The 48,120-nt window shown below is 58.7% G+C and carries 41 protein-coding genes and 3 pseudogenes; 25 read left to right on the top strand and 19 right to left on the bottom strand.

Annotation, left to right across the window (positions count from 1 at the left end; all coding sequences use genetic code 11):
- Positions 1 to 63 precede the first annotated feature (63 nt).
- The 4 genes and pseudogenes from PO605_RS29020 to PO605_RS29035 all read left to right on the top strand — a co-directional run.
- Positions 64 to 368 (top strand): annotated as a pseudogene (locus PO605_RS29020) (RHS repeat-associated core domain-containing protein); the annotation flags it as partial.
- A 108-nt stretch (positions 369 to 476) separates the two neighbouring features.
- The gene (locus PO605_RS29025; protein WP_442855477.1) at positions 477 to 920 is read left to right on the top strand and encodes an Imm58 family immunity protein; all 444 of its coding nucleotides are present in this window, start codon (positions 477 to 479) and stop codon (positions 918 to 920) included.
- 104 nt (positions 921 to 1,024) lie between these two features.
- On the top strand, positions 1,025 to 1,330 hold the full coding sequence (locus PO605_RS29030) for a hypothetical protein (protein ID WP_156136020.1): 306 nt from the start codon (positions 1,025 to 1,027) through the stop codon (positions 1,328 to 1,330).
- Between the two features lie 439 nt (positions 1,331 to 1,769).
- On the top strand, positions 1,770 to 2,633 hold the full coding sequence (locus tag PO605_RS29035; protein WP_047471115.1) for a DUF4034 domain-containing protein: 864 nt from the start codon (positions 1,770 to 1,772) through the stop codon (positions 2,631 to 2,633).
- Between the two features lie 68 nt (positions 2,634 to 2,701).
- Here PO605_RS29035 and PO605_RS29040 read toward each other — a convergent pair whose 3' ends face one another.
- Together PO605_RS29040 and PO605_RS29045 are read right to left on the bottom strand one after the other, a co-directional pair.
- Complete coding sequence (locus PO605_RS29040) at positions 2,702 to 4,030, bottom strand: sulfatase family protein (protein ID WP_047471117.1); 1,329 nt, start codon at positions 4,028 to 4,030, stop codon at positions 2,702 to 2,704.
- 85 nt (positions 4,031 to 4,115) lie between these two features.
- Positions 4,116 to 5,093 (bottom strand): tripartite tricarboxylate transporter substrate binding protein, encoded by a 978-nt coding sequence (locus PO605_RS29045; protein WP_047471119.1) that lies wholly within the window; start codon positions 5,091 to 5,093, stop codon positions 4,116 to 4,118.
- A 102-nt stretch (positions 5,094 to 5,195) separates the two neighbouring features.
- Here PO605_RS29045 and PO605_RS29050 point away from each other — a divergent pair, with 102 nt between their 5' ends.
- Both PO605_RS29050 and PO605_RS29055 read left to right on the top strand, forming a co-directional pair.
- Complete coding sequence (locus tag PO605_RS29050; RefSeq protein WP_272207248.1) at positions 5,196 to 5,711, top strand: MarR family winged helix-turn-helix transcriptional regulator; 516 nt, start codon at positions 5,196 to 5,198, stop codon at positions 5,709 to 5,711.
- Positions 5,712 to 5,769: 58 nt separating this feature from the next.
- Positions 5,770 to 6,753 carry an alpha/beta hydrolase gene (locus PO605_RS29055; RefSeq protein WP_016452096.1) on the top strand — a complete coding sequence of 328 codons (984 nt, stop codon included), beginning with the start codon at positions 5,770 to 5,772 and terminating at the stop codon, positions 6,751 to 6,753.
- A 13-nt stretch (positions 6,754 to 6,766) separates the two neighbouring features.
- On the opposite strand, the gene aldA is transcribed toward PO605_RS29055, so the two are convergent.
- The 4 genes from aldA to PO605_RS29075 are packed head-to-tail and all read right to left on the bottom strand — an operon-like array spanning position 6,767 to position 11,550.
- The gene (aldA, locus tag PO605_RS29060; protein WP_272207249.1) at positions 6,767 to 8,200 is read right to left on the bottom strand and encodes an aldehyde dehydrogenase; all 1,434 of its coding nucleotides are present in this window, start codon (positions 8,198 to 8,200) and stop codon (positions 6,767 to 6,769) included.
- Positions 8,201 to 8,216: 16 nt separating this feature from the next.
- Positions 8,217 to 9,026 (bottom strand): HpcH/HpaI aldolase family protein, encoded by an 810-nt coding sequence (locus tag PO605_RS29065; protein WP_047474140.1) that lies wholly within the window; start codon positions 9,024 to 9,026, stop codon positions 8,217 to 8,219.
- Positions 9,027 to 9,037: 11 nt separating this feature from the next.
- On the bottom strand, positions 9,038 to 10,225 hold the full coding sequence (gene rhmD / locus PO605_RS29070) for an L-rhamnonate dehydratase (RefSeq protein WP_016452099.1): 1,188 nt from the start codon (positions 10,223 to 10,225) through the stop codon (positions 9,038 to 9,040).
- Between the two features lie 29 nt (positions 10,226 to 10,254).
- Positions 10,255 to 11,550, bottom strand: a complete 1,296-nt coding sequence (locus tag PO605_RS29075; protein ID WP_047474141.1) for an MFS transporter — start codon at positions 11,548 to 11,550, stop codon at positions 10,255 to 10,257.
- 250 nt (positions 11,551 to 11,800) lie between these two features.
- On the opposite strand from PO605_RS29075, the gene PO605_RS29080 reads away from it, so the two are divergent.
- The 3 genes and pseudogenes from PO605_RS29080 to PO605_RS29090 all read left to right on the top strand — a co-directional run.
- Positions 11,801 to 12,775 (top strand): LysR family transcriptional regulator, encoded by a 975-nt coding sequence (locus PO605_RS29080; protein WP_231574529.1) that lies wholly within the window; start codon positions 11,801 to 11,803, stop codon positions 12,773 to 12,775.
- A 336-nt stretch (positions 12,776 to 13,111) separates the two neighbouring features.
- A pseudogene (locus tag PO605_RS29085) lies at positions 13,112 to 14,095 on the top strand (YifB family Mg chelatase-like AAA ATPase); the annotation flags it as partial.
- Positions 14,096 to 15,009: 914 nt separating this feature from the next.
- Positions 15,010 to 15,369 (top strand): annotated as a pseudogene (locus PO605_RS29090) (GlcG/HbpS family heme-binding protein); the annotation flags it as partial.
- Between the two features lie 105 nt (positions 15,370 to 15,474).
- On the opposite strand, the gene PO605_RS29095 reads toward PO605_RS29090, so the two are convergent.
- Positions 15,475 to 15,765 (bottom strand): hypothetical protein, encoded by a 291-nt coding sequence (locus PO605_RS29095; protein ID WP_272207250.1) that lies wholly within the window; start codon positions 15,763 to 15,765, stop codon positions 15,475 to 15,477.
- 181 nt (positions 15,766 to 15,946) lie between these two features.
- Between PO605_RS29095 and ku the strand changes: the two genes are divergently transcribed.
- From ku to PO605_RS29140, 9 genes are all read left to right on the top strand, one after another.
- Complete coding sequence (gene ku, locus PO605_RS29100) at positions 15,947 to 16,861, top strand: non-homologous end joining protein Ku (RefSeq protein ID WP_272207251.1); 915 nt, start codon at positions 15,947 to 15,949, stop codon at positions 16,859 to 16,861.
- A gap of 27 nt (positions 16,862 to 16,888) precedes the next feature.
- On the top strand, positions 16,889 to 17,071 hold the full coding sequence (locus tag PO605_RS29105) for a DUF3606 domain-containing protein (RefSeq protein WP_016452108.1): 183 nt from the start codon (positions 16,889 to 16,891) through the stop codon (positions 17,069 to 17,071).
- Positions 17,072 to 17,075: 4 nt separating this feature from the next.
- A complete protein-coding gene (gene ligD / locus PO605_RS29110; RefSeq protein ID WP_272207252.1) occupies positions 17,076 to 20,489 on the top strand; it encodes a DNA ligase D in 3,414 nt (1,137 codons plus the stop codon).
- A gap of 152 nt (positions 20,490 to 20,641) precedes the next feature.
- Complete coding sequence (locus tag PO605_RS29115; RefSeq protein ID WP_272207253.1) at positions 20,642 to 22,213, top strand: ATP-dependent nuclease; 1,572 nt, start codon at positions 20,642 to 20,644, stop codon at positions 22,211 to 22,213.
- On the top strand, positions 22,198 to 23,232 hold the full coding sequence (locus PO605_RS29120; protein ID WP_272207254.1) for a DNA helicase UvrD: 1,035 nt from the start codon (positions 22,198 to 22,200) through the stop codon (positions 23,230 to 23,232). The genes PO605_RS29115 and PO605_RS29120 overlap by 16 nt, the downstream gene beginning before the upstream one ends.
- Before the next feature lie 248 nt (positions 23,233 to 23,480).
- The gene (locus PO605_RS29125; RefSeq protein WP_272207255.1) at positions 23,481 to 23,924 is read left to right on the top strand and encodes a DUF4279 domain-containing protein; all 444 of its coding nucleotides are present in this window, start codon (positions 23,481 to 23,483) and stop codon (positions 23,922 to 23,924) included.
- A gap of 115 nt (positions 23,925 to 24,039) precedes the next feature.
- The gene (locus tag PO605_RS29130; RefSeq protein WP_272207256.1) at positions 24,040 to 25,038 is read left to right on the top strand and encodes a MerR family transcriptional regulator; all 999 of its coding nucleotides are present in this window, start codon (positions 24,040 to 24,042) and stop codon (positions 25,036 to 25,038) included.
- Between the two features lie 62 nt (positions 25,039 to 25,100).
- Positions 25,101 to 25,961 (top strand): class I SAM-dependent methyltransferase, encoded by an 861-nt coding sequence (locus PO605_RS29135; RefSeq protein WP_272207257.1) that lies wholly within the window; start codon positions 25,101 to 25,103, stop codon positions 25,959 to 25,961.
- 133 nt (positions 25,962 to 26,094) lie between these two features.
- The gene (locus PO605_RS29140) at positions 26,095 to 26,613 is read left to right on the top strand and encodes a GNAT family N-acetyltransferase (protein WP_272207258.1); all 519 of its coding nucleotides are present in this window, start codon (positions 26,095 to 26,097) and stop codon (positions 26,611 to 26,613) included.
- A gap of 534 nt (positions 26,614 to 27,147) precedes the next feature.
- Here PO605_RS29140 and PO605_RS29145 read toward each other — a convergent pair.
- Positions 27,148 to 28,062 carry a DMT family transporter gene (locus PO605_RS29145; RefSeq protein WP_272207259.1) on the bottom strand — a complete coding sequence of 305 codons (915 nt, stop codon included), beginning with the start codon at positions 28,060 to 28,062 and terminating at the stop codon, positions 27,148 to 27,150.
- A gap of 33 nt (positions 28,063 to 28,095) precedes the next feature.
- Between PO605_RS29145 and PO605_RS29150 the strand changes: the two genes are divergently transcribed.
- A complete protein-coding gene (locus PO605_RS29150) occupies positions 28,096 to 29,067 on the top strand; it encodes a LysR substrate-binding domain-containing protein (RefSeq protein WP_272207260.1) in 972 nt (323 codons plus the stop codon).
- A 421-nt stretch (positions 29,068 to 29,488) separates the two neighbouring features.
- Here PO605_RS29150 and PO605_RS29155 read toward each other — a convergent pair whose 3' ends face one another.
- From PO605_RS29155 to PO605_RS29170, 4 genes are all read right to left on the bottom strand, one after another.
- Entirely contained in the window at positions 29,489 to 29,992 is a 504-nt protein-coding gene (locus tag PO605_RS29155; protein ID WP_272207261.1) for a DUF4142 domain-containing protein, read from the bottom strand.
- 73 nt (positions 29,993 to 30,065) lie between these two features.
- Entirely contained in the window at positions 30,066 to 30,362 is a 297-nt protein-coding gene (locus PO605_RS29160; RefSeq protein ID WP_272207262.1) for a hypothetical protein, read from the bottom strand.
- A gap of 324 nt (positions 30,363 to 30,686) precedes the next feature.
- A complete protein-coding gene (locus PO605_RS29165; RefSeq protein WP_272207263.1) occupies positions 30,687 to 32,672 on the bottom strand; it encodes a S9 family peptidase in 1,986 nt (661 codons plus the stop codon).
- Between the two features lie 298 nt (positions 32,673 to 32,970).
- Positions 32,971 to 34,134 (bottom strand): zinc-dependent alcohol dehydrogenase, encoded by a 1,164-nt coding sequence (locus PO605_RS29170; RefSeq protein ID WP_272207264.1) that lies wholly within the window; start codon positions 34,132 to 34,134, stop codon positions 32,971 to 32,973.
- Positions 34,135 to 34,686: 552 nt separating this feature from the next.
- On the opposite strand from PO605_RS29170, the gene PO605_RS29175 reads away from it, so the two are divergent.
- Both PO605_RS29175 and PO605_RS29180 read left to right on the top strand, forming a co-directional pair.
- Complete coding sequence (locus PO605_RS29175) at positions 34,687 to 35,130, top strand: response regulator (protein WP_272207265.1); 444 nt, start codon at positions 34,687 to 34,689, stop codon at positions 35,128 to 35,130.
- Between the two features lie 69 nt (positions 35,131 to 35,199).
- Positions 35,200 to 35,622, top strand: coding sequence for a hypothetical protein (locus PO605_RS29180; protein ID WP_272207266.1), 423 nt, complete (start codon positions 35,200 to 35,202; stop codon positions 35,620 to 35,622).
- 121 nt (positions 35,623 to 35,743) lie between these two features.
- On the opposite strand, the gene PO605_RS29185 is transcribed toward PO605_RS29180, so the two are convergent.
- The 4 genes from PO605_RS29185 to PO605_RS29200 all read right to left on the bottom strand — a co-directional run bounded on the left by PO605_RS29185 (position 35,744) and on the right by PO605_RS29200 (position 38,670).
- Complete coding sequence (locus tag PO605_RS29185; protein ID WP_272207267.1) at positions 35,744 to 36,334, bottom strand: cysteine hydrolase family protein; 591 nt, start codon at positions 36,332 to 36,334, stop codon at positions 35,744 to 35,746.
- 8 nt (positions 36,335 to 36,342) lie between these two features.
- Positions 36,343 to 36,951: a hypothetical protein gene (locus PO605_RS29190; RefSeq protein WP_141832051.1), complete on the bottom strand. Its 609-nt coding sequence runs from the start codon at positions 36,949 to 36,951 to the stop codon at positions 36,343 to 36,345.
- Between the two features lie 141 nt (positions 36,952 to 37,092).
- Complete coding sequence (locus tag PO605_RS29195; protein ID WP_272207268.1) at positions 37,093 to 37,938, bottom strand: GGDEF domain-containing protein; 846 nt, start codon at positions 37,936 to 37,938, stop codon at positions 37,093 to 37,095.
- 33 nt (positions 37,939 to 37,971) lie between these two features.
- Positions 37,972 to 38,670: a PDC sensor domain-containing protein gene (locus PO605_RS29200; RefSeq protein ID WP_272207269.1), complete on the bottom strand. Its 699-nt coding sequence runs from the start codon at positions 38,668 to 38,670 to the stop codon at positions 37,972 to 37,974.
- A 595-nt stretch (positions 38,671 to 39,265) separates the two neighbouring features.
- Here PO605_RS29200 and PO605_RS29205 point away from each other — a divergent pair.
- Positions 39,266 to 39,550, top strand: a complete 285-nt coding sequence (locus tag PO605_RS29205; protein ID WP_272207270.1) for a hypothetical protein — start codon at positions 39,266 to 39,268, stop codon at positions 39,548 to 39,550.
- A 79-nt stretch (positions 39,551 to 39,629) separates the two neighbouring features.
- Here the strand turns inward: PO605_RS29205 and PO605_RS29210 are convergent, their stop codons facing one another.
- Entirely contained in the window at positions 39,630 to 40,517 is an 888-nt protein-coding gene (locus PO605_RS29210; RefSeq protein WP_272207271.1) for a transglutaminase-like domain-containing protein, read from the bottom strand.
- Positions 40,518 to 40,790: 273 nt separating this feature from the next.
- On the opposite strand from PO605_RS29210, the gene PO605_RS29215 reads away from it, so the two are divergent.
- On the top strand, positions 40,791 to 43,187 hold the full coding sequence (locus PO605_RS29215) for a catalase (protein WP_272207272.1): 2,397 nt from the start codon (positions 40,791 to 40,793) through the stop codon (positions 43,185 to 43,187).
- Between the two features lie 62 nt (positions 43,188 to 43,249).
- A complete protein-coding gene (locus tag PO605_RS29220; protein WP_272207273.1) occupies positions 43,250 to 43,768 on the top strand; it encodes a low affinity iron permease family protein in 519 nt (172 codons plus the stop codon).
- A 91-nt stretch (positions 43,769 to 43,859) separates the two neighbouring features.
- On the opposite strand, the gene PO605_RS29225 is transcribed toward PO605_RS29220, so the two are convergent.
- The gene (locus tag PO605_RS29225; RefSeq protein WP_272207275.1) at positions 43,860 to 46,634 is read right to left on the bottom strand and encodes an excinuclease ABC subunit UvrA; all 2,775 of its coding nucleotides are present in this window, start codon (positions 46,632 to 46,634) and stop codon (positions 43,860 to 43,862) included.
- 106 nt (positions 46,635 to 46,740) lie between these two features.
- On the opposite strand from PO605_RS29225, the gene PO605_RS29230 reads away from it, so the two are divergent.
- Positions 46,741 to 47,376 (top strand): HAD domain-containing protein, encoded by a 636-nt coding sequence (locus PO605_RS29230; protein WP_334313829.1) that lies wholly within the window; start codon positions 46,741 to 46,743, stop codon positions 47,374 to 47,376.
- 197 nt (positions 47,377 to 47,573) lie between these two features.
- On the opposite strand, the gene PO605_RS29235 is transcribed toward PO605_RS29230, so the two are convergent.
- Positions 47,574 to 47,978 (bottom strand): hypothetical protein, encoded by a 405-nt coding sequence (locus PO605_RS29235; RefSeq protein ID WP_272207276.1) that lies wholly within the window; start codon positions 47,976 to 47,978, stop codon positions 47,574 to 47,576.
- Between the last annotated feature and the right edge of the window lie 142 nt (positions 47,979 to 48,120).

Here is a 48,120-nt window from a genome sequence, read left to right on the forward strand (position 1 = left end):
GCAGGCCATGAAAGATTGGTACCAGACCCACCCGCACCTGTTTCACAAGCGACCATATGATCGTACGGGATGCGACATCTAGGCACACCCATGGCCCTGACGGACCAGACAGGCCAGGTGGCCTGGGCCGCAAAGCTGGGCCCTGAGGCAATGTGCTGCAGGAATACAAGCCGCAGGGCATCCACCAGGCGATCCGACTGCCGGGGCAGCACCATGACAGGGAGACGGGGCTGTAGTACAACCGGCATCGGTATTACGAGCCGATGGTGGGGAGCTACATCAATCAGGATCCGATTGGGTTGATGGGAGGCAATAATCACTATATCTACCCTGTAAATCCCACGGGGTGGATAGATTCGTTAGGCTTACAGCAAGCCTACGTTGTTAATTTTCCAGATTATCCGGTGGAGTACGCCGAAGGTAAAACAAGCACGTGGCTTGGTGGGCATAGTGGTGTGTTGACATATGATACTTCAGTGAAAACACAATACTTTGAATACGGTATATACAACCCAAATGCAAAAGGAATTATTGGCTCTAAACTACCCCAAGACGACGGGCAAGAGATGCCGCCAAAGCAGGTCAATAATTTTATGAAAATAAACAAATCATTTATCTTGATAATTGCGCTAATTTTGGTGATTATTTACTTGGCATACTCGGTTGTCGATAAATCAATAACATTATCTTACTCAAATCAAGGGTGTGAATCAGCGCGTGCAGATATTGATAATGTCATTTCACTCATCGAGCGCGAATGGAGAGGAATGGATATGGAGCAGATTGCATATAAGTTAAAGAATTCATCCATCAATAAAAAAGCAGTTAACTCTCAAATAAAAATGGAAAATGATCTAATATGGTACGGTGATGTTAGATTTATTTTCTCTTCGGACCGATTGGTAAAAGTTGAATATTAAAAATAATATGGAATTTCCTGAGGTCAACTTCTGAGAGCGACATATGAGGTCCTTTTGGGCAACGACAGCATTATTACAGGGTCTGCCTGGTGATGAAAGGGCAGATGGAAGCATTACTCTACGGTAAAGGCACAGACGATGTTGATGGAGGGAACATCCATCGGATATCAAACATGCACATGTTCAACTACATGCACGAAGAATCAATTGTGATGAAAATATACAAAAATGAATATGGAATATTAGTTATGATAATAGGTGTTTTAACGGCTGTCGTCGGTGGTATTCTGGCTTTTTTATGGTTACCGCGAGGCGGTGCCGTTGTTGGTTTGATTGGAGCTATTCTTGGAATTTTTGGGTTGATTATTCATTTTTCAACAAACGTCAAAAGCATATTCGGCGGCGATTAATCGACCCATGAGATTTAATTAATATTGCAAATAGCTCTTGAACCATTCATTGCTTCAGCGATTGCTTTCCGATTATCTATTCATGAATCAATATAATTCCATCACTGGGTTTACGGAATAATGACTAGGGTATTTGCAATATTATTTTACATCACGCTATTTCTTCTTATATCTTCTAACTTATACAATTCCAAGTTCAGTCTTATTGGGAATTTATTTCAGACTGCAGTTTTCTTCGCATTCTTGTACGAGCATGGCTACAAGCTCTTCTGGAAGAATGGCGATGCAATAATGTTCCTTGCAGCATATCTTCTTCCATTTTTTATTGTTCTGCTTCTATTTCTCACGGCACTTTGATTTAAACAGGAGTTTGGAGAAATAAATATTGGCTTATTAGTTTTAAATCATTAAATAACACAACCATTTCCAAGAGGGACACATGACCGCAAAAACCACCCAAACCCTGATCCGCATCCTGCTCGCCACCCTGTCTCTCTCCGCAGCCACTGCCACCTACGCCGCGCAGTGCCCGCTGATTCCCGATGGCAATGCCACTCTGGAAGAGTCCGAGAGGGCTGCACTGCTCAGCGAGTTCAAGTTCGAGGCGCTGGACAAGGAACTGGCCCGCAGGCACAAGAAGAATCTTTCTTCCTCGGGCGGGGACTTGTTGACCATGCGGGATCTGCTGGGACTGCAGCAACTGAGCCTGCAGGAAGAGAACGTGATGCGCATGTGGGCGGATCAGCAGCCCAAGTCGTTCTTTGCCCAGCTCAATGCGGGCCTCTATTACGGCAACAAGGCATTTGGCGCCCGTGGCGAGGCGCCGGCCTCCAGGGTGACGGGCAGCCAGTGGAACACTGTCAAGCAGCTCAGCGCGAAGGCCCAGCCGTATCTGCAAAAGGCCATGGCGCTGGATGCCCGCTCGGCCTTGCCGCAGACGATGCTGATTGGATTGGCCGCGATGGAAAACCAGGTGGGTGGACGTACTGCGGCGCAGTGGCTGCAGGCGGCCGATCAGGCCGATCCCAAGAACCTGGCGGCCCGCGTCAATGCCCTCAATTACCTGAGCCCGCGCTGGGGCGGGTCCTTGGAGGGCCTGGACCAAATGGTGTCACAGGCCGTGAAGTCGCTGCCTTCGGCCAGCGCCAGCTATCTCCAATACAACCTGGTGCTTGCCAAGGCCAGCCATTACGAAGTCATGGAGAAGGACAAGAGCAAGGCCCAGGCCCTCTACAAACAGGCCAAGGACATGTGCGAAAACTCGGAGGCCGCACGGGCGGGCATGGTCAGGACGTACCAGTAATCAGGAAACAAGGCAGGCCCAAAGGCCTGCCTTGTTTTATCGCCCACAGCCTGCGGGCACACACACCCTCAAAACGTCGCCGAAGGCAGATCCTGCCGACTGAACACCAGCGACACCTTGGCTTCTTCCGGAATGGGCGGCAGTGAAGCATCCCATTGCTGCCAGGCTGCGCGTAGCTCGGCCAGGCGCTGGGGCTCGCGGTCGCGCAGATTGGCGCGTTCGCGCGGGTCATGGGCCACGTTGAAGAGGTATTCCACGCCTTCGATCTGCAGGTATTTCCAGTCGCCGCGCACCAGGGCGCGCTGGGCGCGGTGCTTCATGCGCCAGCACAGGTCGCGCTCGGGGTTCCAGGTACCGTCTTCCATCAGGGGCAGCAGGCTGACGCCGTCCAGCGGGTAGTCGGCGTGGCCGTCCACGCCCGCGGCGGCCAGGAAGGTGGCCGACCAGTCCATGGTCAGGTTGGGCGTGTCGCTGACGGCGCCTGCCGGCATGCGGTCAGGCCAGCGCGCCAGCAGGGGCACGCGGATGCCGCCTTCGAGCAGGTCCATCTTCTGGCCGATGAAGGGCCAGTTGTTGGAGAAACGTTCGCCGCCGTTGTCGCTGGTGAAGACGATGAGCGTGTTCTCGGCCATGCCCTTTTTCTCGAGCGCATCCAGCACCCAGCCAATGCCTTCGTCCATGTGGTGGATCATGCGCTGGTAGGTCTCGATGGTGCCGCCGTCGGTGTGCTTGCCGAAGCCGCCGATGCGCCGCGATTCCGCCAGGTCGTCGCGCGTGAGCCAGGGCCAGTGCGGGGCGCTGTAGTGCAGGGACAGGTAGAAGGGCTTGTCGGCCGTCTGGCGCTCGACGAAGTCCACGGCGCGGCGGCTCAGCAGGTCGGTGAGATAGCCCTCTTCCTCGTGCGGCTCCTCGTTGATCCAGAAGTCGGGGCGGCCACGCGGGTCGCAGTGGGCGAAGTAGTCGGCGCCGCCTGCGTGAAAGCCGTAGAACTCCTCGTAGCCCGACATGCGCGGGCCGAAATGCGGCGGGTAGCCCAGGTGCCATTTGCCGACCAGGGCGGTGGCGTAGCCGGCGTCGCGCAGCAGCGAGGCCACGGTGGGATGGTCGGGCGGCAGGCCCAGCACCTTGTCGCCGTGGACGCTGGCGATCGGCTCCTCGGCCGCGCCGCGCAGGCGGTACTGCCAGCGGCCCGTGGCCAGGGCAAAGCGCGTGGGCGAGCACACGGCCGAGTTGGAATAGCCACGCGTGAAGCGCATGCCCTGCGCGGCCATGGCGTCCAGGCGAGGCGAGACATCGGTGGCGCGGCTGTGCGCATCGCGCGCGCCCGTGCAGCCGAGGTCGGCATAGCCGAGGTCATCGGCCAGGATGAAGATCAGATTGGGGCGCTGGGTTGCCATGGGAGCCAGGAGACAGTGGATGCGTTGGGAAAGGGAGTATCGCCAAAACGGCGGTGCCTCAGGGCCACAGGCCCTGGTGGCGGCTTCAGTCGTTGGTCAGGTGGATGCGCCTGACCAGGGCGGCCCACTGCGCGGACTGTCCCTTGGCACGCGCCTGGGCCTCGGCCACGGTGGAGCCGACCATCTCGATGTCCAGGGCCTTGGCGCGTTCCTTTTGCTCGGGTGCGCGGATGGCCTCGTTCATGGCGTCGACAAAGCGTTTTTGCACGGCAGGCGGCACGCCCTTGGGTGCGGCCAGCAGAATCCAGAAGGTGCCGTCGAACTCGGGAAAGCCCGACTCGGCAATGGTCGGCAGCTCGGGCGCCAGCGCCGAGCGCGTCTTGCCCGAGGTGGCCAGGGCGATCAGCTTGCCGCTCTGGACCTGGGGCAAGACCGTGGGGCCGGCCAGGAAGCCGCAGTCCACCTGGCCGCCCAGCAGGTCCTGCATGGCCGGCGCGGGGCCCTTGTAGGGCACATGGACCATCTTGGCGCCCGAGGTAGCCAGCAGCGATTCCATGACCAGGTGGCCCGGCGAGCCCGCGCCGCCCGAGGCATAGGTCAGCTCGCGCGTCTTGCTGGCGGCCACCATGTCCTTGACCGACTTGAAGCCCGTGCCCGGGCCGCAGACCAGGGTCTGCGAGAAGCGCGCGGCCACGACCAGGGTTTCCAGCGCGTCGGCCTTGTAGCCCATGTTCTTGTAGACATGGGGGTTGACGGTGAGCACGGGGTCCATGGCCCACAGCCAGGTGTAGCCATCGGGCGCGGAGCGCGCGACCTCGGCCGCGCCGATGTTGCCGTTGGCGCCCGGCTTGTTGTCCACGACCACGGCCTGGCCCAGCGCCGCCTGCATGGCGGCGGCCACGGGGCGCAGCGAGATGTCGGACGGGCCGGCCGGCGGATTGGGCACGACGATGCGGATGGGCTTGGCCTTGGGCCATTCCTGGGCCAGGGCGGGCGCCGCGCACAGGCCGGCGGCGACCAAAGCCAGGGCGGCACGCGCCAGGGCTGCGAGGGGGCTGGGCATACTTGTCTCCTTGTCGTTGTCTTGCGGCCAATGTACGCAGGCCGCCGACAATGCATCTAATCCATCATCCCTAGCGTAAACCCGAAACCGGCCCGCGAGTCCATGACCGACCTCCACCGCTGGCGCCACCCCGCCGTGCTCGACGACGTGTTCCTCTACCACCTGGCGCGGCTGCAGGCGGCCGCTGGCAGCCGCGTGGTGCGCCTGTGCGAGGGCCGCTACGGCATCACGCGGCGCGAATGGCGCATGCTCTGCCTGCTGGCCGAGGCCGGGCAGCTGCAGCCCTCGCAGCTGGCCGAGCAGGCGCAGCTGGACCGCACGCGCACCTCGCGCGCGGTCACGGCGCTGCTGGCCAAGGGCCTGGTGTGGAAAGAGAGCCAGGTGGGCGATGCGCGCCGCGCACTGCTGCGCCTGAGCGACACGGGCCGCGCCCTGCATACCGAGCTGTTCCCGCAGGTGCAGGCCATCAACCGCGAGCTCATGGACGCCGTGCCCGAGCCCGAGCTGCAGGCCATGGCCAGCGCCTTTGCGCGCATCCGCGCCCGGGCGCGGGAGCTGGAGGCCAGCAGCCCGCCGCCCAAGGCGCCGCGCAACCGCAAGCGCGCGGCCTCGACCTGACAGGGCCGACAGACAAGCATGCTCCAATGGCACGCAGATCAACTCTGCGGCCTTTCCCATGAAAGCTCTACTCCTCGGCCTGGCGGCCGCCATCTGCGCAAGCACCACCATGGCCGCACCGGCCACGGCCGTCCTTGGCGAAAAGCCGCTGCAGGCAACGGGGCCACTTGACCCACTGCGGGGTGTTCTGCTGATGCCGAGCCAAAGCGCGCCGCCGGTCGTACTGATCGTCCCCGGCTCAGGCCCCACCGACCGCAACGGCAACAGCCCGTTCGGCCTCAAAGCCTCGACCTACCAACTGCTCGCACAGGAACTGGCCACCCAGGGCATTGCCACCGTACGCATCGACAAACGTGGCATGTTCGAAAGCTACAAGGCCGTGGAGGACCCCAATGCCGTGACCATCCAAGCCTATGCCGAAGATGTGCACCACTGGGTGGACGCCATCCGCAGCGAGACCGGTGCCCAATGCGTCTGGGTGCTGGGACACAGTGAAGGTGGACTGGTCGCTCTGGAGGCTGGTCAGGGCCGCTCCGATATCTGCGGACTGATATTGGTAGCAGCTCCTGGTCGCCCAATGGGGCAGACGCTTCGGGAACAGCTCAAGGAAGACCCCGCCAATGCACCGATCCTGGACCAGGCGTTACCGGTCATCGATGCGCTGGAAGCAGGCAGGCGCGTGGATACCCGCCAGATGGACAGGCCGCTCAACACCATGTTCCATGCCAGCGTACAAGGCTTTCTCATCAACACCTTCGCGCTGGACCCCGCTCGCCTGATAGCGGGCTATTCCAAACCCGTGCTCATCATTCAAGGTGAGCGCGACCTGCAGATCAAGCCAAAGGATGCTCAGCGTCTGGCCAAGGCTGCACCGAACGCCAAGCTTGTGCTGTTGCCCGCAACCAACCATGTGCTCAAGAAGGTGGAGACCAACGATCGCGCTGCCAATCTTGCAACCTATGACAAGGAGGGGCTGCCGCTAGTGCCCGGGGTTTCCAGCACCATTGCCCGGTTCATAACGTCAGCCACCGTGAAGCGATAGGCGAGCCGTTGGCTCACCCCTGCAGGTACACCACGTGCGTGTGCGTGTACTCGTACAGGCCGTGCTTGCCATCAGCCCCGCCCACGCCGGACTTGCGCACGCCCGCGTGGAAGCCCTGCATGGCCTCGAAGTTCTCGCGGTTGATGTAGGTCTCGCCGAAGTCGATCTCGCGCATGGCCTGCATGGCCTTGGACAGGTCGCGCGTGTAAAGCGACGAGGTCAGCCCGTATTCGCAGTCGTTGGCCAGGGCGATGGCCTCGTCCAGGTCCTCCACCACCTGGATGGGCAGCACGGGGCCGAAGATTTCCTTGCGCATGATCTCCATGCCGGCATGGCAGCCGGCCAGCACCGTGGGCTGGAAGTGAAAGCCCGCGCCCAGGTCTGCGGCCTGCCCGCCCGTGACCAGTTGCGCGCCGTCGGCGATGGCCTGGCGCACCTTGGCCTGTACGCTGTCCAGGCCCTTTTGGTTGATCAGCGGGCCCATTTCCACGTCGGGCCGCGCAATCGGGTCGCCGTAGCGCGTGGCTGCCATGGCCTGGGCGATGCGGGCCGTGAACTCGTCGGCCACCTGGCGCTGCACGTAGACGCGTTCGGCGCAGTTGCAGACCTGCCCGGTGTTGATGATGCGCGAGTCGTGGATGGCGCGCACGGCCAGGTCCAGGTCGGCATCGGCCAGCACGATGGCCGGGGCCTTGCCGCCCAGCTCCAGGTTGAGCTTGGTGATGTGGGGCGCGGAGGCTGCGGCGATGCGCTCGCCCGTGGCCACGCTGCCCGTGAAGCTGACCATATCCACGCCCGCATGGCCGGCCAGCGCAGCGCCCGTGCCGCCCTGGCCATAGACCACGTTGAACACGCCGGCCGGCAGCTCGCACTGGGCCAGCAGCTCGGTGAAGGCATGGCAGTTGATGGGCGTTTCCTCGCTGGGCTTGATGACGATGGTGTTGCCCGTGAGCAGGGCCGGCGCCATCTTGCGGGCGATCAGGAAGAAGGGGAAGTTCCAGGGCAGGATGCCCGCGACCACGCCCAGCGGCTTGCGCAGCAAAAAGATCTGCTCGTTGGCCCGGTCGCTGGTGATGACCTCGCCCTCGATGCGGCGCGCCCATTCGGCCATGTAGTCCAGATAGTCGGCGGTGAAGTTCACCTCGACCTCTGCCAGGCCCAGGACCTTGCCCTGCTCCTCGGTGATGGTGCGCGCAATGCGCGCGGCGTTGTCGCGGATGCGGGCCGCCACGCGGCGCAGGTACTGTGCGCGCTCCACGGCCGGGCGGCGCGCCCAGGCCTTGTGGGCGCCGCGCGCGGCGGCGATGGCGCGGTCCACATCGGCCTGGCTGGACAGGGGCGAGCGCGCCAGCACCGCGCCCGTGGCGGGGTTGGTCACCTCATGCAGTTCGGCGCTGTCGGTGAAGCTGCCGGCGATGAAATTGCGCAGCACGGGAAGGGATGCCATGGAGTTCTCCTTGGGTTCAGTAGGTGCGGGATGCAGGGGCCGCCTGGTCCGTGGCTTGCGTGGCGCGATAGCGCCCCAGATTGGCCAGCGCGGCCTGGCGCAGCAGGCTGATGTCTATGCCCACGGCGATGAAGCGGCAGCCCCAGTCCGCATAGCGGCGCGCATCTTCCTCGCGCGGCGCGAGGATGCCGCAGGCCTTGCCGGCAGCCAGCGTGGCCTGGACGGTGCGGCGTATGGCGTCCTGCACCTCGCCCTGGCTGGCGTCGCCCGCATGGCCCATGCCCGTGGACAGGTCGGCGGGGCCGATGAAGACGGCGTCCACGCCATCGACGGCCGCGATCTCGGCCGCATTGGCCACGCCCCGGGGCGACTCGATCTGCACGATCAGGCACAGCTGCTCATGCGCCGTGCGGATGTAGTCGGGCACGGCATCCCAGCGCGTGGCCCGCGTCAGGCCGCCGCCCACGCCGCGCACGCCATGGGGCGGGTAGCGCATGGCGCGCACCAGCTCGCGCGCCTGTTCGGCCGTCTCCACCATGGGCACCATCAGCGTCTGCACGCCCACGTCCAGCAGTTGCTTGATGAGCACGGTGTCGCCCTGCACGGCGCGCACCACCGGGTGCGTGGCATAGGGCGCCACGGCCTGCAGCTGGCCCAGCAGCGTGGGCACGGTGTTGGGGGCATGCTCGCCATCGACCAGCATCCAGTCGTAGCCCGTGGTGGCGATGATCTCGGCCGCATAGGGCGTGGCAAAGCCGGCCCAGATGCCGTACAGCGGCTCGGCGCGCCGCAGCGCGGCCTTGAAGGGGTTGGCAGGCAGTTGCATGGGGGGCTCCTTCAGTGCGTGTACGGGCGGTGCAAGGCGCACTCGGGATTGAGCTCCACGCCGAAGCCAGGCCTGTCCAGCGCCGACAGGCGCATGCGGCCGTTGACGGGCACGGGCTCGCCCAGCAGCTGCGGATGGAACATGGGCACGACCTCGTCGGCCTTGGGGGCCATCATCAGGAACTCGGCAAACGGGCTGTTGTGGCGCGTGGCCACGAAGTGGTAGCTGTAGACGCTGGAGCCATGCGGGATGACCAGGGCCTGGTGGGCATCGGCCAGGGCCGAGATCTTGAGCAGCTCGGTGATGCCGCCGCACCAGCCCACGTCGGGCTGGATGATGTCGCAGCAGCCCATCTCCAGCAGCTGGCGAAAGCCCCAGCGCGTGGCCTCGTGCTCGCCCGTGGTCACCAGCATGCCGGTGGGCACGTTCTTGCGCAGGGCCGCGTAGCCCCAGTAATCGTCGGGCGGCAGGGCCTCCTCGATCCACTTGAGGCCATGGGCCTGCGCACCCTGGGCCAGGCGCGTGGCGTAGTTCACATCCAGGCTCATCCAGCAGTCCAGCATGAGCCAGAAGTCCGGGCCCACGCGCTCGCGCATGGTGGCCAGCTCCTGCAGGTTGCGGCGCAGCCCTTCCTCGCCCTCGGCCGGGCCGTGGTGCAGCGGCATCTTGCCGCCGATGAAGCCCATCTTCTGTGCCAGGTCGGGCCGCGCGCCCGTGGCGTAGAACTGCAGCTCGTCGCGCACGGCGCCGCCCAGCAGCTGGTGCACGGGCTCGCCGCGCACCTTGCCCAGCAGGTCCCACAGCGCCAGGTCCACGCCCGAGATGGTGTTGATGACGATGCCCTTGCGGCCGTAGTACAGCGTGGACAGGTACATCTGGTCCCAGATGCGCTCGATGTCAGTCACCCGGGCGCCTTCGAGGAAACGCGCCAGGTGCTTTTCGACGATGTAGGCCGCAGGCTCGCCGCCCGTGGTCACGGCAAAGCCCACGCGTCCGGCGCTGTCCTCGATCTCCACCACCAGCGTGCCCAGCACGTTGATGCCGAAGCTGCGGCGGCTTTGCCGGTACTCGGGGTACTTGGCCATGGGCGTGGCGATGTGGTCGTCGATCCAGTGGCCGTCGGACTGGTCGTGGTAGTCGGCGCCGCCGCCCTTGAGCGTGAAGGCGCGCACCTGCTTGATGGTGGGGATCTGTGTCATGGGATGGTTGTGCTCCGTGTGCAAGTGGTTCAGGCGGCCGACGGTGCGGCCAAGGCCGGCGCCAGGCGTGCGCGCACGCCCAGCACCAGGGCCGCAGCCAGCAGCGTGGTGCCGGCCAGCAGGTACAGGCCGGCCGCCGGGGAGTGGAAAAAGCCCTCGGCCCAGTTCTTGACGATGGGGGCGGTGAAGCCCCCCACGGCGCCGAGGGAGTTGATGAAGGCGATGCCGCCAGCGGCCGCAGCGCCGGCCAGCGTGTTGGCGGGAAAGGTCCAGAACACGGGCTGCACGGCGATGAAACCGGCCGCCGCCAGGCACAGCGCGGCCACACCCAGCAGGGGGCTGGAGAAACTCACCGATGCAGCCATGCCCACGGCAGCCATCACCAGCGTCAGGCTGGCGATGCCGCGCGGCTGGCCTGTTCGCTCGGCATGGCCCGGAATCCACCAGGCGGCCAGCAGCGCGCACAGCCAGGGAATGGCCGAGACCACGCCCACCAGCAGGCCCACCTTGGTGCCCAGCAGGCCCGCCACCTGGCTGGGCAGATAGAACACCACGCCATAGACGCTGGCCTGGATCAGCAGGTAGATCAGCGCCAGGTAGAGCACGCGCGGCTGGCACAGCGCGGCCAGCAGGCTGTGGCCGTGGCCGCCCTTGGCGCGCTCTTCGCTGTCGAGGATGTCCTGCAGCAGCGCCTTGTCCTCGCGGCTGAGCCAGGTGGCGTCGGCGGGGCGGTTGTCCAGGTGGAAATACGCCCAGATGCCCACGGCCACCGCCATCAGCCCCTCCACCGCGAACAGCCACTGCCAGCCGTGCCAGCCACCGATGCCGTCCAGCTCCAGCAGCAGGCCCGATAGCGGGCTGCCGAAGATGAAGGCCAGCGGCGCGCCGAAGTAGAAAAAGCCCATGGCCTGCGCGCGGTGCGCTGCCGGGAACCAGTAGGTCAGGTACAGGATGACGCCGGGGAAGAACCCCGCCTCGGCCACGCCCAGCAAAAAGCGCAGCACATAGAACGTGGTCTGGTCGTGGGCGAACATCATGGCCGCCGACACCAGGCCCCAGGTGACCATGATCCGGCACATCCACATGCGGGCGCCCACGCGGTGCATGATCAGGTTGCTGGGCACTTCCAGCAGCGCATAGCCTGCGAAGAACACGCCCGCGCCAAAGGCGAAGGCCGCATCGCTGATGCCGGTATCGGCCTGGAAGGCCACCTTGGCAAAGCCCACGTTGGCCCGGTCCAGGAAGGCCATGATGTACATGAGCAGCAAAAAGGGCAGCAGGCGCCAGGAGATCCTGGCGAGCAGGGGAGCGGGGAGTTTTTTCATGACGGTCCTGAAGGCGATGGAGAGCCATCACGCCCACAAAAATGGGGGCGCGGAAGGCGTGCTTTTTCGGAAGGCGAGAGGCGGCTGCGGCTTGGGGGCCGGTCGCGTCAGCGCGTCATGAAACAGGCGATGGGCTGTGCATGTCTTGTCTCCTGGATTGGGTCTGTTTTTTCTTGTCGCAGGGCCAATGTACGGCGCATGATCGATGCTCAACAAATCGAATTTCGGTCACATCCGATACCTTGCGCTTATGCCAGACAAGCCGCCCGAATCCGCCCCGCCCGTGCTGCACCGCAGCCTGCTCAACCGTCTGCGCTACAAGCACCTGCACATGCTGGTGGCGCTGGGATCGAGCCTGAACCTGCACCGCGCATCGCTGAGCCTGGCCATGTCCCAGCCTGCAGCCACGCGCATGCTGCGCGAGATCGAGGACATGTTCGGCTGCCAGCTCTTCGAGCGCCTGCCGCGCGGCATGCGGCCCACGGCGCTGGGCGCGCAGCTGGTGCGGTTTGCCGAGGCCTCGCTCAACAGCCTGGACCGCTGCGCCGAGGACCTGGCCGCGCGCCGCCAGGGCGGCTACGGCTACCTGTCCATCGGCACCATCATGGGCGCAGCACCCGACCTGGTGATGACTGCCGTGGCCCGCATGAAGGCGCAAAGCCCGCAGTTGCGCCTGCGCATCATGGGCGACACCAGCGACCAGATCCTGCGCCTGCTGGACCAGCGGCGCATCGACCTGGCCATTGCACGGCGCAGCCCCACGGCAGACAGCAGCGGCTACAGCTTCGAGGAACTGGGCAACGAGCGGCTGCTGCTCGTCGTGCGCAGCGGCCATGCGCTGGCGCGCCGGCGCAAGCTCGACTGGGAGGAACTGGTGCGCGACTGGCCCTGGATCCTGCAGCCGGCCACCAGCCCTGCGCGCATCGCGCTCGACCAGCTGCTGCAGCGCCTGGAGCTGCCCGCGCCGGCCGACATCATCGAATGCAGCTCGGTGTACTCCATGCAGCAACTGGTGCAGCTGACCGATGCCGTGATGCTGCTGTCCGAATCCGCGCTCAAGGACTATCTGCGCATGGGCCTGGTCAGGGCGCTGCCGGTCTGCATCGACGTGCCCATGGCGCCCTTCGGCATCCTCACCCGCACCGACGACGCGCCCACGCAGGAGCAGCAGCGCTTCATCGCGCTGCTGCGCGCGCAGGCCCGGGGGCTGGCTCAGGCCGGCTGAGCCAGCACCGCTCGCGTTTCGACCTGCAATCTCGCATGGCGCAGGGGAACGGCCGTTGCCGGGCCTGCTCGGCGGCCTGCCGTCGCGCGGCTTCGGCTTCAACACCGGCGTGCAGTTCATGGGCTACTACACGGCCGTGCTGAGCGTTCCGGCGCTGGTGAAGCTGTTCTGATTTTTGCGCTGCAAGGGTCAGAACATTCTGAGATTTGGGTTCAGCGCCGCGCCCGCCGCCCACAAGGCCCAAGGCCGTTGCCATACTGGGTCACCGAAGCCGCCGCACCGCTGGCGGCTTCTTCCTTTGTGTGGCTTTGTGTCTGTCGTTCCTGCGAGGTGCCCATGGGTCTGGCCCTGGTTCAAAGTCGTGCGCTGCTGGGGCTGGCCGCCCCGCGTGTCACCGTGGAAGTGCATCTGGCCAACGGCCTGCCGTCGTTCACGCTGGTGGGTCTGGCCGATGTCGAGGTCAAGGAAGCGCGTGAACGCGTGCGCTCGGCGCTGCTGAACTCCGGGCTGGAGTTCCCGAGCAACAAACGCATCATCGTCAACCTGGCGCCCGCCGACCTGCCCAAGGATTCGGGGCGCTTCGACCTGCCCATTGCGCTGGGCATTCTCGCGGCCAGCGGCCAGATCAATGGCGATGCGCTGGCCGACTACGAATTCGCGGGCGAGCTGTCGCTGTCGGGCGCGCTGCGGCCCGTGCGCGGCGCGCTGGCCACGGCCCTGGCCCTGCACCGCCAGCAGGACGGCGCCCGCCTGGTGCTGCCGCCGGGCAGCGCGCAGGAGGCGGCCTTCGTGCCGTCGGCCCAGGTGTTCTGCGCGCACCACCTGCTGGACGTGGTGCGCCGCTTCATCACACGCTCGGCCAATGCCCTGGTGCAGGCGGAGCAGGACACGGACGATGCCTGCTGCAGCGACGAAAGCGAGGACACCGAAGAGACCGACGAAACCGACGCCTTGCCGGCAGCAGGCGACACCCATACATGCCCCGGCCCGGGCTGGCATGCGGTGCAGCCGCAGCCCGCCGTCGCCGTGCGCAGCAGCCTGGACCTGGCCGAGGTGCGCGGCCAGGCCCAGGCGCGGCGCGCGCTGGAGATTGCGGCGGCCGGAGGCCACGGCCTGCTGCTGGTGGGGCCGCCGGGCTCGGGCAAGTCCATGCTGGCCCAGCGCTTTGCCGACCTGCTGCCGCCCATGAGCGACGACGAGGCGCTGGAAGCCGCCGCCATCGCCAGCCTGGCCGGCCGCTTCACGCCCGAGCGCTGGCGCCAGCGCCCCACGGCCAGTCCCCATCACACGGCCAGCGCCGTGGCCCTGGTCGGAGGAGGCTGTGGATTCCACCAAAAAACTGAACTACACAATAAAATCCTTAACTCGGGCGGAAGCGCACAGCATTAGTTTTCCACACTGACCTTCTGTTTTTGCGGGGCGCAGCCGCGATGGACTGCGGCGAAGCGTTGCCTGCAGGCACATAGAACTCGTGGCGGTAGGGCTGAGCTGGGTCACCAGGGGCTGCCTGGCGTGAGTGGGTCCCACGCATCGGGACCACCCGAGGCCTCGGCGTCAAAGGCATCCACGCTGAGCTGGCCGTACAGGGCGAATGCGCTGGGTCGGGCGCGAACGAGGATCGAAGGCTCGGACGTTGACCTATGCGGAGTGGGCTCGAGTGCTCCGCCAGCCCTACCGCACTGGCGCACCGGCGCGATGAAGGGTGTGCATCGTTTGAATGCCTAGAATTCGGGCGCGGGTGAAGCGCCCTGGGCCTTAGCGGCGGCCGCACCACCCCTACAGTGCATTTTTATGCCAGCCATCTACGGCGCTCGGCAGGATGACGGTACGGCCCTGAAAAGTCTGGTCCTCAAGTAGAGGCTGCTGTCGGCCACAAGCAGTCGTTCGATGGAGGAACAGGAAGTGGTCAAAGCTGACTCACCCGCCCTCAACGGTGCCGTAGCAAAGTGACGTCAAGTGAGTAGTCGGAACCTGGCGCGTGTGCGCCGACACCAGCGGGCGTAGCATCTCACTTTTGCACATTTTGAATTGAACGCCATGTCGGAAAATCACCAGCAGCGGACGGCGCCGGACACGGAGACGCCGTCGCAGCCACAGGACAACCTCAATTCTGCTTTGGCGCGTCTGCGCTCTGTTGTCGCGGCTGGTGATCGCCCGAAGGGAGCCTCAACTCTAGGCTTCAGTTATGTGCACGTGCACAGGTATCGCCAAGCTGAGCGAGGCTTGCCTGGCAAGAGGCCAAGAAGCAAGGCATAAACATCAGCATCTCTGTCGTCGACGAGAAGGCCTGGCCGCTGTACTTTAAGCGCTACGGCGAAGCGATGCTGGTCACCACTGTGCTCGTGCCCAACAAGGCCTACACCTCTGCCGTGATGCGGATGCCGTCGGGCGACCTGGCAAAACTGACGCAGCCGTCCCAACCGCTGTATGGGATCAACACCGCAGACCCGCGTGTGGTGCTGTTCGCGGGCGGCTACCCGCTTTTCGTGAATGGTAAGTTCGTTGGTGCGTTCGGCGTTGGCGGAGGAAGCTGGGACCAAGATGAGAAAATCGGCCAAACGGTTCTGAAGGCCTTCGCGGCGGTGACCAAGTAAAGCGGCTGCTGGAGTTTAGAAAATACCTATGCAGGATTGAGCGCTCGGCCGCCCTGCCACACTGGCGCGATAAGGGGTGAGCATCGTTTGGATGGGATTTCGGAGCTACCGGATGGGGCCGAATCCAAAGTAGGCAGCGTTCCTTGGCCCCTTGGGCGAGGCAGCATCCTTCCCATCGGATGTCGCTGGCTGAACCCTTCCTTCAGGTGGGATGTGCGCTCGGTCGGTCTGCTCAGCGTCTCTTCGCGGCCCCACATCCAGGTCGGCGATCATCTCTTCCAATGCCATCAGTCCGCTGGCCATGGCGGTTTTGTAGGTTTTGTATCCTTCCTTGGCGCGATCGATTTCCTTCCATTGATCCTCGTTCACGCGTTCAGTGATGACCCATTCAAACATCCCGGGGTCAGGCTCCGCGACATGAACGGCGAGGAGGCGTAGTACATCGGCCATGCCGAAGTATAGGCACGGACAACTGGTGCTGGAATGTGCCCAAACCTACGGAAACGTTAAGTCGCTGCCTACATCCGTCAACAAGACAGCCGAGCAAACTTTCTGCAGTCCAACTGCGGAGAGCTCCATGGCCACTGGCAGCCGCACCCTCTGGAAGGGTGCCATCACGTTCGGATTGGTTCACATCCCTGTTGGCCTCCACACAGCGGCTACAGAGGAAGGCGTGGATTTTGACTGGCTGGACAAGCGCAGCATGGACCCGGTGGGCTACAAGCGCGTGAACAAGCGCACCGGCCGCGAAATCACCAAAGAGAACATCGTCAAGGGCGTCGAGTACGAAGATGACAAGTACGTGATCATCAGTCCCGAAGAGATAGAAGCAGTCTTTCCCAAGACTACACAAACCATCACCATCGAGCGGTTCATCGAAGCCAACGAACTGCCGTTTGTCTTCTTAGAGCGCCCCTACTACGTCGCGCCGATCAACAAAAGTGACAAGGTCTATACCCTCCTGAGGGAAGCATTGATCTCCACCGGAAAAATCGGATTGGCCAAAGTGGTGATTGCGACAAAGCAGCACCTCGCGGCACTCGTACCTTCCGGACCAGCGCTGGTGCTGTCTTTGCTGCGCTGGGGCGACGAAGTCAAAACTCTAGACAGCCTCGATCTCCCTGCGGAGGGCCGCAAGTCCGTGAGCGCAGCCGAACTCAAGATGGCCACCCAGCTGGTCGAAGAAATGTCCGGAAAGTGGAACCCCGCCGACTTCAAGGATGAGTTCCGCATTCAGGTCATGAAACTCGTCGAGAAGAAAGCCAAGGCCGGGGAAGGAAAGACGGTGCTCGAACCTGAGGAGGAAGCACCTCAGTCCGCCGATGTCATTGATCTCACCGCATTGCTGCAGCGAAGCCTCAAAGGCGGCGGAAAGCCCAGCGACAAGTCAGCTACCAAAGCCCCCGCCAAGCAGGCGAGCAAGGCCTCCGCCAAGAAGGCACCGGCCAAGTCTGCCGCGCGAAAGTCCGGTACTGAACGCAAAGCCGCTTGATCTACAGTTTCCACCTCAGGAGCCGACATGCCCGACGACAAATCCCAATCCGGCGGCCAGGACCGCAAACGCATCAGCCTCTCCCAAGAGTACGAGGTTCGCGACTGGGCGAAGAAGTTCAACGTGACGCCGGAGCAGCTCGAAGCCGCTGTCCGCGCCGTGGGTAACGATGCTGCCGCTGTCGAGGAACACCTAAAGGGCATCCGGTGAGCCTGTGCGCGTCGCGACGTGGAACATCAACAACGTCAACAAGCGTGTAGCGCTGCTGGTGGACTGGCTGCAACGCACCCAGCCCGATGTGGTCGCGCTGCAGGAAATCAAATGCCCGACGGCTGATTTTCCGACCGCCGCGCTGCAGGAGGCCGGGTACAGCAGCCTGGTGGTGGGGCAGCGCACCTGGAACGGCGTTGCCATACTGAGCCGCAATGCGGACCCTCTGCCCATCGTCACGGCGTTGCCTGGTGACTCGGCAGACAAGGAGGCGCGCTACCTGGAGGCGGCCATCACTGGCATCTTGTTTGCCTGCCTGTATTTGCCCAACGGCAATCCCCAGCCGGGTCCCAAGTTCGACTACAAGCTTCGCTGGTTCGAGCGCCTACGGCGGCGGACCGAGGAGCTCTGGCATTCCGGGCACCCTGTCGTGCTGTTGGGGGACTGGAACGTTGTGCCCACGGACGCAGATATCTACAAACCCGATACTTGGCGCGATGACGCGCTGTTGCAGCCGGAGGCGCGTGCCGCCTTTGCCAGCATCCTGGCGCAAGGTTGGACGGATGCCATCGGCAAGGTCCATCGCAAGGTGCCCTTCACGTTCTGGGATTACCGGCGCAAGCGGTGGGAACGCGACGCTGGGCTGCGCATCGACCACATTCTCGTTGGACACTCGCTGAAGCTGCTGGACGCGGGAGTGGATCGCGAGGAGCGCGGCAAGGAGAGTCCGAGCGACCATGCCCCGGTGTGGGCGGAGCTCACTGTCGAGAAAGCACGAGCGGTGCGCAAACCGACCATAGCTACCAAGAAATCGCTTGCCACGAAGAAGGCCGAGAGGACGGCGAAAGCCAAACCCCCATCCACTCCTGAACCGCTCGCACAGTACAAGGCCAAGCGCGATTTCACGAAGACTTCCGAACCCCCCGGCGCTGCTGCGAAGCTGCCTCGTCGCGCAAAGGGCGCGGCGGATCCATTGCAGTTTGTGATCCAGAAACACTGGGCGTCCCGTCTGCACTACGACTTCCGGCTGGAGATGGACGGCGTCATGGTGAGCTGGGCAGTCCCAAAAGGTCCATCGTTCGACCCCAAGGTCAAGTCCATGGCCATTCATGTCGAGGACCACCCCACCGACTACAACACCTTCGAGGGGACCATTCCGAAAGGCGAGTACGGCGCCGGCAAGGTCATCATCTGGGACCGCGGAACGTGGGAGCCCGTGGGCGATCCTCGCGACGGGCTGGCCAAGGGCAAAATCATGTTCCACCTCCACGGCCAAAAGCTTGCGGGTCTTTGGGAACTTGTGCGCATCTCGAAGCCTGGCGAGAAAAAGCAGGCTCAGTGGATGCTGTTCAAGAAACGCGGCGACGCCTGGGCTCGGCCGAGCACGGAGTATGACGTCATCGCAGCGCTGCCCGACAGCGTGGTCGAGACGCCGCTGGGACTCGCGGAGGAACGTGAGCCGGACGTTGGCACGACGGGATCCGCACTTGGCGCCACATCTCAACCGCTGGCGAACGCCAGAAAATCCCGCCTTCCTGCCAAGCTGGAGCCGCAACTCGCCACGCTGGTGTCGTCGGTCCCTGATGGCGACTGGATCATCGAGACCAAGTTCGACGGCTATCGCATTCTTGCGCGCTTGGAGGGAGATGCGGTTCGCCTCTATACGCGCAACGGTAATGACTGGACAAAGAAGCTGCAGCAGGTGGCCGATGGCATCGCCGAGCTTGGCCTGACGCGCGCTTGGCTTGATGGGGAAATCGTGGTGCTGAATGACGCCGGTATCCCGGATTTCAACCGCCTTCAGAACGCGATCGACAACGCTCGCACGCGGGACATCGTGATGTTCGTGTTCGATGTGCCCTACCTGGGCGATCAGGACCTTCGCAGCGTACCGCTGGTAGCGCGGCGGCAGCTGCTCCAGGAGCTGTTCGACAAACGCGAGAGCAGCACCGTCCGGTTCAGCCAGGCTTTCGAGGTCGCGCCCTTCCAGCTTTTGGGCGCCGCCTGCGACATGGGGCTGGAGGGCCTGATGATCAAGCGGGCGGATGCAACGTATGTATCCGGGAGAACCGACAGCTGGTTGAAGCTCAAGTGCCAGCACAGGCAGGAGTTCGTGGTTCTGGGCTTCACCGACCGCACTGGCGCTACCAAAGAGGTCGGTAGTCTGCTGCTGGGTTATCACGAGGAGGGGAAGCTTGTGGCGGCCGGATCCGTCGGCACGGGATGGGGTTCCTCGACGGGGGCCAAACTGCATGACCGATTGGTGAAGCTCGAAGTTCCGGACCCGCCACTGGACGCGGCCGAGTTCAAGCCTGGCCGGTGGTCCAAGCGCAAGGTCGGTGCCGAGCGGTGGGTCCGTCCCTCCCTGGTGGTGGAGGTGGCGTTTGGGGAATGGACCCCCGACAAACGCATTCGGCACGCGGTGTTCCGAGGTATCCGCACGGACAAGCCGGCGAAGATGATCGTCCGCGAGCGCGTGAAGAACCCAGCCGCCTCAGCGCTTGCCCCCGTTGCGACAGAGTCCAAGGCAGCGCGGACGATCTCCAAGGTCAAGATCACCCATCCCGACCGGGTGATTGATCCCACCACGGGATTGCGCAAAATTGATCTTGTGCGCTACTACGAGAGCGTTGCCGAGTGGATGCTGCCCCATCTCAAGGATCGCCCCGCATCGCTGGTCCGAGCGCCAACCGGGATTACGGGGCAGTTGTTTTTTCAGAAGCACCCAGAAAGCAAGATGCCGGGGCTCAAGGAGCTGGACCCCGCCCTGTGGCCCGGACACGAGGCGCTGTTGGCTGTGAACTCCGCCTACGCGCTGACTGCGGCAGCGCAGATGAACGTGGTTGAGTTCCACACGTGGAACTCCAAGGTCGCCCGCATCGAGCAGCCGGACCGGTTCGTGCTCGACCTTGATCCTGGAGAGGGTGTCACCTGGCCGATGCTTCAGGAGGCCGCGCAGCTCACCCGCGTGATGCTCGCCGAGCTGGGGCTGGAGTGCTGGCTCAAGACCAGCGGTGGAAAGGGACTGCACGTAGTGGTGCCGATCACGCCCAAGCGCGACTACACCGAGGTGAAAGCGTTCTCGCAAGGCGTGGTGAAGCACATGGCGCGGGTGATCCCAAGCCGGTTCGTTTCCGTGATGGGCGGCAAAAACCGCGTCGGGAGAATCTTCATCGACTACCTTCGCAACGGACATGGGCAGACCACCGCGTGCGCCTTCTCAGCGCGCTCGCGGCCTGGGATGGGGGTTTCGATGCCGGTGGGTTGGGAGCAGCTCAAGGAGCTCAAGGGCGGCGCGCAGTGGACGATTGCAACGGCGCGGGAGTATTTGAGTTTTCAGCAGGAAGATCCCTGGAGGGAATTCTGGAAGAAGCGGCAGTCAGTCGACAGTGCCATAAAAATACTCGCTGGAACATAGGGAGGCGTGGGCCGTGATGCCGTTGGATCGGGGACCACCTGCGAAGCACGTCGGCTTTAGGCTGATTGCGGTCTTTCGAGGGCGACTTCCCGACTGCCGAAGCGTCCGGGCCCGACGCGAGACACTGACAACGAACCGGGGGAGGAGAGGCTATGCCCGCCATCACGAAAGTCGTTCTTCGGAACTTCAAGCGATTCGATAAGCTGGACCTGCTGCTCAAGCCAGGGCTCAACGTCCTCCTCGGAGACAACGAAGCGGGAAAGAGTAGTGTGCTGCTGGCCATCGACCTGGCTCTGAGCGCTAGCCGGTCGAAGATCGAGTCGCTGGGCGTCGAAGCGCTCCTGAACGCCGCTGCGGTCGACCGTTTCATGGGCAGCCGCCGCCTGGTCGCGGATTTGCCGAAAATGCTCGTGGAGATTTTCCTGACGGAGGCGACCGATCCTTCCCTGAATGGAAGGAACAACGTCGACGGAAGGGAGTGCGACGGGATCAAGCTGGAAATCGCGGTGCCTCGCGAGCTGGAGGACGAAGTCAAGGAGCTGCTGCAGGATCCCGACGCACCCTTCCCCTTCGAATACTATGCACCGCGCTTTGCGACGTTCGCCGAGGATTCGCAGATAGCGTTCAAGAAGCATGTGCGCCACCTGCTGCTGGACAGCTCGCGCATTGACAGCGAGCAAGCTACCCGCGTCTACACGCAGTCGCTGTTCTCGGTGAACGCCGACGCGAAGGCCCGAAGTAGGCTGGAGAGTTCATACCGCAAGGCGAAGGACGAGTTTCGCGACGCGCACCTGAAAGAGATCAACGAAGCGCTGACCGACTACACGTTCGGCGTGCGCACGAGCTCGAAGACGAACCTTGGGACTGACCTCGTTATCTTGGAGGACCAACTGCCGCTCGACGTGCGCGGCAAAGGCAGGCAGTGCCTGGTCAAAACCAGCTTCGCACTGCGCCGCGGCGGCGAAGGTACCCAGCCGCTCCACCTGCTGCTGCTCGAAGAGCCCGAGAACCATCTCAGCCACTCGCACATGCGAAAGCTTGTCGAACGCCTCTCGCAAGCCGAGGGGCGGCAACTCCTCGTGGCCACCCACAGCAGCATGATCTGCTCACGGCTCGACCTGCGTAAGGCAGTCTTGTTGGGGACAGAACCTTCCAAGCGCGGCGCGCTGTCGGATCTGAGCGAGTCGACGTCGAAGTTCTTCATGAAGGCGCCGGACAACAACGTGCTGCAATTCGTGTTGTCGAAGAAGGTGATTCTGGTCGAGGGCGACGCTGAGTTCATCTTGTTCGAGGAGCTCTATGCCAAGCACGCCAAGGGGAACACGCTCGCGGAGGACGGCGTTCACGTCATCTCGGTAGGCGGAACCAGTTTCAAGCGTTATCTAGAACTCGCGCGGCTCTTGGGGGTCCGGGTCGCTGTTGTGCGCGACAACGACAAGCACTGGCAGAAGAACTGCGTGGACAACTACGCGGAGTTCCGCATGGACAACGCTCGCGTATTCGCGGATCCAGACGACGCACGGAGCACGTTCGAGGTCTGCCTCTATGAGGACAACAAGGCGCTCTGTGACCGGCTGTTCGGAACCTCGCGCAAAACGCTCAGCGTGCTCGACTACATGCTGGCGAACAAGGCCGATGTCGCCTTCGAGCTTCTCGACAAGGGCGCCTCGGAGCTCCGCGCGCCCAAATACATCCAGGACGCGATCGCATGGATAAGACAGTGACGTTCGCGGTGGCGGGCTCGGGAAAGACCCGCAGCATCGTCGAGCAGATTGACCCGTCGCGGCGCTCCCTGGTCATTACCTACACGACCAACACCGAGGACGACCTGCGCCGTCGGATCGCGAACAGGCTCGATGGGCGAGACGCCTCCGTCACGGTCGATACCTACTTTTCGTTCCTGAACCGCTTCTGCTACAAGCCCTTGCTACAGCAGGACATGCAGAGCCGGGGCATTTCATTTTCGGCCCCATCCCAGACGTCAAGCCGCATGCCGTTATCTAGCAGGCTACGCTACATGCATGGCGATCGGGTCTACCACTGCCGGATGGCCAAGCTTCTTGCGGTGAAAGGATGTCTTGGGGATGTGCGCGAGAGGCTCGACCGGTACTACGACGATGTCTATGTCGACGAGGTCCAGGACTTCGGAGGGCATGACTTCAACTTTCTCCTGGAGATCGCGCAGGCTCGGGCGCGCTTTCGCCTAGTGGGCGACTTCTATCAGCACACCTTTGCGACGAGCCACGACGGCAACGTCAACAAGTCGTTACACGACAATTACGACGATTACCGCGCGAGATTCGCCAAGGCGGGGTTCAAGGTCGACACCACGACGCTCGGCGCGAGTCATCGCTGCGGGCCAGCGGTCTGCGACTACATCACCAAAACGCTCGGCATCCAGATCGCCGCCGCCAGCGTGAGTGCCGCGCGTGTGGAGGTCGTCGAGTCCCAGGGAGACGTCGATCGGCTCCACTCCGACCAGAAGACAGTAAAGCTGTTTCTGGAGCGGCACTGGCTCTACGGCTGTCACTCGAACAACTGGGGCGCTAGCAAAGGCCTAGACCACTACCAGGATGTTTGCGTCGCGCTTAACCCTACCAGTTGGGCCCTGTTCTTGCGCGGTGAGCTCGCCTTGGCGAAACCGATCATCCGCAACAAACTCTATGTCGCATTCTCCCGCGCTCGTGGAAATCTCTTTCTAGCACCCGAGTCATTGTTTAAGAAGCATCGCTCTGGCACCTAAGGCGCTATCTCTATCTACCGCGCTTGGCATCATCTCCGACCTAGTTGTCCGCTATTTAGCCAACAGCGGTCAAACCACGCCCGGACCTGGCTGACTGCTACCGCTGCGCAGCAGACATGGCATCAACGGTGTGAACGACAGCAGCGGGTCGATCTGCGACGGTCGCGGACCGGCCATGTCCCGACATTCGCTCCACGGGCACAATGGAGCCAACAGCGGTCCTTCGTAAATCTGAATAGGCTTCACTAATGGTTCATCTCGAACGGTCTGTGGCAACGTTGCGCATCATGGGTGACGAACTAGTGCCTGAGGAAATTTCGAGGCTACTCAGTGCAATGCCGACGTCAGCTCATGTGAAAGGGCAGCAGCTTCCTTCGAGCCTATCGGGCCGCATTGGCACGAAGAAATCTGGCATGTGGCGTCTAAGGGCGAAGGAGACCGAGCCAGAAGACTTGGATGGTCAGGTCTCGGAGTTGCTTGGTCAAGTCACGTCGGACCTAGCGGTTTGGGGTGACATCGTGACTCGGTTTCGTGTTGACCTGTTCTGCGGATGGTTCATGGACAGTAATAGCAAGGGCGTGGAGCTTTCACCCGAGACCATGCTTGCACCAGCGCAGCGCGGCATCAAGTTGTCGCTTGACACCTACGGGCCGGAAGCTTCGGATGGCCTTGAGCTTGTGTCGCAGACTTAGGTTAACCCGCCATGCCGGCAATTGAAAGAACGCTAAGCCCGCTTTAGGGCGGTTACCCCCTACAGGCTCGACCTTTACCAGACAATCGTGGTAAATCTGACAAACCGTGTAAACCGTGGACGCCATTCATCTCACCATAGGAGCAGTCGCCAAGCGTGCGGGTATCACCGTACGTACTCTGCATCATTACGACCATATCGGATTGGTATGCCCCAGTGCCCGAAGCGAGTCGGGGTATCGCCTCTACAGTGCCAACGACATCGAGCGATTGCATGCCGTTCAGTCCCTCAAACAACTAGGACTCAGCCTCGAAGCGATTGCGGCAACATTGACTGGAGGTGAAGTCACACCTCAAGTGTTACTGCGTCGCCAGGTAGAAGATGCTACGCGCAAGCTGGTAGAAATCCAGGAGCTCAAAGAAAAGCTGCTGTTTCTGGAGCACGCTGTCTCTAGCCAAAACGCATCGGCCGGTGATTTGCTCGACGGCATTCGCCTCCTTGAGACTCACCAGTTGTACCTTCCCTCAGAGGACGTACGGCGGCTGCTTGCGCGCTGGCGTCGCGCCAAGGCCCGATGGCAGCCAGTTGCCGGGGAATTGCTTGCATGCCGAAGCGGCGCTGTTCCGGTCGATGCAGCGCAAACGCAGTTGCTCGCACAACGGTGGATGAACATCGCAATGTCTGTTTTCGGAGGACGGCTGGGCGCCATCCTTGATTGGGCGCGAATGCATCGGGAAGCGCCTGAGACGGCGCGGCACGCTGGACTTGAGCCAGAGCTCATGCAATACCTTGAACAAGCCATCGAGTTACGCCTGGAAGCATTGCGCCGTCATCTCTCGCCAGACGAACTTAACAGACTGGATGGCTCTACAGGGCCTGAGTGGGAGACATTTGCGGCTCAAGGAGAGAGGCTGCTCGCCAATAGAGTCTCTCCAAAGACAAAGGCTGCGCGCGAGTTGGTGGCGCGATATCGCGAACTCTCGCTTAGAACCGTAGCGCAGGATATGTCGCTTGCGGTCAAGCTGAAGCAGGCCTATACCTCGGAGCCCATATTGGCGCTCGGTCACTTTGTTGGTCCACAGCTGAGGGCATACCTCGAAGCTGCTGCCTCTTGACCCTGACGTTACGTCAGGCCTGAAAGTACTCCTTTCGTTGAACCAACAACAGGAGTATTCCAATGAAATTCACTGACTGTCCAAGCCCCTCGGCCATGCGTGTCGCCACTTCACGAGCAGCGCACCAGATTCTCGAAGGCGACCTGATATTCAACGACCCCTTCGCCATAGCGTCTTTGGGAAGTGCCAATGCTGCATCACTGATGCGCGAACCAATGGTGCAAAACGATGTCCCGTCACGCTCCATGCGGGCGGGCATCGTAGCCCGCTCACGATTCGCGGAAGACCATTTGCTGAAAGCCATTGCCAACAGGACTGTGCAATACGGCGTAGTCGGGGCAGGTCTGGATACATGGGCACTGCGCAGTGCGTCCACGCTTCCTGCCGTCACCACGTTTGAACTGGACCAGCCTTCAATGCAGAAATGGAAGACAGACCTATATGCAGACAACGGATGGGCTCAGCCCGCAAGCCTGCGCTATGTAGCCACCGATTTGCGGGAGATGACCAGTGTTGATGGTCTTCTCGCAGGTGGAGCAGACCTTGCCAAGCCTGTCAGCCTGTCTGTGCTGGGGGTGCTCGTCTACCTTTGCAACGATGTGGTTGAGCGCGAGATTGCTGCGTTACAGCAACTTGCTCCAGGCTCCACCGTTACGCTGGACTACCGCCTGGATGAGGCCCAACTGCATCCTGTGGAGCGAGTCATGATGCAGTTCACGGCCAGCATGATGGCTGCGGGAGGCGAGCCGTGGCAATCATCTTGCACGCCGGAGCGCATGCGTGAACTGCTGTCATTTGCGGGCTTTGAAGTCGATGAAGACTTGGGGCCGGCAGAACTCAACGCCCGCTATTTCGCGGGCCGCAGAGATGGCTTGCAGATTGCAGGCGGCGGCTTCCGTTATCTGTGTGCGGTCAAGCGATAGACTGACCAAGAGCATCTGTACAGTTTGCGTGCAGATGCTACCCCACAATCGTTGTGGAGGACTGCACCTCACTAAAGTGCCTGGTTCACTGGCGCGGGTGCAGCCTTCCAATTGACCGGTCATTTCCGCCCACATGTTCATTCGTGTTGCCACCCTTGAGGACGCGGCATATTTGCCGCGAATCGAAAAGTCCGCCAGCGAGCTCTATCGAGCTATCCCCCATTTGGATTGGCTGGCAGATGGCCAGGTCATCGCGCGGGCTGAACATGAGCGGCTCATTCTCAAGAGAACCGTTTGGGTCGCTGAGACATTGCAGGACAACCTGGTCGGATTTTTGAATGCCGAAGTTTTAAATCATGAGCTTCACATTTGGGAGCTTTCTGTTCATGGCGATTGGCAACGACAAGGTGTTGGCACGGGACTGCTTCGCAGCGCGTACCAATATGCGGTGGAGACCGGCTTGGCTGCGCTGACGCTGACGACTTTTAAAGATGTTCCGTGGTGTGCGCCGGCGTATGCAAAATTCGGGTTCAAACCCGTGATGAACCCTGTCCTGCATCTTCGAGATGCGCTGAATGCCGAGGCTGCTCACGGCCTCCCAGTCGAGCGGCGAGTAGCAATGCGTTTGCCCATAACAAGGCCAGAACAATAACTTGGACGTAGGCAGTCTTCATGCCGGAGGCGGCTTAGTTCACCATGAGTGCCCACAGTGGTACAGACTTAAAGCATTAACGTGACAGCGGCTGTGGAGGTTCCTGCAACACCCACACCGGTGCCGCTTTTTGGCGAACTGTGGGAGCGGCTGCTGTTGTCGGTGATGGTGCTGGGCTTTGCAGCGCTCGGCCTGTACATGCGCCGCTAGTGATGGCGTGACGATTGCAATGCAGCGAAAGCTGCGCCTATAGCTGGCGGTAATTGATGGCCGCTGGCTTTTTAGAGCACTAGGGAGTCATGTCCTTGGTGCTTTTTTGTGGGAGCCGGGTACGGGCTGAATGACCGCTTTGGTGCAAGACGAACTTCCGGTTTGGGTCGAGAGCCGTCGTCTGGTTGTCTCCGCTGAACGTCGTCAACCAGCCTGAAGCAGCCGGCCAGACGGGCGTCGCTGCTGACTACTCCTGGCCGAGAGCGGAATTCCGCTCGATCTTGGCAGAAGGCAGCAACCGCTGCGCAGCAGACAGGGGTGATGTCATGCAGCTTTGGCTCTTTGGGCTGTCGGCACGGAAGGTACGCACAGAACCAGCCAAAGCGCCACAGCGATCAGGCCCCCGCCAACCCCATGGGCCCAGCCTACCGGCTCGTCAAGCAGCAGCCATCCCCAAAAAAGGCCGAAGAGAGGGATCACGAAGGTCACTGTGAGCGCCTTCAATGCGCCCACATCCGCAATGAGCCGGAAATACAGAACGTAGCCCAAGGAGGTGCAAAGCATCCCCAGCGCAAGAAGCGACCACCACACGCCGGCCGGTACCCGTTGTAGCGCAATCGGCTCCTGCGCGAGTTGCCAGGCGGCGAAGGGTATAAGCAGCAACAACGCACCGGCCTGACTCCCCAGGGCGACCAGGCGACTGTCCAGTCCGCCCCGTTGCGCAATCCAACGTGTAGTGAGGAAGCCCGCAAGCGCATAGCAAGCTGTGGCCAGCAGACATGCGGTTATGCCCCCTGCCGCCTGAAGAGGGGCGCTCAATGGTGCGGCACCGGTGAGCACCGCCACGCCCGCGACTCCCAGCAAGACGCCCAGGATCTTCGCGCCAGTGACGCGCTCCCCAAAAACCAGTGAGCCAACGGCTACCGCCATCAACGGTGTGGTGGCGTTGAGGATCGCGCTGTATCCAGTGGGCAAACTGCGCGAAGCCCAAGCGAACAGTAGGAACGGCAACCCGGAATTGATGGCACCCAGTGCCAGCGTTGCCAAGAATCGCCCCTTGAACCGCATCGGCACCCGCATGATTGCAACTAATGCAATCAAGCCGAAAGCGCCCAGCGCCGCCCGACCGAAAGCCGTCGCACTTGCTCCGAGCTCCGGTGAAATGATGCGCATGAAGAGGAAACTGCCGCCCCATAAGGCCGCGAGGATCAAGAGACGAGTCAGACTGGCGAAAGACATGGCTGGGGGGAAGCTGTTGAGCTCTGCTATTGCATGGTTTGCCATCTTCCAGCGAACATCCGTAGCAAACAACGCAGCATTTTTCAAGCAGCGTTGAGTGCAACTCAACTCGATATGGCACCTGACCCCCTTCCACCCCTGCCTGCACTGCGTTTCTTCGAGGCCACCGCGCGCCATGGCAGCGTGACCCGTGCCGCCGCCGAACTGCATGTCACGCCAGGTGCGGTTACGCTGCAGATCCGCAAGCTAGAGACGTTCCTTGGCTGCTCACTTTTTGAGCGTCAAGCCCGTGGCATGGTGCTCACAGCCGAAGGCAACGCTTATGTGGCCGCTTGTCAGGAGGCGTTGGCGCTCATCAGGCAGGCCTCCAGTCGCCTGCGCAGGGGGCAGCAAGTGCGCATATTGCTGAGCTGCACGCCAGGTTTCGCAGTGCAGTGGTTGGTGCCTCGACTGCAGAGCTTTCAAGACGAAGCACCCACGGTGGATGTGCAGATCTCGACCACGAATCGAAAAGTCGATCTTTGGCACGAGGACGTGCATTTCGCGGTACGACACGGTTTGGGCGAAACACCCCAGGGGGCGTGCTCGGTGCCGCTGCTAACCGACGAGCTGGTTCCCGTATGCAGCCCTCGCTTGATTGCTCCACGCCGTCGCGCCGTCCTGACGGACATTACCTCCAGCCGCTTGCTGCACGACGAACACCGCGAAGACTGGCGCTTGTGGTGCCTATCCGCAAATGTGCAGGACATCGACACGCAGCGCGGCATGGTGTTTGCTGGCTCCAACGGCGTGGTCGAAGCGGCCCTGGCGGGACGCGGTGTGGCATTGGTTCGTCGATCCCTCATCGAACCCGAATTGGCCGCCCGGCGTTTGGTGGAGGTGCAGGTGCCGGCCCTCCGCACCCCGTTGGGTTATCACCTGCTCTACCGTGAGGCCACGTTGAGGGCTAGTCCTATGCGTGCGTTCTTCGATTGGCTTGTGAAGCAAGCACGCCTTTCTCAATAGGCATCCGACAAGGTTGGAGGATCAGCGTGGCGCGCAATACAGGCAGTTCTCAGAAATGCCTCCTGTGTGCACGTGACCTCCCGAGAGACATGGGCAAACGCGCGGAGGGGCGGACAGTCCATCATCAGCGCGCCGAATACCGGTCTGACTACAGTCAGCTCCGTCGACGAAGGCAGCGACAGGGCCATATTCCGTACCAAGGTCAAGTAAGTCACAGGCCCCATTCGCTGGGCAGGACGGTGGCTTAGACCCCCGTCCTGAGCGGCCTTGCAGGAGACATCGCCTTGAAGGGCTGCGAGGCTGGCGACACGCTATCCACGAAAACTCCTTCAAGGGCAGGAGACGCTACTGGGAGTAGCTCTCCTCTACCCTTGCCTGAGCGTAGTCTTCAAAAGATGTAGGCAGGGATGAGGAAAGATCCCTACTTGCCTAGACTTTTCTGCAGGTCCTGGGCATGCTCACGATGGTTGACAAGGGCAGGCAGCGTTTTGGCAGCAAAAGCCTTGATCTGCGGATCGTCAGCGTTCTTGCTGGCCTTCTCAAAAAGTTTGATGTCCTTGCGGTGGTCATCAATGCCCACTTCCCGGATGAACTCCTTGTCGAAATGCTTGGCCTCGGCGACCTTGGCCAAGCGGTTTTTCTTTTCTGCAGGCAACTCAGAAGGCAGGACCGCGCTCTTGCTGGTAGCCAAAGCCTTCAGTTCATCGTTCGTTGAGGAATGGTCCTTGACCAACACTTCGCCAAAGGCCTTGACATCAGATGAGTTCGCCTTTTCTTGGGCTAAACGTCCTGCCTCCACTTCATAAAGACCACCAACTGCAGCCTTGTTCAGGAACTCTTGGTCCTTCTTGCTGACTTGGGCGTTCGCACCGACGGAAAGGGCCAGACCAAGAATTGCGGCCACCATCACAGATGCCTTTTTCATACTCACTCCTTTCAATACATGTATGGCAAAGAAGTTCTACCACTCTCACTGATAAACGGATCCTTAACCAACATTACCGTTTTTCGTCATTCTTTTCTTTGCGCCAACTGGCGGAATCTTCGTTTTTATCCTCCGACGTGTCTTCCCGCGTCCGTTCGTTCTGCGCTGGGTCTTCGCTGTGAGAATGGTCAATTTTTCCTGCTTGCTTACTCAGAGAAGCATTCCTGGCGCCCCCAAAGCTACTGGGGCTGCCCGAAAAATAATCCCCACCTCTATTTTTCGGATCCGGCTCGTTTCTGACGTTTCTGGGCTCACCAATATTTCCGACAGAAGCTTTGTAGTTAGTCCTGCCATCGGATCCTTCTTTCATATATCTAGCATGCTCTTCGGCAGACGGGGGAGTTCTCATTTTGGTCATATCAAATTCCAATCCAACTTTGTAAAAAAATCAATAGGCACAATTTTTTGCACTATAAGATATTTCCCTGTATGGTTGTCATTCGTGCGAGACGCTTATTTACTACGCACAGTCCATAAGCCTTGGAAAAATCGCCAATACTGATATGATGCTCCTTTCTTATCTGGCCGTCTCTGATTCGCCAAATATTTACACACCCATCCAGGCTCTGAATATTCCGCCAGGGCGGCCGCCTATAGATCGCATATGACCTCCTTTCACGGACTCGTAAGAATCTCAGCTCCTATTTTCTATACAACTTTCAAGCCATTCACATATTCTTTGAAGCACATCAACGCGATGCGAAGGCCGTCCTGAGACAGAAAATGAATGATCAGCTCCAGGGTAGAGAACCATTTCCGTATTAACGTTTCCAGCCCAGGCAAGTTTCACATAAAGCTCTTCCGTCTGTGACTTTGGGCAGCGCTCGTCTTCCATGCCCTGTATGAATAGCGTCGGAGTTCTCACGTTATCCATAAGAAACGTTGGCGACAATCGATACGCAAGCTGGTGGAATTCACTCTTTTTGGCATCTATGGAGTAAGTGTCAGAATAATACCCACCATCGGAAGTACCAAAATGAGACTCGATATTTCCGACCGGGGCGCACACAACGGCAGCGCTAATCCATTCACACTTCCCTATGCTATAGGCTGCCATGAAACCTCCATAGGAGGTTCCACCGACCGCGATGCTGTCGCCAACAACCCCCTCAATCTGCAGCTGCTTCACGATGGCCAGATGCTGCGGCAGATCAAGTTCACCCCATTTGCCGCGCAGCCTCTCCGAGAACTTTCGGCCATAACTGCATGATCCAACCGTGTTGGCTGACAATATCGTCCAACCAGCGCAGGCTAATATCTGCCAATAGGAGTGGGCGGAAAACCTCAAATCTACGTAGCTTGCCGGCCCGCCATGGAAATCAACAAGCAGCGGGCCCTTCGTTTTTCTTTTTCTCTCGATACCGCCTTGCAGTTGCAGCACCCAGCCGTCTATATCCTCCGTTCCGCCATCGCCGTCAGGCGCGCAAAAGCTCCTATACATCACAGCCAGCTTGTCTCTTTCATTCCACCAAGCATTGAAGCTGCTGATTTTCTGCTCTTGCTCCCCGCCGATTGCCTTGTAATAGACTTCCTGCGGGCTTGTCGGATCTTCTGCCGTGTACACAAACCCATCCCCTAGGGCCAATGAATCCAGATGACGGTTGCCTTTGGCAATCACTTTGCATTGCCCCTCCGGCACCGAGATCAAAGCGGCGGACTGCACACCCTCGCGCGCCTGTATGAAACCGACCGAATTACCGCTTCGGGTCCAGCACAGGTCTCCGGGCACCACCTCCAAGGATTCGGAGCCCAGCCCTTTGACCTCTTTGGTTTCCAGATCTATCAACCAGAGCCTACACTGGGGATCACCTGAATTCAGGGAGCCCGTAAAGACTATCCATCGGCCATCGGGCGACCAGCTGGGTGATGAACTGTTGGCCTGGTCAAAGGACATGCGCTCAGCCCTGCGCACGTTGTCGTTCTCGACATCCAGCACCCAAATATCCGTACAGTGATATTCATTGGGTTTCTCTCGGGTTCTGGAAATGCATATCTTCTTTCCATCCGGGCTCCACGCCGCACTGCGGACCTCGTAATCTCCGGAAGTGATCTGGCTCGTCTGCCCATCGTTCACATCGACGACGAACAGGTGACTGCGGGTGTCGAGGATGTAGCCTGTTCCGTTGAGCTTGTAAGGAAGCCTCCAGCACAGCTTCGGAGAATCTGGATTTGGCGCCTTGGCCTTCGCCCCGTCGTCCCGGACGCATCCTTCGTGACGCTGGTTGGGGTCAACGGTGACATTGCCTATCACCAGCAGCCTGTCCCCGGTGGGGCTCCAGCGCGTATCCGAAGCGCCGCGCGCAAGGCTAGTGAGTTGGCGAGGCTCTCCACCATTGCAAGGCAGGAGATAGACCTGGGACGAACCTTGGTTCCGGTTGGACAGATAAGCGATCTGGGAAGCATCGGGGGACCATCGAGGCCCGCTGTCAAGACTCGATCCCCAGGTAAGCTGTCTGGGCTCGTCGCCCACCGGGGAAATCAACCATAGACACGAAAAATACTCATCCTTTTCCCGGTCGGCTCCTTTCACGGAGCAGACAACTTGGTTCTTCGCGGAAACATCAAGTCCGGAAACAACTCTGTCAAGATACACATCTTCCGGAGTAAAGGACTGGGTCATGAAGGCTCCTACTAGGTTGAAAAGTGCTTGGCATATCACAAGCCCCGCAAGGCATTAAAGCTACTCATTGCCTCTGATGGACTTGTCGTGTATTTCTCGGATTTTCCTGCAACGCCCCGGAATAAAAACCCAGGCCATGATTCATGTTGTTGCGGTTTTGCTTTGACATAATCCACTCCTAGAGATTTCGGAAAAATCAAAAAGCGAGATGCACTCACAACCTTTGCGAATAATCTGTATAGGCAGAGTCACCCTGTCCGGCGAACTCTGTATTTCATTCGTGTTGTCATTGAACAGACTAAGGAGTTAGTACAACCTTGCGACAAGATTCTTCCTGCTTTTCGAATATTTCATATCCTTTGACAATCTCGCTCAAATCCATGCGATGCGAGATAATTACTTCAGGCTTCATTAATCCGTTAGCAATGTGATCAAGCAGATCGGGGAGGTATTTCTGAACATGCGTCTGCCCCATCTCAAAGCACAGCCCCTTGTCAAAGGCATCTCCAAAAAGAAAGCCGTGGATGAAGCCCGCATAAACGCCGGGAACGCTGACCACACCGCCGCGTCGGGTAGCCGCAATGCACTGGCGCAGTGCCTTCCCGCTGGAGCCCTCGATTTTCAGAGTGGTGAGTACGGTCTCCACGGCGCTTCCTTTGGCCTCAAAGCCCACAGCGTCAATCGTGGCATCCACGCCTCGGTGGTGGGTATTTTCAAGAATAAATTCGGCAGGATCATCAATATCCGAAAAATTGATGGGTATCACGCCATATGTTTGTTTTGCAAATTCCAGACGGTCAACGTTATCGTCCACCATGAAAATCGTTTCAGCCCCCAGGAAGCGCGCACACAGTGCGCTCATCAACCCTACAGGTCCCGCACCAAATATAGCTAACGTGGACCCCTTGGAGATACGGGCATTGAGTGCCGCCTGATAACCGGTAGGCAGAATATCCGACAGAAAAAGCACCTGATCATCACCCAAAAAATCCGGTATCAGAATTGGCCCAGCGTTGGCCCGGGGAACTCGAGCATATTCCGCCTGTCCACCCGAGTACCCGCCGTACAGGTGGCTGTAGCCAAACAGTCCAGCTCCAGGTCTCGCAGATTTTTTGTTGATAATGGCCCCGCGCCCCGAATTGGTTTCTTCGCAAGCAGCAAAAAGTGATCTATTGCAGAAAAAACATTCGCCACAAGCAATGACGAACGGTACGACTACCCTATCTCCCTTTTTCAGGTGCTTTACACCTCTTCCGGCTTCCTCGACCACCCCCATGAATTCATGTCCCAGAATATCACCGGTCTCCATTTCAGGAATCTTTCCACGATAGATATGAAGGTCTGAGCCGCATATAGCAGTAGCAGTCACCTTGATAATGATGTCCTCCTCATCTTGCAGTTGAGGATCTGCCACCGTTTCGTAACGAACATCCTTGGAACCGTGGTAGGTAAGTGCCTTCATCAGAATCTCCGTCGTTAGATTCGCTGCCACTGAAATTGAGTTTCAACCTCAAGTAGTGGGGCAATTTTTGTGCCCATAGTCTCAGGCGCCTAGAACCCTACTGCCGAGCTTGCAGTACGACTCGCGTGCCAGAAGAAAGGCTGCGGAACTGTAGGCATTTGCCGCACGGACCCCGATTCAGACGTTCCCATGCATTTATTGGGATAGAGCCTAAGCAGCTACAGTCCAACAATTACAGAAAGATGTACAAAGTGCATCCTCAGCAGCAGAATCCAGTATCGACGACTGGAAATCCCGTGATCTATCGATTGAACTGTTGCCAGCTATCTCGTGACCTCTTGCCGAGGTACTGAGGAACATTTTGAAGCTTTGACAGAATTGAACAATTTCTCTGAAATCTTAGAATTTCTCTATCACCTCGATGTCGTAGACAGGTCTTAAGCTTGCACCTGTTTGTTAATAATGGCAACAGTTGAAATAAATTGGACATCGGTGAAACTTTCTCATCCGAATGAATGAGAATTTTTATTCTCGATACCTTAAGGGGGCAGTGTGCAAAATCAACCCGACACGAATGCTACGGATGAGGATGTAGGTGCGCTACCCCTCTACGGCATGCGCATCTTGGTTGTGGATGATGACTCCGATATCGCTGAGACGATGGCAGCACTGTTGGAAATGGACGGCGCCGAAGCTTCGCCATGCACCACTGCAAGAGAAGCCTTGAAAAAACTGGCGCAGGGTTACTGGAACGTTGTCCTATTGGACATTGGGATGCCTGAAATGGACGGAGTGGAGGTGGCCCAGGTAATTCGAGACTCAGCGCTAGGCGCGCGCCTTTTTATCGTGGCCATTACGGGACATAGCCAGGCACAGATGCGGTCCCGCATAGCTGAAACAGAGTTCGATCTGATTTTTACCAAGCCAGCTGATCCAGAACATCTGTGTCGAGCACTTGGAGCTTGGTGGAACGCTCCTGCAAAGGTGAGCATGTAATGGATGCTGGACCCATTCGATAATATTTCGCATGCACAGGAGCGAAAGTTACGGTTAACGGAGAGCAATATGAATATTTACCAAACCCACGCCAAGAAAAATGACAGCTTGGCTGCTGTCCTTGAAGGGATGTCTTATCTTCCGCCCGGGGATGCACGTCCATCTCGTGACTATGTTGAGGGTCTCCCGAGTCCCGACTGCGAGATAGAAGTGGTCTTGCGAAATGCTCATAGCCTAGGCTCTGAGGAACTCAAAGCTGCTGAGCATGCTTTCAAGACAGCCATGTTGACCATCTTTGGCGGTACCTATGGGCTCTATGAAGGGTATGTCGCCAGTTTGGGATGTACAGAAAGCGCCAAGGATTGGCGTGCCAAGACTGCGCTTGCACATGCAAAAGTCCAAGAGGTCATCGCGCATGAATCTGGTGAGGCATTGAGGCTCGGTCAAGCTGGAGGCGCATTTTTCCAAATATCAATCACGCACAAGATGTAGTTGACTTCTACACTGTATGGCAAGGTTTTCCGCTGATTTACCAGCGTCTGTACATGCTATCGCTTGCCGCGGTTCAGCGTGAGATATGGCAAACTTCGCTATTGCATAAAGGACCAGGTCCTTAATCATCGCTCTCCATCCTACCAGTTGATGCTCTTACAGAACACTTGAATGACTGGCGAAGATGCCGTAAAGCAAATGCTTTTCTTGAAGGATTTTCAGCTGCCGTACAATCGCTCGGCACCCACACGCTATATCCAGACATCCGTGCATCGGTGGCAGAAAGCATGACGCACATATCCGTGGCAAAACCCACGATGATCAATTTCTCGGCTTCCATGCGATCGAGGAGATGCTGAAGCGGAGTGGAATGAAATGCCGAATGCTGGGGTTTCAATATCACTAGATCTGACTCACTGGGGGCGAGAGTCCGCGCTATTTCTCCACGAGGCCCAGATAACCCCATGCATTCGACAAGAATATCAGAAAACTCGCTCTGCCAAGTTCCATAGTTATCATTGGCATAAATTGCCGGAATATTACGACTTTTAAGCTTGGCTTTAAGCTTCGAGATCTTGGATGCCGCTCGTACTGCCTCGCGAACCAAACCACCGGCATTCGGGAACTGCAATGGGTTGATTACATCAACCAGCAACAGAACCACCGGACTACGAGGCACATCGGTAGGCTTTAAAACCTGACTACGCGGCATTTTGGTCGTCAGAGCATGGATTTGCGCTGCTGCTCGGCACGCGATGCACCAATGGCCGTCTCCACTTGCTTGATCTCTTCAGGCGGTGGCAGGACGGCCGGCAGACCGAGGCTCTGGATGGCGAGTTCACGGCACCAGCCCTTTGTGTGATAAAGATGATGATCTTCATCCTTCTCCACCCGCGCATGCGCTTCCTTGAGCGCTTTACCTGTCTCACCGGTGGCCACTTCCGCCACCATGCCCAGCAGCTCCCAATTTGCGTGATCCTTGGTCTCCGCATGCACCACACATTCGCAAGCAACGAGCTGCGCTGCACTTCGGTCACCGGCACTGAGCGCCAGTTCCATGGCCTTTACCAGCGACAATCCGATGTGCTTGACCACTTGGCGCGAAGGCGTCACTTCGTCCGCATTGATGCCCAGGAACTCACATGTCGTGCGGACAACGTTCTGGTGGCTTAACGTCTCTTCCAGATACTTTTCCCATTCCTCTTTCAGGTCTTCGTTGATGGCACATTGCAAAGCGGTCCGATAAACCTGTTCTCCGCCTAGCTCAGTTTCCATCATTTGCAACAGCAAATCCTTGAGCTGGACTTCGTCATAGCGTGTCTTGGGCATCATCGTTCTCCAGAGGGAGTGGTAGGGATGTTGATACTCCTACCGAAAGCCATTAATTTCTGTAGGCCTGCACGGACGATGCTGTAGTATTTTTCAGAGAATTTCCGTATGAAGAGCTTCCAAAATTGGCGCGATCGGAATCTACTGCTCTCCCACTGCACGACCAGATGCGCTCAGGATGCATCTGTTTCTACCCAAACGCTTCGCGGTATACAGAGCTTGGTCTGACAGGTCAATCAGCTTCTCGGAAGTCAAATTTGTGTCATTCCAGTCTGCCGTTGCCACGCCACAGGAAACGGTAACTATTCCAATATCGCTGCCTGCATGGACAAGCATCAGACTTTCAATTCTTTCTCTCGCACTATTTGCCACTTCCAAGGCACCTTGCCCATCAGTATCCGGAAGAATTGCAACAAATTCCTCGCCTCCGTAGCGCGCCAAGATGTCTCCAGGTCGCCGCATAGCTCCTGAAAGGGCTGATGCCACCTGTCTTAGACAATCGTCACCGGCCAAGTGACCATAAATATCGTTGTAATTCTTAAAGTGATCTACATCGAAGATTATTGTTGATAGTTTGCGCTGATACCGACGACTTTGTCCAAAAATTTCTGCGAGCCTTAGGTCAAACGCTCGCCGATTGAATATACCCGTCAGACCATCTTGATCCGCGAGTTCGGCAAGCTGTTGATTTTTCCGCATGATTTGATCATGAGCGTTATGCAGCGCACGGTCAGCCTCTTTACGGACCTTCATGCTACGGAAAACATAGCTTCCAGATAGTGCGATAACTGTAATAATTATTAGTAAACAAATGGCTTGCACTTGGGTAGCGCTACGCCAGTGAGACAGAATTTCCTCCTCAGAGAGCGCTACCGTCACAAAGAGAGGATTACTTCCCAGATGTTCAAAAATGACGAGTCGTCTTATTCCATCAAAAGGAGACGCAAGCAATAGCATTCCGGCACGTTCATTCTTTGCTATATCCAAGAGTGGATTATTTGGAATGTTTCGACCCAAATCTTATACGGAATATGGCCTTCGTACAACAAGGATACCGTCGGCGAGGCTCAACGAAATTGCGCCCTTTTCTCCGATATCGAATCCATCCAGAAGATTTAATAAATATTTAACCCGAATAGTAGCAAGAACAACACCCGCAAATCTTCCGCTAGCATCGTTGAGACGCTTGGAAACCGGAATAATCCATTCGCCCGTGGAACGACTCTGCAACGGCTTACTGACAAGCACTTTTTTACTCGGGCTTTCGCGATGGCTTATAAAGTACTCACGGTCTGAATTGTTTGCATTCGGGGGTTGAGTCGCCTGTGTGTGTACGAGCCAATTTCCATTGGCATCATATACAAATATTCCATGCAAATAATCGGCGTTTCCTAGATGGTTGACCATCAATGGCTGAAGCGACTCAAGGGCCGCCAGCTCCATATCTGCTTGCTCAATTATATATTCTATGGTGTTTAGTAGCCGTCCGACCTCGCTAAACACACTGTCTAATTGATGTGCAACAGAATGCCCAAGATTCCGAGAAGTTCTTTCGGCCTGGGACCACGCGTCAGCATGTGCACGCCACGCGAGCCACACGTTGGTAGCGACCAACAGGAAAGTCAAAAGTCCGAGGGATAGTGCAGCAGCTAAGAAAGGGCGTCCAATCAAGCGCTGTAGTGGGCGCTGATGTCTTTCATCTTGAAAAGGAGGCGTCATACTGCTGATTTTAACGAGGTATCAGCCTAGTAAGATGGGCGCACAGACCACCACCTGATCAAAATACCCTGGCTTGCACAGTCGAGCATCCTAGGCGTAGCGGGAAAACCCGGTAATGGTATTTTGACTTATCGATTCAAGACAAGAGCTTCGCGCACACGGTCCATCTCCGCACGGAGCGTGCGAAAAAAGAATTTCAAATGCACGAGCCGTTGATTAACTGTGACGGGAAATCAAGTCAAACTCGTGTTGAACCATGGATGCTGCGTGCCTGATAGCTGCCCGAAGCTCGGGGTCACCTGATTCAATGTTGATGACCCAATTGGACGCACAAGCATCTTGTTGCAAAGGTAGGGCCATTATCGAGATGCCTGGTAAATTCTTCACATGGAAATGGACCGAATACTGACTACTGAATAGTGCTTGGTATATCGCCGAGATCAACTCCTCAGGCGTCTTTTCCTTCCTGGTCATAAAATCACCTCATGGAAGACAAGCGAGAAACTTTAGTCCCACCATGGTGCAAAAGACTCGCCATATTATATTTCTCAAAGACTATCTATGCATTTATTGTTAAATCATTCTCCAAAATTAAATGTTCCAACGCCATATTTATTCATTTCCTGAAAATCATTCCCCAATCGGTCAACAACAATCAGAAGATCCAGAAGGCCATCACCCGCTCTCCAAAAAGCCCTGCCACCATATTTACAGTTTTGAACAAAATATTGCAATGATTGGCGGGTTTTACGTTGCAGCAATAAAGATCTTCAATCAAATCAAACCTATTTTTGACTCTTGCTATCACCGCCAACATGGCGCGAGAAGACCATGCAATTTTACGCACCTGAACTGTGGTAGAAAAGAATTTGGTAAATAAACGATAGGGCCTATTGAGATGTTGCCACTGATAGCGCCTACTAATTTGTGTTGAAATGGTTCAACTTGCAATACTGTCATTAAAGTCGAAGTTCGGCACGATGGCTAGCTCCAGAATATCTTAGAAGCCGTTTGCAATCCGGAACACCCTTGCAAGGAGAGTAGCCCAGCTGTGGCAAATTACTTAAGTCTCTTTCCATCGACACTGTGGGCTGCATCGATATGACCGCGCCGAAAATAGTGGCGTATGCAGTGTCAGCCGCATCACGTCCTCTGCCGATCCTTATGAAATTCTTCGTATCTGCTATGCTTATCGGATCTAACAACACCCACCCACCGCTCAGAAAAGCCTCTACACAGGCGTGGAAAGTTGGCATAGGTTGGCTTTGAGCTTCTGTAAAACTAATGCCCGTGACCAGACGGGAAGGTATGTTAAGCGCCCTCAGAAAACTAATAGTTAGGTGGGCAATCTCGCGCCCTCCGCCTGCCCGGTCAATCATGGTGTCGAGAGCGGATGTTGTGGTGGCCCCGGCTGCGGGGTAATAGGCTATATAGTTACTTACCCAGGCCCGGACTGCGGCGATGCGCTGGAGTCCAGGTTCAGATTTGCCAAAGTTCCTATATGCTATTGCAGCTAACTTATCTGACTGACAGTATCTGCTGGGATATAAATATGGCAGAGTAGTTGACGGTAGCACACCAACAGGGACTTCGTTATATTCGCGAGGTTGGAAAATACGCTGTGTTAGTGAAAAAGTAGATTTATAGAGCAGCTCAAAATTCCCTTGCTCTGCATGGAGATGGAAAACACGGTTTCCACGCCGTAGCCTGGCTGGCAATTTGTACTCAACGGGTTGGTTAATCTTCATGGCCTCGTCCAGAATAACTTGCTGTTTGTCGGCCGCGACAGGGAAACCAAATATAAAGTCAGCGCCACTCACATCACGAACATCGTAGACGAACCGCATTTCGACACTGTATATTTGCATAATATTAAACACTTGGGATATTGAGAAATCGCTCCTCAGTGTCTGCCAAATTTTGGCATGGAAGCAAGTAGGCGGAAGCCGCGAGGCAGCTTATCCTTTGAATGTAAAAAATGCCGTATCCGTATAACTTGCCGAAAATATTTCGCCGTTCGAAATTTACGTTTATGCCATCTCTAAAACTTATCAGCCTCTTCCTACATCTTTATTGCAAGCTCGCCTTATCCTCAGATTTTCCTAACCCAGGAGATCACGATGAAAAAGACGGACAAGGTATCCGGGGACAGCGTCAAGGCAGCCTCGGCACGAAATACAGATAGTGGTCCTGCTTCTATAAAGGCAGTGGACCAACTTTCGGAAAAATCTCTTCAGACTGAGACGCTTGCTGCCGGCCGCCCTTACAACCCGATCAAGGCTGGCGAGCATGGCTTTGACAACGGGACACGACCTGCTCCTGGCGCTGTGAGTGCTTCTGCGTCGCGCCTAGCAACCGCCAGCACCCTGTCCGAGCAAAATTCCTCAGCCAAAACGGGTTCGGAGGCTGTGCAAGGCAACAATGCCACCGTAGACACGCTGGACCGAGTGCGTGTGGATGCGGCGGGTCAGGTGCTGACCACCAACCAAGGCGTGGCTATTGCGGACAACCAGAACTCGTTGAAGTATGGCGAGCGTGGGCCCGTTTTGCTTGAGGACTTCATCCTCCGCGAAAAGATCACCCATTTCGACCATGAGCGCATCCCCGAACGCATCGTTCATGCGCGCGGCTCCGGCGCCCACGGCTTCTTCGAGTGCTATGAGCCGCTTACTGAGCTGACACGCGCTGCACCCTTCAAAGAGGCAGGCAAGATCACGCCGGTGTTTGTGCGCTTTTCGACGGTGGCTGGAGAGCGCGGCTCCAAGGACACAGCGCGTGACGTGCGCGGGTTCGCAGTGAAGTTCTATACCGACGAAGGCAACTGGGATCTGGTTGGCAACAACATGCCGGTTTTCTTCATCCAGGACGCCATGAAGTTCCCCGACTTGGTGCATGCCGTCAAGCCTGAGCCACACCATCAGATGCCGCAGGCCGCGAGCGCCCATGACACGTTCTGGGATTTCGTCTCGCTCATGCCCGAGTCCACCCACATGCTGATGTGGCTGATGTCGGATCGCGCCATCCCCCGCAGCTTCGCCACGATGCAGGGTTTTGGCGTGCACACCTTCCGCTTCGTCAATGCAGAGGGACAGTCGGTCTTCGTCAAGTTCCACTGGAACCCCAAGGCGGGCACGCATTCGCTGGTCTGGGACGAGGCGGTCAAGATCTCCGGCGCGGACCCGGACTACAACCGGCGTGACCTGTGGGAACGCATCGAGGCCGGCGCCTATCCTGAATACGAACTTGGCGTGCAGGTCTTCACCGAGCAAGAGGCCGATGCGTTCAGTTTTGACATCCTCGACGCCACCAAGCTCATCCCCGAGGAACTGGTTCCCGTGCGCCCGATAGGCCGCATGGTCTTGAACCGTAACCCCGATAACTTCTTCGCCGAGACGGAGCAAGTGGCGTTCTGTGCTGCGCATGTAGTTCCAGGCATCGACTTTTCCAACGATCCCCTGCTTGCCGGCCGCATCCACTCCTATGTGGACACCCAGATCTCGCGGCTTGGGGGCCCAAATTTCCATGAGATCCCAATAAACACCCCTTTGACACAGGTACATAACAACCAACGTGACGGTATGCATCGGCAGGCCATTCACCGTGGCAAGGTAGCCTACGAGCCCAATTCTCTGGGCGGCGGTTGCCCATTTCAGGCAGGTGCTGCCCAAGGATTTGTGTCCGTTCCTGCACGGATCGAAGCCAGAGCGGCCCAAGGAAAAGTGCGTGCGAAACCCGAGAAATTCGCAGACCACTACACACAGGCCAAACTATTCTTCGATAGCCAAAGCCCGATTGAGCAAGCCCACATCGCGGCAGCCTTCCGTTTCGAGCTGAGCAAGGTCACGGTTCCTGCCATCCGTGAACGAATGGTGTCTTCCTTACGCAATGTCTCTGAAGAGCTAGCAAACCAGGTAGCCGTTAAGCTGGGCATCACGGAAATGCCCGAGCCGATGCCCAAGGCGCTGACCAGCGCTCCTGCAGCTGAGGTGAACATGTCGCCCTCGTTGTCGCTCCTCGCGCGACCTGGAGAAACAGGAATCCAGGGGCGCAAGGTTGCAATTTTGGTTGCCAATGGCGTTGAAGCCGAGAGCCTGATCAAGCTGCATAGCAAGCTCTTCGAACTGGGAGCGGTGCCACGTTTCGTTGCCCCTCACATTGGCCCGTTAACCACCAGTAAGGGTGCGGTCATTGATGCCGATGCATCACTGGAAAACGAACCAGGATTCCTCTTCGATGCTTTGGTCTTGCCTGATGGGGAAATGGGCGTCAAGGAACTGGCTAAGGATGGTCACACACTTGAATTTATCAAAGATCAATATCGCCATTGCAAACCCATAATGGTCATGACTGCTTCCACGGTTCTTATGCACATGGCACAAATCCCGCCGCTCCTGCCTTCAGGCAATGAAGATCCCGGGATCGTGGTGGGGATTGACGATTCAGCAATCGCACAGTTTGTATCTGCAATTGCGCGACATCGACATCCCGAACGCGAAACCGATCCCCCTGCTGTGTAGCGGATTCATTGTTTTACATATGCCTGGAGACCGTACGGTCTCCAGCATTACCCGAGCACATCATGTCTAAAACGAATACTCCAAATAGCTCGGCCAAAGACGTGCTGGGTTCAATGCCGGACACGTCCAGTGCCTCTTACGCTGATAGATCACCAATACTGACAGCCTTCGACCATTTTGCTAGCAGAGTTACACGGTGGGCCGGTTCTCCAGTTGCTTTCTGTATAGCGTTAGCTTGCGTGCTGGTCTGGGCCGCCGCTGGACCAGTTTTCTCTTTTTCAGAGTACTGGCAACTGGTGATCAACACCGGCACGACCATTGTCACGTTTCTTATGGTTTTCTTGATCCAGCAAAGCCAAAATAAGGACAGCGTCGCACTACATCTTAAACTTAACGAGTTACTGGCGGCGAGTAAATCTGCCAGCAATCGTATGATTGGGATTGAGGACCTCGATGAAGAGCAGCTTCGTGAAGTCGCAAATTTCTATGATCAACTGGCAACTCAGGCTCGCGCTCAAAAAGCATGCAAAGAAATTCATTCTATTGACGAAGAAGTGACACCAGCCTTGAACAGAGAATAGCGACAGAAACCAGTCGACGTGCACCCACGCAAAAGCTGTTGTCGAGCGCGTATTGCGGTTTTTCCAAGGTAGCGAATCGCAAGCGAGCCATTCAGTTTGTGGTGGTGTTGTTCAATGCTGCCGCCAGATACCGTGCCGTGCGCGAGGCGGTGCAACGTGCCACCTGATGCGGCGTCCCAGTCGCTACGATGCGTCCACCTTGTGCGCCCGCACCAGGACCGATATCGATCACCCAATCGCTGGAGGCAACGAAGTGCATGTCATGTTCGACCACCACGACGGTATTGCCAGCCTGGACCAGCGCGTCCAGCTGCAGCAACAGGCGGTCCACGTCGGCCGGATGCAGGCCTGTCGTAGGTTCGTCCAGTACGTACAGGGTATGGCCGCGCTGGGTACGCTGCAGCTCGGTGGCAAGTTTGATGCGCTGAGCTTCACCCCCTGACAGCTCTGTCGCGGGCTGGCCCAGACGCAAATAGCCCAGCCCGATGTCGCGCAGCGCATGCAGCGGCCTCAGCACGGCTGGCTCGGCGGCAAACGCCTCGCAGGCAGCGTCCACCGTGAGGCCAAGTACATCGGCGATGCTGAGCCCGTTCCATGTGATGGACAGTGTGTCGGAGTTGTAGCGCGCGCCGTGGCAGGTGGGACACGGCGCGTACACGCTGGGCAGAAAAAGCAGTTCGACGCTCACGAAGCCTTCGCCCTCGCAGGTGGAACAGCGGCCTTTGGCGACGTTGAACGAAAAGCGGCCTGCGTCATAGCGTCTTTTGCGCGCTGCCGGTGTAGCTGCGAAGAGCTTGCGCACGGCATCAAACAGGCCGGTGTAGGTGGCAAGGTTGGAGCGGGGCGTACGGCCGATCGGTTGCTGGTCCACGCGCACAAGCCGGCGAACGTGGTCGGTGGCCCCGCCAAGTCGGCCTGAAGTAGTGGCGCCTTCATCTGTCATCATGATGGAGCCCGGGTCATCGCCGTCCGCTGTGGCATCAGGCGGCCCGTCGGCCAGGCTTTCACCTTCACTCGACGCAAAGGGCTGCCCCAAGTGGGCAGTGACCAACTCCAGCAGTACTTGACTAACCAGGCTCGATTTGCCCGAGCCGGAGACGCCGGTTACGGCAGTCAGGCACGCTGTGGGAAAGGCCACGTCGACGCCACGCAGATTGTGGCGGTGTACACCTTGCAGCGTCAGCCAACCCTGAGTTCGATTTTCGGGGTTGGGGGTGCGCCGCTCGCGGCGTGAACGCGTGCCGTCCTCGAACAGGTAGCGACGCGTCTGCGACTCGGATATCTCTGCGAGGCCTTCGGGCGGGCCGCTGTACAGGACGCGTCCCCCACGCTCGCCGGCCTCGGGGCCTACATCCACCAGCCAGTCTGCGCGCTGCATGGTGGTCACGTCATGTTCGACCACGAAGATGGAATTGCCAGCGTCCTTCAAGCGTTGCAGCGCAGTCAGCAGCGAAGCGGTGTCGGCCGGGTGCAGTCCGGCAGACGGCTCGTCCAACACATACACCACGCCGAAGAGTTGCGATGCCAACTGCGTGGCCAGCCGCAGGCGCTGCAGCTCGCCGGGTGACAGCGTGGGCGTCGCCCGGTCGAGCGAGAGGTAACCCAGCCCCAGTCCGGTCAGGGCCTGCACGCGGACCAGCAGTTCCTGAGCGATGCGCTGTGCAGCCAGCTGCTTTTCGGGCGAGAGGTGGGGCGTGCGGCGCACATCGGGTGCGGCAGCATGGGCGCAGGCGCCGTCCGCCTTCCGTTGAAGTGCGGCGCGCTTGCGTGCAGCAGCAGTCATGGCAGCACCGGCATCGCCCGTCACGGTTGGAGTGGTCGCGCCCTCGGCCACAGGTCGGAGCACATCGGCCAAGGCGTCAAGGGGCAAGCGAGCCAGATCGCCAATGTCCAGACCGCAAAAGGTGACCGAAAGCGACTCGGGCTTCAGCCGCTTGCCATGGCAGACTGGGCAGCGCGTCCCCACCATGAACTTGGACACCTTACGCTTCATCATTGCGCTCTGGCTGGTGGCAAATGTCTGCATCACATAGCGGCGTGCGCCGGTGAACGTGCCCATGTAGCTGGGCGGCTGGCCCGCTTGGCGCGCGCGTCGAACCTCGTCAACCGTGAGTCCCGGGTACACCGGCACGGTGGGCTGCTCGTCGGTGAAAAGGATCCATTCGCGCGTCTTGCGCGGCAAATTGCGCCAAGGCACGTCGATGTCGTGGCCCAGCGTTGTGAGAATGTCGCGCAGATTTTGGCCCTGCCAGGCGCTTGGCCAGGCGGCAACGGCCCGCTCACGCACGGTGAGCGAATCATCCGGCACCATGGACGCCTCTGTCACGTCGTAAAGACGGCCCAGTCCATGGCAATGCGGGCAGGCGCCCTGCGGGGTGTTGGGTGAAAAATCCTCCGCATACAGCATGGGTTGGTGCGCGGGGTACGCTCCAGCACGCGAGTAGAGCATGCGCACCAGGTTGGAAAGAGTGGTGACGCTGCCTACCGACGACCGCGCCGTGGGTGCGCCACGATGCTGCTGCAGAGCCACTGCAGGGGGCAGTCCATCGATGCCATCAACCTGCGGAACGCCCACCTGGTCGATGAGTCTGCGCGCATAGGGCGCGACCGATTCGAAGTATCGGCGCTGCGCCTCGGCATACAAGGTGCCGAAGGCGAGCGACGACTTGCCCGAGCCGGACACCCCGGTGAAGACCACAAGGCAGTTGCGTGGAATCACCACATCCACGTTCTTCAGGTTGTGCTCGCGCGCGCCACGAACACGAATGCAGCCATCGGTGGGGTGGGACACTGCCGTGGGATCGTTGTGCGCAGGAGCTGCTGCGGGAGTCTTCGCAGATTCTGAAAAGGGGGATGGAAGAGGCATGGGCGAGTGGTCGGGTTGTCACAAGGACCGCTGGCGGGCTGGGCTACTGGCATCAGTGTCGTGGTGCAGGCAGTGGCACGCCGTAGGCGGATGCCCCTTGCCCCCTATGGTCACCGACCACGATCACATCGCATGGCGTGAAAATGCCGACATGACAAGCATGTCCGCAGGCAGCTCGACTCCCTACATCCCTGCGTCTTCGCCTCGCAGCGCTGACGTGGTTTTGTATCTTGATCTTGACGGCGTGGTTCACCATGAAGCTGTGCTTTGGCATCCCCGACGTGGCATCTACATGAGCCCATACCAAGCCTCTGAGCACTCCTTGTTCGAGTGGCTGCCCCTTTTGCAAGAAGAACTCGCCCTCTACCCCCAAGTAGCCATCGTGCTCAGCAGTACATGGTGCATACGCCCCGGCTATGCCAAGACGCTGCAGCTGTTGCCCAAGGAGCTGCGCGCCCGCTTCATCGGTGGCACTTTCCACAAACGTGTCCACGGAGCTGATCCCTGGCTTCTGGCGAGCTTTCGGGACACTTCGCGTGGCCAGCAAATCTTGGAAGACGTGACGCGCAGGAAGCCCAGGCAATGGCTGGCCTTGGACGATGACATCGAGGACTGGCCCCCCGCTATCTTGGATCGCTTGGTGGCGTGTGATGGCAAGACAGGACTTTCTGATCCGCAGACGCTCATGGCGCTTAGAGACATGCTTCAGAAATGTGATGCAGCGCTAGTCGGCAACCATTGAAAGTCACCGGGTCTTCTTCAAACGCATTTACCCAGAACTTCCAAAAATCAACGTCCACTGGTACCTCGCGGCGTGGCAAAAGCCGCTGTGCAGCTGCGCAAGGCGCCTCGCCGGCCTTAGTCCGCGCGCACTCAAAAAATCGGGCTGCCGCCTCACCATTGAGCGAGCTAAGGGGGGTAAAGCTCACATTTCTATCATCACAACCCGGGAGGTGTATGTCCTAAGCGGATGGCGATGTCGCGTTGGGTGGACGTCAATGCTGGCCATATTAAATGGACCCTACTCTCGTCCATTGATAGCAAATCCGATCTTTGCTTGGCAGTCTTTAGAGTGACCTTAAAAAATCCGGGATTATGTTCTATTTGATTAATCTTGAGCCGCCATAAAACGACGAATGCATATTTCGGCGTTAGATTTTTATTCTTCCTGAGATAGGTAAGTGCATTTTTTAAAATTTCGTTGTTCTCAGTCGCAGCCACCCTCTCCAGCGCATTGATACAAGATTCCATGCGCATTTGTTCTTCGAGACGATTCAGTCTACGTTTGGCTTCCTCTGGTGAAAGCCTGCGTCCTTGTTCGAAAACAGAGACGTTGAATCGCAAGATACAATGTGATCCGACCCATAAATGGTGATGCGTTAGCTGATTCTTTATGCGGAAATGATAGCTGTCGCATCCCGGACGATTGCATAGACTCTAAACGCTATCCACTCTTCATGGCCCGAGCCGTTCTAAAGGAGTTGAT

Origin of the sequence: Delftia sp. DT-2, assembly GCF_028401915.1 — a bacterium.
Lineage (GTDB): Bacteria > Pseudomonadota > Gammaproteobacteria > Burkholderiales > Burkholderiaceae_C > Comamonas > Comamonas tsuruhatensis.

Coding starts and splice junctions, on each gene's coding strand:
- PO605_RS29105 (WP_016452108.1), top strand. CDS start 16,889: ATGCCCGACGACAAATCCCAATCCGGCGGCCAGGACCGCAAACGCATC.
- ku (WP_272207251.1), top strand. CDS start 15,947: ATGGCCACTGGCAGCCGCACCCTCTGGAAGGGTGCCATCACGTTCGGA.
- PO605_RS29150 (WP_272207260.1), top strand. CDS start 28,096: ATGGTTTGCCATCTTCCAGCGAACATCCGTAGCAAACAACGCAGCATT.
- PO605_RS29050 (WP_272207248.1), top strand. CDS start 5,196: ATGACCGACCTCCACCGCTGGCGCCACCCCGCCGTGCTCGACGACGTG.
- PO605_RS29055 (WP_016452096.1), top strand. CDS start 5,770: ATGAAAGCTCTACTCCTCGGCCTGGCGGCCGCCATCTGCGCAAGCACC.
- PO605_RS29215 (WP_272207272.1), top strand. CDS start 40,791: ATGAAAAAGACGGACAAGGTATCCGGGGACAGCGTCAAGGCAGCCTCG.
- PO605_RS29065 (WP_047474140.1), bottom strand. CDS start 9,026: ATGCAACTGCCTGCCAACCCCTTCAAGGCCGCGCTGCGGCGCGCCGAG.
- PO605_RS29200 (WP_272207269.1), bottom strand. CDS start 38,670: ATGACGCCTCCTTTTCAAGATGAAAGACATCAGCGCCCACTACAGCGC.
- PO605_RS29035 (WP_047471115.1), top strand. CDS start 1,770: ATGACCGCAAAAACCACCCAAACCCTGATCCGCATCCTGCTCGCCACC.
- PO605_RS29075 (WP_047474141.1), bottom strand. CDS start 11,550: ATGAAAAAACTCCCCGCTCCCCTGCTCGCCAGGATCTCCTGGCGCCTG.
- PO605_RS29145 (WP_272207259.1), bottom strand. CDS start 28,062: ATGTCTTTCGCCAGTCTGACTCGTCTCTTGATCCTCGCGGCCTTATGG.
- PO605_RS29180 (WP_272207266.1), top strand. CDS start 35,200: ATGAATATTTACCAAACCCACGCCAAGAAAAATGACAGCTTGGCTGCT.
- PO605_RS29225 (WP_272207275.1), bottom strand. CDS start 46,634: ATGCCTCTTCCATCCCCCTTTTCAGAATCTGCGAAGACTCCCGCAGCA.
- PO605_RS29120 (WP_272207254.1), top strand. CDS start 22,198: ATGGATAAGACAGTGACGTTCGCGGTGGCGGGCTCGGGAAAGACCCGC.
- PO605_RS29160 (WP_272207262.1), bottom strand. CDS start 30,362: ATGAAAGAAGGATCCGATGGCAGGACTAACTACAAAGCTTCTGTCGGA.
- PO605_RS29230 (WP_334313829.1), top strand. CDS start 46,741: ATGGTCACCGACCACGATCACATCGCATGGCGTGAAAATGCCGACATG.
- aldA (WP_272207249.1), bottom strand. CDS start 8,200: ATGGCATCCCTTCCCGTGCTGCGCAATTTCATCGCCGGCAGCTTCACC.
- PO605_RS29155 (WP_272207261.1), bottom strand. CDS start 29,992: ATGAAAAAGGCATCTGTGATGGTGGCCGCAATTCTTGGTCTGGCCCTT.
- PO605_RS29140 (WP_272207258.1), top strand. CDS start 26,095: ATGTTCATTCGTGTTGCCACCCTTGAGGACGCGGCATATTTGCCGCGA.
- PO605_RS29030 (WP_156136020.1), top strand. CDS start 1,025: ATGGAAGCATTACTCTACGGTAAAGGCACAGACGATGTTGATGGAGGG.
- PO605_RS29115 (WP_272207253.1), top strand. CDS start 20,642: ATGCCCGCCATCACGAAAGTCGTTCTTCGGAACTTCAAGCGATTCGAT.
- PO605_RS29170 (WP_272207264.1), bottom strand. CDS start 34,134: ATGAAGGCACTTACCTACCACGGTTCCAAGGATGTTCGTTACGAAACG.
- PO605_RS29040 (WP_047471117.1), bottom strand. CDS start 4,030: ATGGCAACCCAGCGCCCCAATCTGATCTTCATCCTGGCCGATGACCTC.
- PO605_RS29095 (WP_272207250.1), bottom strand. CDS start 15,765: ATGTTTGAATGGGTCATCACTGAACGCGTGAACGAGGATCAATGGAAG.
- PO605_RS29165 (WP_272207263.1), bottom strand. CDS start 32,672: ATGACCCAGTCCTTTACTCCGGAAGATGTGTATCTTGACAGAGTTGTT.
- PO605_RS29190 (WP_141832051.1), bottom strand. CDS start 36,951: ATGCCCAAGACACGCTATGACGAAGTCCAGCTCAAGGATTTGCTGTTG.
- PO605_RS29205 (WP_272207270.1), top strand. CDS start 39,266: ATGTTCCAACGCCATATTTATTCATTTCCTGAAAATCATTCCCCAATC.
- PO605_RS29185 (WP_272207267.1), bottom strand. CDS start 36,334: ATGCCGCGTAGTCAGGTTTTAAAGCCTACCGATGTGCCTCGTAGTCCG.
- rhmD (WP_016452099.1), bottom strand. CDS start 10,225: ATGACACAGATCCCCACCATCAAGCAGGTGCGCGCCTTCACGCTCAAG.
- PO605_RS29080 (WP_231574529.1), top strand. CDS start 11,801: ATGCCAGACAAGCCGCCCGAATCCGCCCCGCCCGTGCTGCACCGCAGC.
- PO605_RS29045 (WP_047471119.1), bottom strand. CDS start 5,093: ATGCCCAGCCCCCTCGCAGCCCTGGCGCGTGCCGCCCTGGCTTTGGTC.
- PO605_RS29135 (WP_272207257.1), top strand. CDS start 25,101: ATGAAATTCACTGACTGTCCAAGCCCCTCGGCCATGCGTGTCGCCACT.
- PO605_RS29210 (WP_272207271.1), bottom strand. CDS start 40,517: ATGCGGTTCGTCTACGATGTTCGTGATGTGAGTGGCGCTGACTTTATA.
- PO605_RS29220 (WP_272207273.1), top strand. CDS start 43,250: ATGTCTAAAACGAATACTCCAAATAGCTCGGCCAAAGACGTGCTGGGT.
- PO605_RS29125 (WP_272207255.1), top strand. CDS start 23,481: ATGGTTCATCTCGAACGGTCTGTGGCAACGTTGCGCATCATGGGTGAC.